Here is a 57,671-nt window from a genome sequence, read left to right as displayed (position 1 = left end):
GCCCCCAAGCGGTGGGCTGGGCGATGGCGAGCGCGGCCAAAGGCGATAGCCGGATCGCGGCGACCTGGGTGGGCGAAGGCTCCACGGCCGAGGGCGATTTCCACGCGGCTTGCACCTTTGCCGCGGTTTACAACGCGCCGGTCATCCTCAACGTTGTCAACAACCAGTGGGCAATTTCGAGCTTCTCGGGATTTGCCGGTGGTGAACGCACGACCTTTGCCGCGCGAGGCCTTGGCTATGGGATCGCCGCGCTGCGGGTGGACGGTAATGATGCGCTCGCCTGCTATGCCGCGGCCGAATGGGCGGCGAACCGCGCCCGCGGCAACCACGGGCCGACATTGATCGAATACTTCACCTACCGCGCGGAAGGCCATTCAACCTCTGACGATCCGAGCGGCTATCGCAGCGCGCAGGAACGGGAAGAATGGCCGCTGGGCGATCCGGTGACGCGCCTGAAAAAGCACCTCATCGCCATCGGTGAATGGGACGAGGAACGCCATGCCGCGATGGACCTCGCCTGCGCCGAAGAGGTCAAGGCCACCACCAAGGAAGCCGAGAAGAACGGCATTCTGGGCCACGGCCTCCACCACCCGTTCCACACCATGTTCGAGGATGTGTACGAAGAATTGCCCTGGCATCTGGAAGAACAGGCCGATCAGGCGATCCGCGAACGCATCACCAAGTTCGGCACCGAAAGGCCCTTCGGATGAGTGAAGAACCGGCCACCGTGGGCGAGGACGTCCTCGCTGAACGCCGCCTCAACATGATCGAGGCGATCAACGAAGCGCTCGACATCATGCTCACCCGTGATCCCGATGTGATCATCATGGGCGAGGATGTCGGCTATTTCGGCGGGGTGTTCCGCGCCACCGCCGGACTTCAGGCCAAGCACGGCAAGAACCGCGTGTTCGATACCCCGATTTCGGAATGCGGCATCATCGGTGCGGCAGTGGGGATGGGGGCTTACGGGCTCCGGCCAGTCCCCGAAATCCAGTTCGCCGATTACATCTACCCCGGCCTCGACCAGCTGATCAGCGAAGCGGCACGCCTGCGGTATCGTTCGGCGGGCGACTATATCGCGCCGCTCACCGTGCGTTCGCCCTTTGGCGGCGGGATTTTCGGCGGCCAGACCCACAGCCAGAGCCCCGAGGCTTTGTTCACCCATGTCGCGGGCCTCAAAACCGTGATCCCGGCGACCCCGCATGATGCCAAGGGGCTGCTGATCGCGGCCATCGAAGATAATGATCCGGTGATCTTCTTCGAACCCAAGCGCATCTACAACGGCCCCTTCACCGGCTTTTACGACAAGCCGGTCGAACCGTGGAAAAAGCATCCCGACAGTGTGGTGCCTGAAGGCTATTACAAGATCCCGCTCGGCAAGGCGCGGCATGTGCGTGAGGGCGAACAGCTCACCGTGCTGGCTTACGGCACGATGGTTCACGTGGCGCAGGCCGTGTGCGAGGCCAAGGGCGTGGATGCCGACATCCTCGATCTGCGCACGCTCGTGCCACTCGACATCAAGGCGATTGAGGCTTCGGTTGAAAAGACCGGCCGCTGCATGATCGTCCACGAAGCGACCCGCACCAGCGGCTTCGGTGCAGAGCTTTCCGCGCTGGTGACCGAACGCTGTTTCTACCACCTCGAAGCCCCGGTGGAACGCGTCACCGGCTTCGACACGCCCTATCCCCACAGCCTCGAATGGGCCTATTTCCCCGGCCCTGTCCGCATCGGCGAGGCTATCGACAAGCTTCTCAAGGATTGACCGGCGCCATGGCGAAATTCACATTCAAGATGCCCGATGTGGGCGAAGGCGTGGCCGAGGCGGAAGTCGTCGAATGGCACGTCAAGGTTGGTGACCGGGTCGAGGAGGATCAACACCTCGTCGACGTGATGACCGACAAGGCGACGATCGACATCGAAAGTCCGGTGGCGGGCACGGTCGTCGAAGTGGCGGGCGAGGTTGGCGATGTGATCGCCATCGGCGCGATGCTGCTGGTGATCGAGGTCGACGGCGAGCATGGGGGCGAGGCGTCCGAGGAGCAGGCCGAGGCCGCGGCCGAGCAGATCGAAGACGAAATGTCCGATGAGGGTGAGGCCGAAACCTCAGAACCCGTTCGTGCTGAGCTTGTCGAAGCACCGTCCTTCAATTCCGATCCGTTGCCAGAAGAGAAGGACAGCCCTCCGGCAAGCTCAGGGCGAACGGATGCTGGTACGAAGGTCCTTGCCTCGCCCGCCGTGCGCCAGCGCGCGCGTGATCTGGGCATTGATCTGGCCGAGGTGAAACCTGCCGAAGATGGCCGCGTGCGCCACGGCGATCTTGATGCCTTCCTCGCCTATAACGCCAGCAGCGGCTTCGGCGCGGGCGGCACAGCGCGCGCCGACGAGACGATCAAGGTGATCGGGCTGCGCAAACGCATCGCCCAGAACATGGCCGCGGCCAAGCGTCACATTCCGCATTTCACTTATGTCGAAGAATGCGACGTCACCGATCTGGAAGTCCTGCGCGCGCAGTTGAATGCGGCACGCGGCGATAAGCCCAAGCTCACCATGTTGCCGCTGATGATCCGCGCGATCTGCAAGGCGGTGCCCGATTTCCCGATGATCAACGCGCGCTATGATGACGAAGCCAATGTCGTCACCCGTTACGGTGCGGTGCATCTCGGCATGGCGGCGCAGACCGATGCCGGGCTGATGGTGCCGGTGATTCGCGACGCGCAAAGCCGCAACCTGTGGCAATTGGCCCGCGAAATCGGCCGGCTCGCCGAAGCCGCCCGCAGCGGCAAGGCGACATCGGAGGAACTTTCCGGTTCGACCCTGACGATCACCTCGCTCGGCCCGCTTGGCGGCGTGGCGACCACGCCGGTCATCAATCGCCCCGAAGTCGCGATCATCGGACCCAACCGTATCGTTGAGCGGCCCATGTTCGTTTCTGACGGCATGGGGGGCGAGCGAATCGCCAAGCGCAAGCTCATGAATATCTCGATTTCCTGCGATCACCGTGTGGTCGACGGGCATGATGCGGCCAGCTTTGTGCAGGCGGTCAAGCGCCTGATCGAGACGCCTGCTTTGCTGCTGGTAGAGTAGGGAAAAAATATTGCGTCAAAGGTGGTATTGAGGGCGTTGACAGCCCGAACCGACCGCCCTAATGGCGCTGCTCCGACAGCGGGACGGCATCGCCGGGACGCTGAAAGAAACAAGATGCGCGGGTGTAGCTCAGTTGGTTAGAGCGCCGGCCTGTCACGCCGGAGGTCGCGGGTTCAAGTCCCGTCACTCGCGCCACTTGTTTCTGGAACGGCCGAAATGGCACTGTGAAGGCGGGCGTCAGTCCGCCTTTTCTTTTGCGCTGTCCTGATCCGTCAGGGGCGCCTTGGGCGCGCTCCAGCTGCCGGTTTCCATCCAGATCAGGAAATTGCGCAAGGGCAGCAGCCAGATCAGGCCCAGCACCACATAAACAACCGTCTGTGCGCCGCCCGACCAGCGCCCGATGTAACTCGGCGCATAGCGGGCGATTACGACGCCGTAGACCATCAGCGCGATGAACAGGCTGACAATGCCGAACGGGATTCGCCAGGTGGGGGTTTCACGCATCACAGGTTTCCGTAAATCCGGGTGGGGGTGACGACCATATCAAGCCGTACGTCATGGGGTTCGGTTGGCAGGGCATCGCGGGTTTGCGCATCCCATGCCAGCCCAATGGCCAGCTGCGGCGGATGTTCCGCCAGCCAGCGATCATAGTGCCCGCCGCCTTGCCCCAATCGGTCGAGGTTGGGGGTAAAGCCCACCAACGGCACGAACAGGATGTCGGGTACCAGCGGCTCGGCCTCGGCTAAGGGTTGCAGGACGCCGAAAGGGCCGATCTCCAGATCGTCGTGCGAATAGGGGTCCGTGTGGCGGGCAAAAGTCATCGCGGCCCCGCGCGCGGCAAATCGGGGCAGGGCGATCGCGTGCCCGGCATCATGGAAGAACCGCGCATAGCCGCCTGCAGGAGCCTCGGTGGCTCCGGCATGATAGAGCCCAATCACCGCCTCATCCCCGATCCGCGCAAGCAGCGGGGCCGGCGGGCGGTGAAACAGCAGGCCGCGAATGGAATCGGGCAGCGCGTCAACATGGGCCTTGCGGGCAGCGCGAAGGGTGCGGCGGAGTTCGGATTTGCTAAGGCTGGTCATCGGAGAAAGCGGTAGACCCGCGACCGGAAGGCGGCAAGATCAACCCCCAGCTCGCCCCTCCACCATCCTGCGGATGGTCCCTCTCCCCCAAGGGAGAGGATCAGAACGGCCCAAAGGGCCGCAAGGCCGACCGGCCGCCCGCAGGGGTGGCCCCGGAAGAGGCCGGGCTCCCGGAGGAACCGCATCGCGGAGGCGATGCGGACAACAAGAAAGTGACGGAACCACCATGGGTCGTTTGCGCTAGAAATCCTCTGACGCGTGGTACGTCAGGTGGGCGCCGTGTGCCCGAGAGTTCCGGACGAACCGGCACGCAAGGGCAGGGACAGCTCCCATTTGGATTACTTATAGCCTCAGGGATATTCAATCGGCTCGTGCCGGGCAGTCCCGCCGCCGCTATACTTAGGCGCTCGCGGCGTCAGCTTCAAGCGCCGCGGCGCTGGCTTCGGCCTGCGCGGCCAGTGCTTCCAGCTTTTCGGCAATGGCAGCGGTATCGAGCGCTGCGGCGAGCTCGGCCTCAAGCACTGCCACGCGCTCTCTCAGCGCGTCACGCTCGTCCGTGTCCGGCTCGCTCGCAGGGGCAGGGGGCGATGCGATCAGCTTGCGCGCCTCTGCCAGTTCGTCGGCCATGAACAACGCGGCAAACAGCAGGTTCTGCGCCTCCAGCGGCGCGCGCGCGGTGCCGAGTTGCGCATATTTTTCGGCGATCATCGCGCCCAAGGCTTTGATGTGGGCTTCCTGCCCATCGGCGCACGCAATCGTGTAGCTCTTGGGGCCGATGCTGAGGGTGACAGTGCTCATCGCCGGTCAGTCTTCCAGCTTGGCCAACAGATCATCAAGTTCGCGAAGACTTTCAGACACCTGCTCGCGCAACTTTTCATGAACATTGACCAGCTCGACCACCCGCGCCGATCCGCTGGCGGGCCGGTTGTCCTGACTGGCTGCGCTGCTTCGCACCGCTTCGATGCGCGCGAGCGCGGCTTCGATGCGGGTCACAGCAGATGCGATACGGTCGGCGGTCATGTGACGTGCAATACCAACAGACCACATTGGGCGCAAAGGCTTGCTGGGGGCTGTTGATAAGTGCCTAGCGCTGTATTTGGCCTGATTGGGTGATGCGGCGTGCACGCAAGGTTGACCTCATCCTTGGCCTCGGCAATGGCACTGCGCACCGGTGACCAGGGATCGAATCGCGCGCATTGGGCGCTCTGCTGCGGGCGAGGCGCAAGATCACTAACAGGAGAGTTTCGCGCTCATGAACATTGACGTTGCCCGTCTTCAACCGATGGCCAATGCCATTCGCGTGCTTGCGATGGACGCCGTCGAGGCGGCCAATTCGGGCCACCCCGGCATGCCGATGGGCATGGCGGATGTGGCGACAGTGCTGTTCACGCGCCATCTGAAGTTTGATCCTGCTGCGCCGCACTGGGCCGACCGTGATCGCTTCGTGCTGTCGGCCGGACACGGCTCGATGCTGATCTACAGTCTGCTCTACCTCACCGGCTACGCCGCACCCACGATTGGCGACATCCGCAATTTTCGCCAGTTGACCAGCCCGTGCGCCGGACATCCGGAGAACTTCCTGCTCGACGGCGTGGAATGCACCACCGGGCCGCTGGGGCAGGGCCTGGCAATGGCGGTTGGCATGGCAATGGCCGAGCGGCATCTGAATGCTGTCTTCAGCGACGATTTGGTCGATCACCGCACCTGGGTGATCGCTGGCGACGGCTGCCTGATGGAAGGCATCAACCACGAAGCCATTGGTCTGGCTGGGCACCTTGGCCTTGGCCGCCTGAACGTGTTGTGGGACGACAACCGCATCACCATCGACGGCGCGACCGATCTGTCGACGTCCGAGGATATCAAGGCCCGTTACGCCGCGACCGGATGGCACGTCGCCGAGTGTGACGGCCACGATTTCGCCGATATCGAGCGCGCCATTCTCGAGGCCAAGGCCGACCCGCGCCCCTCGCTGATCGCCTGCCGCACTGTCATCGGCAAGGGCGCGCCCAACAAGCAGGGCACCAGTGCCACCCATGGCGCCGCCCTGGGCGGGGCCGAAGTTGCGGCCGCGCGGGAAACGCTGGGGTGGACGGCTGAGCCTTTCGTGATCCCCGACGAAATCCTTGCCGACTGGCATATGGCCGCCGAACCTGGCCGTGCCGCCCATGGCGCATGGGCCGGCCGGTTGGAGGCTTCGGCGCACAAGGCCGAGTTTGAACGGCGCATGGCAGGCGATCTGCCGGAAGGCTTCAGCCTTGATGCGCACATCGACAGCCTGATCGCAGCGCCCCAGAAAATCGCTACCCGCAAGGCGAGCGAAATCGCACTGGGCGCGCTCAATCCGCTGCTGCCCGATACCATCGGCGGCAGCGCCGACCTGACCGGCTCGAACAACACGCTGGCCGGCGGTATCGGCACCTTCAACCGCGACAATTATGCGGGCCGCTACGTCTATTACGGCATCCGCGAATTCGGCATGGCCGCTGCGATGAACGGCATGGCGCTGCATGGCGGCGTGATCCCTTATGGCGGCACGTTCCTGGTGTTCACCGACTATGCCCGCGGCGCGATCCGTCTGTCGGCGCTCCAGCATTGCCGCGTCATTTATGTGATGACCCATGACAGCATCGGGCTGGGCGAGGACGGACCGACCCATCAGCCGGTCGAGCATCTGGCAAGCCTGCGCGCCATGCCCAATCTGCTGGTGATGCGCCCCGCCGACGCGGTCGAAACCGCAGAGTGCTGGGAGATCGCGCTGCGCCAGGCCGACCGTCCGACCATTCTCGCGCTGACCCGCCAGAACCTCCCCCAGCTGCGGCTTGAAACGGGCGAAAACCTGTCGGCCAAGGGCGGCTACCGCGTCAAGGCTGCCGATGCGCCGCGCAAGGTTGTGATCCTGGCGACCGGATCGGAAGTCGAAATCGCGCTGGCCTGCGCTGCCGAGCTTGAAGCGGGGGGCGTTGGCGCCGATGTCGTCTCGCTGGTGTGCAGCGAATTGTTCGATGAACAAGACGCCGCCTACTGCGCCGACATTATTCCCGAAGGCGCGCTGATTGTTTCGATCGAGGCGGCCAGCACCTTCGGCTGGCAGCGTTACACCGGCACGGACGGCCTCAACATCGGGATCGACAGTTTTGGCGCGTCGGCGCCGATCGCCGACCTCTATGCCCATTTCGGACTTACCGCTGCGGCGATCGTCCCGCAAATCCAGAACAAATTGAACAGCTAATCAGGAGCACTTATCATGGCCACAAAGGTTGCCATCAACGGCTTTGGCCGGATCGGACGGCTGGTTGCGCGCGCAATTCTTGAGCGCAGCGATCATGATCTCGAACTTGTTGCAATCAACGATCTGGCCGATGCCAAGTCGAACGCGTTGCTGTTCGCCTATGATTCCGTCCATGGCCGTTTCGGCGGTGAGGTCACCGCCGATGGCGATGCGATCATCGTCAATGGCAAGCGGATCGCGGTCACCAAGGAACGTGATCCGGCCAACCTGCCGCACGGCGCCATGGGCGTGGATATCGTGCTGGAATGCACGGGCTTTTTCCAGTCGGATGAAGCCAGCCGCCCGCATCTTGCCGCAGGGGCCAAGCGCGTGCTGATCTCCGCACCCGCGACCGGCGTCAGCAAGACCATCGTTTACGGTGTGAACCACGACACGCTGACGGGCGATGACGTGATCATCTCCAACGCCAGCTGCACCACCAACTGCCTCGCGCCGGTGGCCAAGGTGCTCAACGACGTGATCGGGATCGAGCGCGGGTTCATGACCACGATCCATTCCTACACCAACGACCAGCGGATGCTCGATCAGATCCACTCCGATCTGCGCCGCGCCCGCGCAGGCGCGCAGAACATGATCCCGACCACCACCGGTGCCGCGCGCGCCGTGGGGCTGGTGCTGCCGGAGTTGAAGGGCAAGCTTGACGGCTCATCCGTGCGCGTGCCGACGCCCAATGTGTCGCTGATCGATCTGGTCTTCACGCCCAAGCGCGATACCACGGCAGAAGAAATCAACGCCGCGCTGAAGGCTGCTGCCGAGGGCCCGATGAAGGGCGTGCTCGATTATACCGACCAGCCGCTGGTTTCGAGCGATTTCAATCACTACCCGGCGTCTTCTACAGTCGATTCGCTGGAAACCAGCGTCATGGAAGGCAAGCTGGCCCGCGTTGTCAGCTGGTATGATAACGAGTGGGGCTTCTCCAACCGGATGATCGACACCGCCGGCGTGATGGCAAAGTTTTTGTAGAACGCCTTGCCTAAACCGTTCGTGCTGAGCTTGTCGAAGCACTGCTCTTCTTCTTGAGCGACGGTTCAAAAAGAAGGACGGCCCTTCGACAGGCTCAGGGCGAACGGAGATTTGTGTGAAACGCTTCAAAACACTCGACGACCTGCCCGCCGATCTGACCGGCGAGGTTGCGCTGGTGCGCGTCGATCTCAACCTTCCCATGAAGGACGGCTCGGCGACGGACGTGACCCGGGTCGAGGCGGTCAAGCCGACCATTCTTGAACTCGCCGGGCGCGGGGCCAAGGTGCTGCTTTTGGCGCATTTCGGACGGCCGGGCGGGCAGCGTTCATCCATGCTGTCGACCAGCATGGTGATTGGCGATGTCGAGCGCGTGCTGGGCAAAGAGGTGATGTTCATCCCCGAAATCACCGGCCCGGTGGTGGCGCAGGCGGTCGGTACGATCCTGCGCGCAGGTGACATCGGCCTGCTCGATAACAGCCGCTTCTGGCCGGGTGAGGAGGGGAACGACCCCAATTTCGCGCAGGCCATCGCCGCGCAAGGCACGCTGTTTGTCAACGATGCCTTCAGCGCCGCGCACCGCGCGCATGCCACGACCGAGGGGCTGACCCATTTCTTGCCGTCCTACGCCGGACGTTCGATGGAAGCCGAGTTGAAGGCGCTGGATGCCGCGCTCGGCTCGCCTGAAACGCCCGTGGCAGCGGTGGTCGGCGGGGCCAAGGTTTCGACCAAGCTTGCCGTGCTCGAACATCTGGTGGGCAAGGTGCAGCACCTCATCATCGGCGGCGGCATGGCCAACACCTTCCTTGCCGCGCGCGGAATCGATGTCGGCAAGTCGCTGTGCGAACATGATCTGGCTCCCACCGTGACCCGGATCATGGACGAGGCTGACCGCGCCGGATGCACCGTCCACTTGCCTTATGATGTGGTGGTGGCCAAGGAATTTGCCGCCAATCCCGCCACCTTGCGGGTCTGCAATGTCCACGAGGTTGCCGCCGACGAGATGATTCTCGATCTTGGCCCACAGGCAACCGAAGCGCTGGCCGATGTGCTCAAAACCTGCCGTACGCTTGTGTGGAACGGGCCGCTGGGGGCCTTTGAGACCGAGCCGTTCGATACCGCAACCGTCGCTCTGGCGCGCACGGCCGCAGCGCTGACGCTCGAAGGTTCGCTCATCAGCGTGGCGGGCGGCGGCGATACGGTTGCCGCGCTGGCGCAAGCGGGTGTTTCGGCGGATTTCACCTATATTTCAACCGCTGGCGGCGCGTTCCTTGAATGGATGGAAGGGCGTGTGCTGCCTGGCGTCGCTGCTCTCGAAATCTGAGTCATGGCCACGACCGAAGCCGAAATTGAGGCACTGGCGCTGAATGCCATGCGCGCCTGGGTGGCCGGTTCGCCCAAGGAAATGAAGAAGCTCACCACCCGCGACTTCATGATGCTGGTCGGCAGCACCCCGCCGCAACTGCTTGATCGACCGAGTTTCCTTGCGGCGATGGAGCGCGGCTTTGCTTGCAACCGCTTCGCCTTTCGCGAAGTGATCGCGCGCCGCCACCGGGATGCGGGCTGGTTTGTCGCGGGGGCCGAGCTTGACCTGATGCTCGGCAACAGGCCTTGGACGGGGGCGTTCCTTGTTTCGGCGCTGTTCCGCACGAGCATGTGGTCAAGCACGATGCTGCTCGCCGATCTCAGCCTCGCACGGCTCGATCCCGATGACAGCGTGGCCATCGCCGTCAGCAAGCTGCAATTGTGGAAATCAAGATGAGTGAAGCGGTCGAGACCAGCTACGGGCAATTGAGCACGATGGACACCGGCGAGTTTGCCGGGTGGCGATACTGGCAGGGCGATCCGTTCGAGACCCGCTCCGGCCCGTTCTACTACCGGCGCGAGGCGGATGGTTCCTACACCAGCGCCTTTCGCGCAGAAGCCCGGCACATGAATGGCGGCGGCTTCATGCATGGCGGATGCTTGCTGACCTTTGCCGACTTTGCCTTGTTCGCCATTGCCACTGACGAATTGGCCGGCGACCACGCGGTGACGCTGAACTTGGCGGGGGACTTTCTCGGTTCGGTCCAGCCCGGCGCGCTAGTCGAAGCCCGCGGCGAGGTTACGCGCGGGGGCGGCAAGACGATCTTTGTGCGCGGGCTTGTGACCGGCGATGGCAAGCCTGCGCTGAGCTTTACCGGCATCATTCGCCGCCTTGCGCGGCGCTGATCCGGGCGCGCCAGTGTTCGCGGTTGCAGCATCTGCGAGGCCTCGCTAAAGGCGCGTCATCGGGTCTTTGCATACCTATGCACAGATCGAAACGGGCCGCACCTCAGACCACTTTCGCACCGGAGACAGCCAGCCATGAACACCCTCGAAATGACGACCCGCATCGCCACCGGACAGGGGTTTATTGCCGCGCTTGACCAGTCGGGCGGCTCGACGCCCAAGGCGCTGCGCGGTTACGGGGTGGATGATGCCGAGTGGTCGGGCGACGAGGAAATGTTCGCGCAGATCCACGCGATGCGCGCCCGCGTCATCACCTCGCCTTGCTTTGGCAGCGGCAAGGTGATCGGCGCGATCCTGTTTGAACGGACGATGGACGGCCTGGTCGACGGCGTCTCGACCGGCGATGCCTTGAAGGCCCGCGGGATTGTGCCGTTCATCAAGGTCGATGAAGGCCTGGCTGACGAAGCGGACGGCGTGCAGTTGATGAAGCCGATGGTGAAACTGGCCGCCTTGCTCGAAAAGTCGGTTGCGGCCGGCATGTTCGGCACCAAGATGCGTTCGGTCATCAAATCCGCCAACCCGGCCGGGATTGCCGCCGTCGTCGCCCAGCAGTTCGCGGTGGGCGCACAGATTATCGCGGCCGGCCTGATGCCGATCATCGAGCCGGAATATGACATCACGTCCGATGACCGCGCGGCGGGCGAAGCGATACTGCTGGCTGAAATCCTGAAAGCTCTCGATACGCTGCCCGAAGGCCAGCAGGTGATGCTCAAGCTGTCGATCCCGGCCACGGCGGGGCTCTACACCCCGCTGACCCAGCACCCCAAGGTGCTGCGCGTGGTCGCGCTGTCGGGCGGGTTCTCGACCGACGATGCCTGTTCGCGCCTGTCCCAGAACCCGGGCATGATCGCCAGCTTCAGCCGCGGCCTGTTGCAGGATCTGCGCAAGGGCCAGTCGGACGAGGAGTTCAACATCGTCCTCGGCAAGGCGATTGACCAGATTGCCAGCGCCAGCGTCTGACGTTCAGCGCGCTTCAAAGGTGAAGCGGTAATCCGCCTTGGCGGTCTCGCGCCCGGCTCCGGCTTCGGGCGCGGGTTCGCCGGAGGTCAGCGCGATGACCGTGCCATGCGTGCCGAAGGGCTCGCCCAGTGTCAGGTCGGCGGTGTCGCGCCATCCGGTACCATCAATCCGGGTGCGCACGACCAACCGCCCGGCCCAGACGCAGCGGGCATTGATCGGGCAGCGGCTGTCCTCCACCACCTCTTGCGGGGTGACGGTCAAATCGCCGACGCGCACGCTCTGGCTCAGCGCAACCGGGCTGCCTTGGGCCAGCGGAATGCTCTCCACCCCCGCGCGATCGGGAATGACCGCGCAGGCGCCGATGATGGCGGCGAGGGTGAGCGGGAGGGCGGCGCGGAGCAGATGGTTCATGCGCCCGGTTAAGCGCGCCAGCGGCTGAGCCGCGGCTGAACAGGTGACAGCGACCGCGCGAGCGATTAGCGGTTCCGCCATGACCGAAACACAACTCTATCTCATCTCCCCGCTCGATGTGGGCGGCGCCTTTCCCCAGCGGCTCGACCGCGCGCTGGCTGCTGGTAAGGGCCTTGTCACCGCCTTCCAGTTCCGGGTGAAGGGTGTCGACAGCCACGAAGCGGCCGCGCTGGCTGAACCGCTCCAAGCCATCTGCGCGGCGCACGACGTGGCCTTCATCGTCAACGATTCGGTTGCGCTGGCCAAGCGGCTCAAGGCGGACGGGGTGCATCTGGGTCAGGACGACGGATCGCCCCGCGACGCGCGCGAGGAATTGGGCCGTGAGGCGCAGATCGGCGTCACCTGCCACGCCAGCCGCCACATGGCGATGAATGCGGGCGAGGCGGGGGCGGACTACGTCGCGTTCGGCGCGTTCTTCCCCTCGACCACCAAGGACAAGGGGCCGGATGCCGAGGTGCCCGATGTGGAACTGTTGCAATGGTGGAGCCAGATCTTCGAAATCCCCTGCGTCGCCATCGGCGGGATCACGCCTGACAATTGCAAGCCGCTGATCGAAGCGGGCGCGGATTTCCTCGCGGTCTCGGGCGCGGTGTGGAACGGGGACGAGGTTGCGGCGATTGCGGCCTTTGCGAAGGTGATGCGGGGGTAAACTGCCTTAGTCGTTCGCAACCGTCGGAGTAAGGCAGTAGGCACTTTCATGCAGAGCCGTACTAGTCTGCCTGTTCTATAGGCATTTTGGTCGCGAATTTACATTGTGTCCACCGGCGTTCGGTGGGCCAAGTTACAAGCTCTTACCCACGGAATGTCGTGTCGCAACAGGGTGCCGATTTCGGACCCATGGTATGAAAGGCATGTCATGACCTATATGAATACTGCAAACTTCGAATCCGCTTGTGCCATCCAGCCGTTGAGCTGTGTTGAGATTGAAGAGATTGCTGGTGGCCCGCTTCCGTTGGCTGCTGTGCCGGTAATCATCGGCGGAACGTGGCTGCTGTCGGAATTCTTTCATCACCACGTTTGATAGAGGTGGTCTGTAATGCAAAAACAGCAAGGAATCCGAACTCTTTCTCATGATGAGATTGAATGTATTGCAGGTGGCGCACTTCCCTACCTTGCGGTGGCGGGGATCTATATTGCTGTACATTTAACATCAGAGTTTCTTCACCACCACACCTGATGTGAATACAAAAGTAAGGAGCCCACATGAACACCACAAGATCGCGATATGACTATCTTTTGTTGTGTGGGCTCCTTATTTTTTTTCACATTTGTGATATGCTAAGCACCGATTTTATAATCCATTATGGTAATGGTCTGGCCGTCGAGGCCAATCCGGTTGCCGCAGAAGCCCAGAGCGGTTCTGGCAAAAAAATAATCCTAATCAGATCGGTGACCATTGCAGCTGTGTTGATTGGATTGTTTTTTTCCCGCATTAATGCAGATACACTTGAGGTGATAAAGAAGTATTCTTCATCACAGATAATGTTTGGAAAAATTAGTGGGATTTCGAATGTCATCCAGTGGAAATTGATAATTTTTTGTTCTATCGCAGTTATATCGATAAGCCGCTTGATTGCATCGATCTCCAATATATCGGGAGAATTTCTTCGGATATCGATTCCAATTTTTTTAGATAAAGCATTAAATCTCGAAAAATTGAGTCAAATTTACTTAGGCTCTGTGGTAATTTCTGCGTCACTTGGGTTGATTATATTGGTGGTTGCATGGGAATTTTTTCGAAGAGGGTAGTCTTTGTCGGCTGCCCACCTTCATGTTGATTCCAATGCGTCTGCAAACCTCCCAAAAGGCCGAAAACCGCACTTTTCGTCTGGTGCTACCTTCCCTAATTCCCGTTGCTCACCCGCGTGCAGATCAGCTTGCTGTCCGACCCGTCAGGGTTCAGCTTTTGCATCGTATTTTCGCCCAGCACCCGGAAGCGTTCGTCTTTCTTGGGGCCGCGGGTGAAGACCAGGTCGGCGCCGCGCAGCAGATAGATCCCGGTGCCGGCGGCGTTGAGATAGCTGGAGGCTGTGCCGATACGGAAGGCTTCGGCCGGAACGTCGACAAAGGCCTCACCGCCGGCATCGCCGGGTAGCGCGCATTGCCAGTCGCCGTGTTGGAGGATCCCCAACAACCCGCCAACCGGAGCGCCGACCCGGCTTTGCGGGCGCGATGCGTTGCGGTCCTGCCCTTCGGCGCCGCCGGGAAGAAAGGCCGCTGTCGCCGCAGCGCTGACGATCAGCAGGAATATGTAACGGGTCTTCATGACCGCGGGCTTTAACAGCCCCGAAGAGGGACCGCCACGCCTTTAACCCTGATTTTGCCCCGCTTGCCCGGACCGGCCCGCTCGGCTATGGGCGCGCATGATTTGCGGGCGTGCGCCTTTGCAGCGGCGCGCCTCAACGCTCTTTCCACCTCGTAAGAAGGCCCACAGCCCATGAAGATCAGCGGCGTCGATATTCGCCCCGGCAATATCCTTGAGTATGAAAAAGGCATCTGGAAGGTCGCCAAGATCCAGCACACCCAGCCGGGCAAGGGCGGGGCCTATATGCAGGTCGAGATGAAGAACCTGCAGGATGGCCGCAAGACCAATGTGCGCTTCCGCAGCGCCGACACGGTGGAACGCGTGCGGCTCGACACCAAGGAATTTCAGTTCCTCTATGCCGAGGGCGAAGACCTCGTCTTCATGGACAACGACACCTACGAACAGATCACGCTGCCCGGCGACCTGCTGGGCGATGCGCGCCCCTTCCTTCAGGACGGGATGCAGGTGAACCTGGAGCTGTGGGACGAAAAGCCGATTTCGGTCGAACTGCCCTCGCAGATCGAGGCCACCATCGTTGAGGCTGACGCCGTGGTGAAGGGGCAGACCGCCTCGTCCAGCTACAAGCCTGCGATCCTCGACAATGGCGTGCGCATCATGGTGCCGCCGCATATCGGCAGCGGCACGCGCATCATCGTCGATGTGTATGAACAAGCCTATGTCGGCAAGGCGAGCTGAGCACAGATCATGGCAGCTATTTCCGGCCTCATCCGCGTCATGGAACGCGCCGCGCGCAAGGCGGGCGGGCGTTTACGGCGCGATTTCGGCGAAGTCGAACACCTTCAGGTCAGCCGCAAGGGTCCGGCCGATTTCGTGAGCAAGGCCGATATCCGGGCCGAACGTACGCTGTATGACGAACTGCTCGCCGCCCGTCCCGGCTGGGGCTTTGTCATGGAAGAAGCGGGCGTGATCGAGGGTGATCCCGGCATGCCGCGCTGGATCGTCGACCCTCTCGATGGCACCAGCAACTTCCTGCACGGCATTCCGCACTTTGCGATCAGCATTGCCGCGCAGGAACCGCGGCCCGACGGCAAGGGCTGGGGCGAAGTCGTCGCAGGCGTTGTCTATCAGCCGATCACCGATCAAACCTTCTGGGCGGAAAAGTCCCGCGGGGCGTGGCTTCAGGATGCGCGGCTGCGCGTTTCGGCCCGCTCGCGTCTGGCCGATGCGCTGGTCGCAACCGGCGTGCCGTTCTTCGGGCATGGTGACTTTGCCGAATGGAGCCGGATTTTCGGCGCCATCGGCCCCGAGGTTGCGGGCATTCGCCGGTTCGGCGCCGCTTCTCTCGATCTGGCCTATGTGGCGCAGGGCCGGTTTGACGGGTTCTGGGAAAGCGGGCTTTCGGATTGGGACACAGCGGCGGGCTGCCTGCTGGTGCGTGAGGCCGGCGGCTTTGTGAGCGATTTCCGCGGCCGGTCGGAGCCGATCCATTCCGGCCAGGTGCTGGCGGCCAATGATGCGCTGCATTCCAAGCTGCACAAGCTGCTGGCAGGCGCGCTGCGCTAGGGTTCTGGACGGGGCCGGCGCGTGCCAGACCCCGTCCACCTTGATGTTTTGCGTGAAACATTGGCGTTTTCGCCGCATCAGCGGGGTTGATGCGCGGCCAACACCTCGCTAACAGCACCGCTCCCGCGCAGGCGCCCCTGTGGTGGAATTGGTAGACGCGCTCGACTCAAAATCGAGTTTCGAAAGAAGTGCCAGTTCGAGTCTGGCCAGGGGCACCAACACCGCAAAACGGCTGGGAAATCGTCCACTCGCACAGTCTGCCCGAGTGGCACGAGGGTCGCGATTGGGTGGGGCTAGTGCCTTTGCCAACCGTGCGATCTGGTGCCCGGTGATGTCCCCATGATGTCGCTCTGACCAGCGGGGGGTTTTACAACGGCGAACATGTGCGCGGCTGCCGCTTGCACTCCCATGGCAAGAATCTACTGTCATGTGGTAAAAGTGCGTCGCGGTGCCGTTGGGGGGAGTTATGGGTCTGGAGTGGCAGAGCGGCGGGGCGGCTGGCTTGTGGTCATGGTCTCCGCAACAATGGTCGTGGTCTCCGCATCATGCGCGCTGGTCGCTTGGCCTTGGTCTTCCTAAAGTGCCCGTTTTCTTTGATGTTTCGACCGACGCCATGCCCCAGACGTCGCGTTATGAAATGTGGCGCAGCCTGCTGTATTACAGCTTTGATGGCGATCGGCTTTGTTCTGAGGCCGAGGCGGCCTTTTCCGCGCGCACCCAGTGCCTTATCGGCGATCCAGCCCAGTTGCTCCACTACCGGTCGAGCGCGGTCAGCGGGCGCGGGTTGCCGGCGGCGGTGGCCAACGACCGCGAGACCTATGTCATCGGCGTGGTGATCGATGGTGAGCGCCGGTATGAACAGGATGGCGCCAGCCCCGTGGTGAGCCGCGTCGGCGACTTCTTCCTGTTCGACAATCGCGGATATTCGCGGGTGCAGTGGAGCGATCATCGCGCTGTGCAGCTGTCGGTTGCGCGGGCTGATCTGGAACAGCGCCTTGGGGGCACGATTCCCGATCCGGCAGAGCTGATGCGGCTGCTTGAAAGCTCGCAGATGGGAAAAGCGCTGAAGGCACAGATGCGCCTTGCGGCACGGCTTACAGCGAGTGCGAAAGATGCCGAGCGGGCGTTCCTGCTGGAGCAGCTGATGCAATTGGCCTTGTTCACCTGCGAGACCGCGACCGAGGCTCTTGGTTCGCGCAATGCCGCGCCGAGCGACCTGTTTGTGTCAGCCCGTCAGTTGATCGAACAGAACGTCAGCCGCCCGGCCTTCGACGCGAAGGCGTTGCAGGCGCACATGGGCTGTTCGCGCGCCACGCTGTACCGTGCCTTCGCCGAGGCTGGTACAAGCGTGTCCGAGGCCATCGCCGAAGCGCGCATCGCGCGGGCCAAGGCGATGCTGGCGCGCGCGCCCGATATGCCAGTGGGTCTCGTGGCCGCGCGCAGCGGGTGGTATGACAATGCTTCCTTCGCCCGTGCCTTCCGTCGCCGCGAAGGCATGAGCCCGAGCGAGTTCCGGGAACACGCGCGCATCAGCTGAAGATCCGTGAGACAGATTGCCAAAGATCGTGAGACAGCTTGCCTCACGGTCCTGCCCCAACTCTCATAAGTAGCTTTCCGCAATTGGCGGCCACCCCTGCGTGAAGAGGCATGGCCGCCGCATCTTGGGGAAGTTGCATAATGAAGAGCGCCAATATCGCAGCCCACCGCAGTGCCGGCTTGCTGACCACTACGGCGCTGGTACCAGCCATCGCAGCCCTGACTGGCAGCCTGATGCTGGCGACCCCGCAACAGGCCTTTGCCCAGGATGGTGGTGCGGGCGGAGCAGGCGGCGGGGCTGGCGGTGCTTCGGTGCTGGTCCCAGGCGGAATTGGCGGTGCAGGCGGAAATGGTGTTGCGGCAGGTTCGGGCGGTGGCGGGGGCGGTGGCGGCATCACGGGCGGCAATGGCGGCGCCGGATTTGGTGGAACGCCCGGCGGGGCCGGAAAAACATTCGGGTCGGACAACGCACTATCGGAAGGTGCCAATGGCGCAGATGCGGCGCAGGATGGTCATGGCGGCGGTGGTGGTGCCGGTGCCATTATCGAGGCGAGATCGGGCCTTTCTCTGACCTTCGGTTCAGGCCAACTTACCCTCGGGCGTGGCGGCGCCGGGGGTGCCGGTCTTGGCAGTGGCTCGGGCGGTGGCGGTGGCTCGGGTGCCATGGTGGTCTTTGCCCTAGCAGAAGGTGTCACGATGCCAGCGGGTGGCTCGCTGACTGGCGGTGCAGGCGGAGCAGGCGGTGCCGGAGGGGTAGGCGGCAGCGGCGGTAATGGCGGCGATGGCGGCGCCGGGTTCGCGACGATGACGCCGGGAACTTCCGCCATTCAGAGCGGCGCCGCGTTTATCGGCGGCGCCGGCGGCGACGGTGGCAGCGGCGTCATCATAGGGAATGGCGGCGCTGGGGGCGCTGGCCTCCGGCAGACGGGCGGGACGATCGTCAATCTGGGCACGCTTCGCGGCGGCAATGGTGGCACCGGAGCGGTGGCAGGCGCTGGCGGCGTTGGCCTGATCGGCGAAAGCGTAACAATCAACAACACCGGCATGATTGCGGGCGGCCTCAGCGGGACCGGCGCGCAGGCGCTTGCACTCCGGCTGACGGGGGTAAGTACGATCACCAACATCGGTACGCTGAATGGGGGGATCGATACTTCGGGGGGAACGGTGATATTCAGCCCCACGACCGAACAGACGTTAGCGACCTTCCTGTCAGGCACCGGCAATGTGGAAAAGCGCGGCAGCGGCAATCTGATCCTGTCAGGCGTGAACACTTACACCGGGCTGACGACCGTTACGCAAGGCTTCCTGACAGTAGCGCCCACCGGGACGCTGGGAAGCGCGGCTTCGGGGACTGTCGTGTCCAACGGAGCAGCGTTGGTGTTGCAGGGCCCCTCGTCAAGCAGCGAGGCGATTACGCTGAACGGCAGCGGGCCAAGCGGGTTCGGCGCGCTGCGCACCACGGGTCCCGTCAATCTGCTGGGCCCCATCACCCTTGCATCCGACAGCACGATCGGGTCGTTTTCGGGCCTGCTCGATCTTGGCAGTGTCACAGGCACGAATGTCAGTCTCACCACGGTGGGCGGGGGGAATATCGCCATTTCCGGCCCGCTTTCGCTGGGCACCGGCGGCCTTGCGCTGAATGGATCTGGCATTGTCTCGCTGAGAGGCATCAACAGCTTTTCCGGGAATGTCACGCTGAATGGCGGGCTGTTGCAGATATCCGGCGGCAGCGCGATCGGCGATACGTCGGTCGTCACTGTTGGTGACGGCACAATCCTCGAAGTGATCAGCACGGAACGGATCGGCGCGCTGGAAGGAGCGGGGGAGGTCAGCATCAACGGGACCAGCACGCTATTCGCCGGCGACGCATCGGACCGGACCTACAGCGGTTTCATGTTCGCCTTCGATGACGGTGCCAGCTTTGTCAAAGAGGGCACTGGCACCCTGACCCTGACAGGCACGATCGTCGGTGCCATCGGCACCACGATCAGCGGCGGCACCTTGCAGGTTGATGGCCGCGGCAATCTTGTCAGCACTGCGATCACCAATAATGCCGCACTGGTGTTCAACCGTTCCGATAACCACAGCGTCAATGGTGCGATCAGCGGCACCGGTTCGCTGACCCAGCAAGGTTCCGGCACGCTGACGCTGACGGGCGCGAACACCTATGCCGGTGGCACCACGATTACCGGCGGCACGTTGCAGATCGGCAATCGCGGCAGCACGGGCGCGCTGGGAAGCGGCGGGGTGCTGAACAACGCAGCGCTGGTGTTTGATCGTTCGGACAATATTATCGTGAGTAATGTGATCAGCGGCACCGGTTCGCTGACTCAGCAAGGCCCCGGCACGCTGACGCTGACGGGCGCGAACACTTATGCCGGTGGCACCATCATCGGTGCAGGCACATTGCAATTCAACGCCATCAGCGCGCTGGGCACGGGGGCGATCACGCTTGCGGGTGGATCGCTGGGCCGGACGCTGAGCGGGGACGTGTCTTTCGAACTGCCGAACGCGCTCAACATCCGCGGTGATGCCGGGAACCGAATTCTTACACCGATCGCGCGGGGCCTGGAGCTTTCGGGCCCGATCGATCTTGACGGGACGCTCCGGCTTGCGGCTGGCAGTGGCGGCAGCATTATCGTCCAGGCGGCTGATGTGACCCTGACATCGACCTCGCAGTTCATCGTGGAAAGCGGTTCGGCCAGCATTGGGACACTTGCACCGGCCGGCATGCTGACGCTGCTGCGCGATGCGGCACTGGTTCAAGTCGACGGCACCCTCAACCTCACGTCCCGCAACGCAACGATCGGGCTTGTTGCTGGCTCCGGAACGATCCTGAACAATGATTTCACGACCACGGTTGGCGGGGGCAACTTTGCAGGGCGGTTCACCGGCAGCCAATCACTGGTGTCGCTTGGCAACCTGACGCTGTCGGGGGCGAACAGCCATACGGGCGCGACACGGATCGAAGCGGGCACGCTTGCCCTGGGGGCCGCCGACGCGCTGTCCCAAAGCTCGCCCGTCGCGATTGCGGGCGGCAGTCTGTCGTTGGGAACCTTTGGCAGCACGGTCACCTCGGCCAACCTATCGGCAGGCAGTATTGCGGGGACCGCCGGAACGCTCACAGTGGCTGGTGACTACACACAATCGGGCGGTACGCTCGGCGCCGGGACGACCGTTTGGGTGAACGGCAATGTCCTGCTGGCCGGAGGGACGATTGCGGGACAGCTGAACGGCCGTTCGGTAGCTGCCACGGCTGCGATTGTGGAAGGCGGCAGCGTCAGCGTCACCGGCGGTTTGCTGACCGCCGGGCCGCTGCGCATCGGCAATACCGGGCCTGGCACATTGCTGGTCAGCGGCGGCGGTACGGTAACCAGTCCGCTTGCCACGATCGCACAGGAAATCGGCTCCAGCGGGACGGTCATCGTGTCCGGAACGGGCAGCACGTGGTCGACCGACGGACTGACCGTTGGCCGGCGCGGCGAGGCCGGACTGGCAATCACCGCAGGCGGCAAGGTGACCGGCACACTTTCGACCATCGGCGGCTTCGTCACCGGCCAGGGCACGGTCACCATCAGCGGCGCCGGCAGCGCATTCGAAAACAGCAGCGAATTGTTCGTGGCGAATTCGGGTCGCGGGACGCTGATCGTCAGTGCGGGCGGCGTGGCCAAGAACACCAATGGCAGCGTGGCTGGTTTTGGCGGCGGCAGCGGTTCGGTCAGCGTGACGGGGGCCGGCAGCCAGTGGATCAATGATGGCTTCCTTCAGGTCGGCCGCCTCGGCACCGGCACGCTCGCCATTGCTCAAGGCGGCTCGGTGACAAGCGCGACCGGCATCATCGGCACGGGGCCCTTGGCGAATGGCAGCGTCACCGTCCTTGGCGCACGAAGCGACTGGACGATGACGGGCGCGCTTGTCGTCGGCAGCAGAGGCATCGGCAATCTGACGCTTGCTGATGGCGGGCTGGTTGACGCCAGCGGCGTTACAATCGCCAGCGATGCGGCCGGCACCGGAACGATAAACATCGGCGCGGCGCAGGGCAGCGCAGCGGTTGGTGCTGGCGCGCTTGAGACGGCCAGCATTGCGTTTGGTGCAGGTGCGGTCAGCATTGTCTTCAACCACACCGCCGCAAACTTCGAACTGGCGGCGGCGCTCTCCGGCAATGGCACGCTGCGCCAGATTGCGGGCACCACCATTCTGTCAGGCACAAGTGACGGGTTTACTGGCACCGCGCAGGTCACCGGGGGAACCCTGCGGGTCAACGGCGCGCTGGGTGGGACAGTGAATGTCACCGGCGGGGTTCTGGGCGGCACGGGCTCACTGATGGGCGGCGTGACAATCGGAGCAGGCGGTACGCTGGCAGCTGGGCAGAGCTTCGGGACGCTGACGATGAGCTCGCTGGCGCTTGATCCCGGGTCTGTCTCGGAGTTTGAGCTGGGCGCGGCCGGCACCGCCGATAATGATTTCGTCAATGTCACCGGTAACCTTGCGCTCAATGGCGGCGCGATCAGCATCGTTCAGACGGCAGACTTTGGCAGTGGGCAATATGCCCTGTTTGCATTCGGTTCCCTGACCGGCGATCTGGGCAATATGGCGCTCAATCCGCTTGGCGGCGGGTTCGTTGGCAATCTGGCGCTGGATATCGGCGCGGTGAATGGGCCGGGGACGGTGCTGCTCAATGTCGCGGATTCGGGCGAACTGGTGCACTGGAACGGATCGACGCTCAATCCGGCAGGTGCAGTCGTGGGGGGCAGTGGGACATGGGGCCTCCTGGACAACAATTTCAGCAATGCCACCGGCACCGTCAGCGGACCGTGGGCGGGTAACGGCGCGCTGGCGATTTTCGGAGGGGCGTCGGGCGGGACAGTCACGATCGCGGCTGAGACGGTGCTGTCGCCGTCGGGGATAAACTTCGCGACGGATGGTTATGTGATCGAAGCCGGCAATGCGGCGTCAGGCCTTGCGCTGGCCGGGCCAACCGGGATCGCGGCCGCAAACGGCGTGGGCGCCACGATTGCAGCGGTGATTTCAGGCTCAGGTTCCTTGACCAAGACCGGCGAGGGGATGCTGACGCTGGCGGGTGACAACACCTACACGGGCGTCACGACCATCATGGCCGGAACGCTGACAGCAACCAGTTCCGCCGCACTCGGCACTTCGGACGAAGGCACGATCGTGGCCGATGGCGCGACACTGGCGCTCACAGACAACGTCGTTCTGGACGAAGCGATCACGATCAACGGCAGCGGCGTGGGCGGCAATGGCGCCCTGCAAGCCGTGTCGGGCATTGGCACCCTTCGCGCCGACCTTACGCTCGGATCGGCGGCGAGGATTGCAGCGGCCGGGCCGGCTGAATTGATCCTCGCAGGCGGCCTCGACAATGGCGGCCATCAGCTGACGGTCGGGGGCGCGGGATCGGTCGCAGTCCTTGGCACCATTGCAGGTGGCGGCGGGCTGGCCAAGGTTGGTGCGGGCGATCTCATTCTTTCCGGCACCAATACCTTCGTGGGCGACACCAGCCTGTTTGACGGCAGGTTGCAGGTGGCGGGGTCGCTGGCATCGGATGTCGCGGTTTTGGGCGGTTCCCTGGTGAACAGCGGGAGGATTGACGGAAGCGTTCGCAATTTTGCAGCCCTGACGTCGACCGGGACACTGGCTGGGGGTCTGGACAATGCATCCGGCGCGGCGGCTTTGATCAGCGGTGTGCTGGGCGGCGCAGTTAGCAACAATGCGCTGATCACGCTGACCGGGGCGACCACGGGCGATGCAGCGCTGAGCCAGACCGCAGGCGGCGTGCTCGATCTGGCAGGTCAAACGCTGGCGCTTGGCAGCCTGACGGGCGCCGGGCAGGTCCAATTGGGCGGGGGTATGCTGAGCGTGGGCCGTGATAACACGGACACGCTGTTTACCGGCGTTATTGCCGGCAGCGGCGACCTCATCAAAGCGGGCAGCGGCACCTTGACGCTGAGCGGGGCAAACAGCTTTGCCGGGCTGACGACGGTCAATTCGGGCACGTTGCGGCTCGATGGCGACGGGGCGCTGGCAGGCGGCGTTATCAACAATGCGGTCTTTTTCAACGAAGGCTCCGGGGTCGGCGGGTTGTTCGTCAACAACGGCGCCTTGAACTCGGACGCATCGCTGAGCGGCGGCCTTGTCAACAATGCAGGGGCCTCGGCAAACCTGTTCGGCACGGTCGGCGGTGACATGACCAATGCCGGCCTGATCATGGTGAACCCGGCAACATCGGGGATCGGTGCCGTTACGCAAACCGGCGCCGGCGTGTTCGACATGACCCGCACCAGCACCACGGTCGGCAGTCTGGCGGGCGGCGGTTCAGTGCTGCTGGGTGAGGGCACGCTGACTACCGGTGGCAATGATGCGAGCACCAGCTTCGCTGGCGTAATCGCAGGCAGCGGCGGGCTGACCAAGAACGGCAGCGGCACCTTCACGCTGACCGGTGCCAACACCTATAGCGGCACCACAACCATCACTGGCGGCGTGCTCCAGGTGGGTGATGGCGGGACCAGCGGGTCGCTTGGTAGCGGAGTGATCGTGAACAATGCCGTCCTCGCGATCAACCGCAGCGATACGGTGATCCTTGCCAATGCCATAACCGGTCGCGGGATGCTGGTGCAGGACGGGCCTGGAACGACGCGTCTTGCTGGCATCAACACCTACACGGGCGGCACGCTGATCAACCGCGGGCGGCTGGTGAGCGATACGGCCGCACTGCAAGGCGCGATTCAGAACAATGGGGTGCTTGAATTCGCTATGGCCACCGCGGGCACCTTTACAGGCGTGCTTGGCGGCACGGGGCGGACCGAGAAAACCGGCGCAGGCGTGCTGACCTTTGCCGGTGATGGTCGCACATTGACGGGGCCGTTCGCCGTTCTGGAGGGCGGATTGCATCTCGATGGTGCCAACGGCGGCCGGCTCGACCGCTCGGTTGTGACGCTGGCATCAGGCACGACGCTATCGGGCAATGGGATCCTTGGCGGGCTGGTGGCGCAAAGCGGCGCGCTGGTGACCCCTGGCAACAGTGTTGGCGTGATCGGGGTAAGCGGGGATATTGTGTTCGGTGTGGGCAGCCGCTTCCTTGCCGAGGTTTCCTCCCAAGGCGCAGACCAGATTACGGCCAGCGGCACGGCGCGGCTGGCCGGCGCGCTTGATGTGGTCAACATCGGGGCAGCGAACGCCTATCGTTTCAACACCGCCTTTGCCGTTGTCGAGGCCGCAGGCGGCGTGCTGGGCAGTTTCGATTCCGTCGCCTTCAGCGGGTTCAGCCCGATCTACCGCCCGGTCTTGCGCAACGCGGGCAATGGGCTTGAGCTGGTGCTGGCCCCCAATAGCCTTGCCGCTCTGGCCGGCGCTGGTCTGGGAGGCGCGGCGCTTACCGCCAATCAGGCCGCCGTCGCTGCGCGCATCGATGCAGCTGTGGCTGCGGGGTTCGATCCGCAGGCCTTTTTCGGGGTCTACAACCTTGCTCCGGCCCAGCTTGCGGGCGCGCTCGGTCAGCTTTCGGGCGAGGTGCATCCCGCGATTGGCCGCGCCGCTATCCGCCAAATCCGATTGCCGCGCGAAGCGGTCCTCGAGCGCGCCAGCGGCGCCGCGATCACGGACAACCCCGAGGGCAACAGCTTCGGCGGTTGGGGCAAACTGATACGTTCGTGGGGCGATGTCGATGCCGGCGCTGGGACCGCAGCCCAGCAAACCGACACCGAAGGCTTCATTGCCGGCTTCGACGGCAGCACCGCCGATGACAGCCGCAGCCTGCGGTTCGGGCTGTACGGCAGTTACCTTGACACCCGTATCCGGATCGGTGCGCTCGGCTCCAATGGCCGGATCGAGCAGACCGGCGGCGGCATCTACGCCAGCCTGGCGCTGGGCGGACTGTCGCTGGTGGCCGGCGGCGGCGCAGCGCACTTCGATATCACCACCCAGCGGACTGTCGATGTGGCTGGCCTGACCGACGCCGCCGCCAGCGGATCGACCGGCGATATGGCGCAGGTGTTCGGCCGGATTGGCTACCAGTTCGATCTGGGAGCAATCACGATCGCGCCTTTCGTGGCCGGCGATGCGGCATGGATTGCGATCGATCCGGTTCGCGAAGGCGGCAATGCCGCTGCGGTCTCGGTCGCAGGGCAGAACTACGAGGTCGCCAGCACTTCCACCGGCATCGCGGCAACGGCAGGCTTTGGCAAGGTCAGGATCGAGACCGAGGCCGCTGCCCGGTTCGAGCTTGGCGACCGTGCACCGCAAGCGCTGGTTGCTCTGGGCGCTGCGCCCGGCCAAGCCACGCGTATCGCTGCCACCGGCCTCGCCCGTACGGCACTGACCGGACGCTTGGGCGCTGTTGTCCCCTTGACCCGGCGGATTGAAATCCGTCTCGACTATGCCGGAGAATTCTCCGCCACCGATACCGAACATTCGGCACAAGCCGGCATCACGATCGCGTTTTGAGAAACGGCTCGTCGCAGCTTGCCTCAGCGTTCCACAACATCACGGGACATTGGGGCAAGCTTGGCGAGCAGGCGGTTTTGCGCAGCAAAGGGGACGCCCGCCTCGCGCATCGCGGTTTGCAGGTTTTCGACCAGAGCGTTCATGTCGGCCTTGGTGACGCCCATTTCGGTATGGGCGCTGCGCATGTCGCGTCCGGTGTAATCGCAGCCTGCGCCAAGCAGATAGCAGAACTGTTCGCCCAGTGTGCGCTTCAGCCGCACCATGTCATGCGCGGCGAAGATATCGGCGATGCGCGGGTCGTCATGGCTGAGATCGACCGTGCGCACGGCGATGCGGGCGATCCCTTCTCGGCCTCCGAAATCGCGCACCAGCCCGGCGCTGTCATACGGCGCAGCGCCGGCGTTGGCGTTGGATTGCGGGTAGGGATCGACTGGAATTTCGCCTGTAACGGGATCGCGTTCCTTCACCTCGACCCCGAATTCGGCGTCCCAGTCGGTCGCTTCGGCAGGGGCCTGTTGCAGCAGCATGAGGGCAGCAGCAGCGGTGGCGGTCAGCAGCATCGGCATGGCTCCGGCAATGGGATCAGAAAGCGACCTGCGCCGACAGGAATCCGCCGCGCTGGTCATTGAAGGTGGCGACCGAGCCGAGGTCCACATAGGCCGCGGTCAGGGTCAGGTGGTTGGTCAAGGCGTAGGCTGCGAAGATATCGATCCAGTCGTCTTCGCCGAGGCCAAGATTGTCCGGTTTTGAACGATATTCCGCGCCCACCACAGCGCGGCTGGACAGCTGGTAGCCGAGCGACCCTTCGAATTGCAGCTGATAGCCTCCGCCCGTTGCCGAGCCGAAACCCAGCAGGCCGATCTGGTTGGCTTCGGTGTAGCGCAGCGTCGCATTCATCAGCAGGCTGCGCGCGAGGACCAGTTTGGTCGCGCTGATCGTGTAATCTGTGCCCTCGTCATCGGCGGAGCCCAGGGCGCGCACCAGCGCTCCATCGCGGCTGCGCTTGTGTTCGAGGCCGACTGCGATTTGCGGAAGCCAGCTTTCACCATACACCAGATCGCCCGCGACGCGCAGTTTGGCGCCGAAGGTATCCAGATTGAAGGTGTAGCCTTGCCCGATGCCCAGCGCTGCGCCGACATCGCGGGTGTCAAAATCGGCGCGAGCGATGCTCAGTTCAAGCCGGTCACCAATGCCAAGGGCTGCGCCGTAAGAGCGCCACCCAAAATCAGGCAATTCGATGGCGGTAAGGTGGGCCGAGGCGCCGATCCCGGACGGCATTTGCCGGCCCGCAATCGTCGCCCAGCGCGCAATGCCGCCGCCGGAGCTGCCCTCGGCTGTGGTAACGCCGTTTGTCAGGAGCAATTTGCCGCCTTTGAACAAGGGTGTCTTGCCCGGGCGCGGGCCGCTGTCGTCGCTGATTTCGGAAGCCGGCCCGATTGGCGCAACCGCACGGGCGGTCGCTGCCTGATCCTGCGGTGTTACGGCTGCAACCGGCGGCACAGCAGCAGCGACGACGTCCAACACCTGTTCATAGCCAATGTAGGGTGCGGCATCAGGGTAGGGCGCAGCAACGGGGGGCGAAACAGCCGAAATGGCCGCGGCTTGGCAAAGCGATAGGAAGCACAGGGTTAGCGAAGGCATGGCTGCGCGCCTAACCCAAGAGGGTAAATTCCTCCTAAACCGTATGGCGAGGGTTTGTTAAGGGGTGCAACGTAAATGGCCGTTCACTGTCATGCGCCTATCGTTTCAAACCTTTTTCAGCATCGCGTTGCTCGTTGCCGGTGTGGCCGGAGCGGCGGTTGTCGGCCTCGGTTCTGCTGCCAGAGTGGCAGCCGCCGCGCCGGCTTCGCTGCGCGTGCAGGTGGTGGACGCCGACGGTCTGCCCGTGCGCGATGCGGTGGTCGAATTGCGCAGCGCCCGTGCGCCCGCAAGCCCGATCCGGTTCCCGTGGAAGATGGGCATGGCGCAGAAGAACCAGCAATTCACGCCCGGCACCCTGATTGTTGCCAAGGGCAGCACGGTGGCTTTCCCGAACCTCGATATGGTCCGGCATTCGATCTACAGCTTTTCCAAGCCTGCGCGGTTCGAAATCGATCTGTACGGGCGCGACCAAACCCGCACACACACGTTTGCGGTCGCCGGCAGCGTCAAGCTGGGCTGCAATATCCATGATCAGATGCGCGGTTACATCCGCGTGACCGACACCCCGTTTGCCGGAAAAACCGATCACAACGGCTATGTCGCCTTGTCCGGAATGCCCGCTGGCAGCGCCAGTCTGACGGTCTGGCATCCGGGGCTGCGCAGTCCTTCCAATGAGAGCAAATCGGGCATCACCATCAGCGGCGGCGCGCAGACGCATAAGCTTACCGTGGCGCTGAGATAATGGCTTCGGCGATAGGGAACGCTGCGCGCGCCGCGATGGCGCGGCTGGCTGGTTTGCAGTTCGGTGCGCTCAGCACACGCATTGCGTTGCTGTATGCCGGGCTGTTTGCGCTGGTGTTGGGGCTGATCGTTTCGCTGGCGGTTGGCGGCCTTGCGCGCTTTGGCGAAGCCAGCGCATCGCGCGATCTGGCGGCCAATGCGCGGGTGTTCGATGAAATCCTGGCCGCCCGGGCCCGGCAAATGGGCGATCAGGCCGATGTTCTGGCGCATGATTTCGGCTTCCGCGAAGCTGTTGCGACAGCGGACGCGGCAACGATCGCCAGCGCGCTTACAAGTCTTGAGGACCGGGTGCGCAGCGATATGGCCTTCGTTGTGACGTTGGAGGGCGAATTGCTAGCCGCTGATGCCAGCGGCGTGCCAGCCCCGGATACGCTGTGGGCGCGGCTGGACGAAGGCGGCAAGCGCGGCATCATCCGGACAGACCGCGGGCTGGCGCTGGCAGCCGCGTCGCCGATTGAGGCCCCCGACCTTATCGGCTGGCTGGTCATCGCGCAGCCGCTCGACCGGGCCGAGCTTGATCGCCTGGTTGATCTGGCGCCCATCGCCCTGGAAGCGCAAGTGGTTGAAGCGGCGCGCCAGCCCGCGTGGCTGCGCAACGCCAAGGCGGATGCCGTATTTGAGCGTCAGGAAAACGAACGCCTGCTGTATCACGTGTCCAATCTGGCCGTCCTGCAAGATGGCATCGCGCCCCGGCTGGTGTTGCGACACGCGCTCGAAAAGTCGCTGTCCGCCTATACCGAGCTCAAAGTGTGGCTCGTGTTGCTGGCTGCTGGCGGGATCATGCTGGTGCTGGGTCTGAGCTGGAAAGTGGCGCGCAGTGTGACCGAGCCGCTCCAGCAGCTGGACGAAGCAACCCGACTGATCGGCGAGGGGCGCGAGGTCAGCCTGAACATTGCGACCGACGACGAAATTGGGCGTCTGGCGGGCAGCTTCAATCAGATGGTGGCTGCCATCGAGGAACGCGAACGCCAGATCATTCATGTCGGACTGCATGATGGACTGACCGGCTTGCCCAATCGCAAGCTGTTTACCGAACAACTCGCCAACACCCTTTCGCGCCGGCGGGCAGGGGAACAGGTCATGGTGGCCTATATCGATCTTGACGACTTCAAGATGGTGAATGACACGCTCGGCCATCCTGCGGGCGATACTTTGCTGCGGATGGTCGCGGGCCACCTTTGCGAAGACCTGCCCGATGCGCTGATCGCTCGCTTGGGCGGCGACGAGTTTGCAATCCTGATCGACGGGATCGGTGACAAGGCGAGTCTTGGTAATATCGCCGATGCCTTGCAGCGCAGCTTTGAACGGCCGCTCTCGATTAACGGCCAGCATGCCGCCTGCGGCGCGAGTATCGGCATTGCGATGGCGCCCGGCGATGGCGAGGACGGCACGACGTTGATGAAAAACGCCGACCTCGCGCTGTACCGGGCCAAGCATGAAGGCAAATCGACCTATCACTTTTTCGAGCCGTCGCTTGACGAAGCCGCCCGCCAGCGCCGCCAGCTGGAACTGGACTTGCGGGCCGCGATCAAGGAGGGCGGGTTCGAGCTGAATTTTCAGCCGCTTTACAGCCTCGCTGAAAAGCGCCTGACCGGGTTCGAGGCGTTGATCCGCTGGAACCATCCGACCCGCGGACGGGTGAACCCGGCCGAATTTATCGCGCTTGCCGAAGAAACCGGACTGATCATTCCGATTGGCGAGTGGGTCCTGCGTGAGGCCTGTCATCAGGCAAGCACATGGCCTGATAACGTGACCGTTGCCGTCAACGTTTCGCCCAAGCAATTCACCGCCACCGGCATCGTCAGCACGGTATTGTCCGCCCTTTCATCCAGCGGCATCGCGCCCGCGCGGCTGGAGCTTGAGATTACCGAGAGCATTTTCATCGCCGACATCGAAACGACCCTCGCGACGCTCCACAGCTTGCGCAATCTGGGCGTCAAGATCGCGCTGGATGACTTTGGCACCGGATATTCCTCGCTCAGCTACCTGCGCTCGTTCCCGTTCGACAAGGTCAAGATTGACAAGAGCTTTGTCGAGGATCTGGGCACCAGCAGCAGTGGCCATGCCATGATCCGCGCCATCACCACGCTGGCCAATGCGCTTGGCATGGCAACCTTGGCCGAAGGGGTTGAGGACGTCGCCCAATTCGAAGTTCTCGAACGCGAAGGCTGCCAGAACATTCAAGGCTATCTGTTCTCGCGTCCGGTGCCGGCAGGTGCGGTTGCCGCCATGCTGCGTGACGGTGCGGGATACCAGCGCCTGCTATCGGCCTGACAGGGCGGCAACCTCCCAAACAGACGGCTTGGTGTTTTCCCTTGTGCCCTGCGCGCCGCGCCCTCTAGGAGAGCGGGGAGCTTGAACAGGGAGAGACGCTTCGTGATGTATCCGAAGTTGCGGCAAGGATTGATCGCCGGTGTGGGAGCCGCTGCCGTTGCAGCGGCGGTTTTTATGTCAGCCCCTGCCACCGCACAAAGCCGCGCCGTCGCCTTTACCGGCGCGCGCATTCTGACCATGACGGGTGAGACGATCGAGAACGGCACGCTGGTCATCAGGGACGGCAAGATCCTGGCGGTTGGCAGCAATGTCGCGATTCCTGCCGATGCCGAGCGCCGGGCCGTTGATGGCCGCGTGATTATGCCCGGCATCGTGGACGCGCACTCCCATATCGGCCAGGTCGCAGGCGCGGATGGTTCCGGTCCGATCCAGCCCGAGGTTCGGGCGCTGGATTCCATCGATCCCTTGTCTTCCAGCATCGGCAAGGCCCGCGCAGGCGGGGTCACGACAGCCAATATCATGCCCGGATCGGGTCATTTGATGAGCGGGCAGACCTTCTACATGAAGCTGCGCAAGGCCCGTACCGTCGAAGGCGTCGCCTTCCAGATGAAGGACGGCGCGGCGCTTGGCGGGATGAAGATGGCCAACGGAACCAACCCGATGGGCCGCACCGGCTTTCCCGGAACACGGGCCAAATCGGCATCGCTGGTGCGTGAAGCGTTGATCGGTGCGAAGGCCTATTGCGATGGTGATCGCAAGACCCGTGACTTGTCCAAGGAAGCCTTGTGCGAAGTTCTTTCGGGTGACCGGCTGGTTCATTTCCATTCCCACCGCGCCGATGACATCATGACCGTGCTGCGGCTGAAGCGCGAATTCGGGTTCGATGTGCTGATCCAGCACGGCACCGAGACGTGGAAGATCGCTGACGAACTGGCCAAGGCCGGCGTGCCGGTGTCGAACATCACGCTCGATTCGCCCGGCGGCAAGCTGGAGACAATCGATCTGCGGATGAATAACGCTGCGATCCTCGAACGCGCAGGCGTGCTGGTGTCGATCCATTCCGACGATGCGATCGTGGATTCGCGCATGTTGCTGCGCGAAGCCGGTCTGGCCGTGCGCGGCGGGATGAGCCGCGAGGGGGCGTTAAAAGCCCTCACCATCAACCCGGCAAAACAAATGCGGCTGGACGCCCGCGTCGGCTCGCTTGAAGCGGGCAAGGATGCCGATTTTCTGCTGCTTAGCGGCGATCCGCTGTCGACCTACACGCAAGTGCTTGAAACCTGGGTCGAGGGCGAAAAGCTGTTCGATCGCAGCCGTCCGGAAGACTTGCTGATGGCAACGGGGGGCTACGGCGCCGGAAGCCCGATGGAAGCGTCGCATCATCACTGGGAAATTGCCGAAGCTGGAGGGGAACACTGATGGGTATCACCGGGTTCCTCGTGACTGTGGCTGCCACCGCACTGTGCTTTGGCACGGCGGCTCAGGCGCAGGATGTCGCGATCAAGGGCGATGAAGTGCACACTATGGCTGGCCCGATGATTGCCGATGGCGTGGTGGTCATCAAGGGCGGGAAGATCGTCGCGGTTGGCCCCGCTTCCAGCACGCCAATCCCCGAAGGCCTCGAGGTGATCGAAGCCAAGGTCGTCACGCCCGGATTGGTGGACGCCCGAACTGTGGTCGGCCTTGCTGGCTACATGAACCAGCCGCAAGATCAGGATCAGCTTGACGAAAGCGCGCCGGTCCAGCCGCAATTGCGGGCCATTGATGGCTATAATCCGGAAGAGGCACTGGTGGCCTGGCTGCGCGGCTTTGGCGTCACGACGATTCACACCGGCCACGGCCCCGGCGCGTTGGTGTCGGGGCAGACGATGGTTGCCAAGACCGTCGGCAAAACAGCCGACGAGGCGGTGATAGTGCCGCAGGCGATGGTTGCGGCCAATCTCGGCCCATCCGCGCTTGCCGAAGGCGGCAAAGCGCCGGGGACGCGGGCCAAGCAGATGGCAATGCTGCGTCAGGCCTTGCTGGCAGCCAAGCAGCCCGAAGCGCCCAAAGCAGACAAGAAGGGCCAGGAAAAGGCCGGCCCAGACAAGCCGCCCAGCCTTGATACGCAGGTGATGCGTGATGTGTTGGCGCGCAAACTGCCGCTTTTGGTGACGGCGCACCGGGCGCAAGACATCATGAGCGCGCTGCGCCTGCGCGAGGAATTCGGCATTGATCTGGTGCTCGATGGGGCCGCCGAAGCCTATCTGCTGACTGACGAGATCAAGGCGGCCGGTGTAACAGTGATCCTGCATCCGCCCATGGCGCGCCAATATGGCGAGTTCGAGAATGCGAGCTTCACCACGGGCGCGGTGCTGCGCGCGGCGGGCATCCCCTTCGCCTACCAATCAGGCTACGAAGGCTATGTGCCCAAGACCCGTGTGGTCTTGTTCGAGGCCGGCATTGCCGCTGCCAACGGGCTTGCCTGGAACGACGCACTTGCCAGCATCACGATCAATGCAGCCAACGCCATTGGCCTTGGCAAACGGATCGGATCGCTCGAAGTGGGCAAGGACGGCGATGTGGCACTGTTCGATGGTGATCCCTTCGAGCATACCTCGCACTCTGCCGGGGTGGTGATTGACGGCAAGGTTGTCAGCACAATCGCCCAATAGCGACCTTCGCAGCCTTCACAGCCGCGGCCGGACCGCCCATCATACAAGGCTTCGAAAAATTGATATGACCCATAAAGCGCCAGTCGAGCAGCTTTCCAGGTGGCCAGCCTAAGGGCCGCGCTATGCTGGAAGCCCCATCATATCACGCGATTGCGGCCATGGCGGTCACGATCGCCATGTTCGTCGGCTTTGCCCGGGGCCGCTTTCCTGAGGAAATCATCTCGCTGATTACCATCGCGGTGATCGGGGTGGGACTTTACTTTGCCCCGCTCGAAGGGGGCAAGCCGACCGATGGCCTTGCAATCGCATTCGGCGGGTTTGGCCATTCCGCCCTCATCACAATCTGTGCGCTGATGATCCTCGGGCGCGGGCTGGTGGTGACAGGCGCGCTTGAGCCTTTTGCCCGGGTGCTGGAAAGCGTATTCCGATACAATAGCCAGCTGGGTCTGCTTACGGCTTTGATGCTGGCTTTCTCGATGTCGATGTTCGTCAACGACACGCCGGTTATGGTGCTGCTCATTCCGATCATCGTCGCGATTGCCGCCAAGGGGCTGATGGCGTCGTCCAAGATCCTCATGCCGGTCAACACGGCGGTGCTGCTGGGCGGAATGTCGACCACGATTGGAACCTCGACGAATATTCTGGTCGTCACCATCGCTGCCGACCTTGGGATGAAGGCGTTTGGTGTGTTCCAGTTCACGCCGATCATCTTGATCGCGGGCCTGGTTGCGATCCCCTATCTGTGGCTGGTGATGCCGCGCATGCTGCGCGACAATAGCGTTGTGCCGGACAAGCAGCGCCGGATTTTTCACACCCGTCTGCGTGTAGGGGCAAGCAGCCTGCTGTCCGGCGCCGATTTTGCCTCGGTCAAGGGCCGGCTGCCAGAAGGCATTACCTTTCACGATATGCCCGAAGGCACTCTTCAGCTCGATCAGCGATTGCATATTTCAGGCACCCATGAAGCGCTGGAAGAGGCTGCACGCGCGCTCAAGGGGGAACTTGCCCCGACGTGGGTGATCGATCGCATCCGCCGGATATCCAAGGCGCAAGGCGAGGATATTGTCGCGGTTGAAATGACCGTCACCTCGGATTCGCGGCTCGTTTCCCGCGCCCTTGCCAGTTCGGGCATTGCCGATTTGTACGGGGTCGCCGTGCTCGGGATCCACCGGCCCGCCCGCGTTCTGGGCGAGCGCGATACTTATGCTGCGACGGGCGACCTGCACATCCTTGAGGGTGATGTGCTGCTGGTGATGGGGATTGAGGAGGATTTGAACAGCTTTGCCGAAGGCGACGGCCTCCTCCGCCTTGAAGGTGCCCGCGAACTGCCGCGCCGGTCGAAGGCCGTGCTGGCAGGCAGCATCATGCTGGGCGCGATTGCCACAGCCTCGCTTGGTCTGCCGTGGTTCGATGCCAATGGCTATGCGCCGATCAAGCTGCCGATTGCGATTTCCGCGCTGGCTGGCGCAATCGCGATGTTTGTGACGGGCTGCGTCAAGTTTGACCGGGTCGGCCGGGCGCTGTCGGCCAAGGTGATTGTTCTGATTGCGGCCAGCCTCGCCATCGGGCGGGTGATTGACGAAAGCGGAGCGGCCGAATGGCTGGGACAGGCCCTGTCGCTTGGCCTTGCCTATCTGCCTCCGGCGCTGGTGCTGTCGGCGATCATGCTGTTTGTGACGGTGCTGACCAACTTTGCGTCAAACGCGACCGCTGCCACGATCGGTACGCCTATTGCCTTCAGCATCGCCAACCAGCTCGGCCTGCCACCAGAGCCCTTGGTGCTGGCGGTGTTGTTTGGCTGCAACTTGTCGTTTGCGACACCGATTGCCTATCAATCCAACCTGCTGATCATGTCTGAAGGCGGGTACGAATTCAGCGATTACGTGCGCGCCGGAGTGCCGCTGGTGGCATTGATGGTGACCGTACTGTCGGCCCTGTTGGTGCTGTGGTACGGCTTGTGACGAAAACGGAGGCGGGTATGATGCGGACGTGGGGATGGATGGCAGGGGTGGCTGCGCTGAGTTTGGCAGCGGCCCCCGCGCAGGCCGATGAATTGCGCGATGCGGTGACGGCAGACTTGCCCGGATTGATCGCACTGTACGAAGATTTGCACGCCAATCCCGAACTGAGCTTTCAAGAGGTCGAAACCGCGAAAAAGCTTGCCGCACGGGCCCGTGCGCTGGGCTTCGAGGTGACCGAAGGTGTCGGCAAGACCGGGGTGGTCGCCGTCATGCGCAACGGCGATGGTCCCACTGTCATGCTGCGTGCCGACATGGACGGGCTGCCGGTGATTGAACAGACCGGGCTGCCCTATGCCTCAAAGCGCCGCGCAGTCCCGCAATCGGGAATTGAGACCGGCGTGATGCACGCATGCGGCCATGATACGCACATGGCCGGTTGGGTCGGCACGGCACAACTGCTTGCCGCGCGCCGCGATCAATGGTCGGGGACGCTGGTAATGATCTTGCAGCCCGCCGAAGAAATCGGCGAGGGCGCCAAGGCCATGCTTGATGATGGGCTCTACACCCGTTTTCCCAAGCCCGATTACGTGCTCGCCTTTCATGATGCGGCGCAGGCTCCGGCCGGGATGATCGGATACGCCAATGGTTTCGCGCTGGCCAATGTCGATTCGGTCGATATCGTCGTGCCGGGTGTCGGCGGGCACGGCGCCTATCCGCATACGACCAAGGATCCCGTGGTGCTTGCGTCGGCCATCGTCATGCGTTTGCAAACGCTGGTGAGCCGGGAATTGAACCCGACGGAATCGGCGGTTGTGACCGTTGGCAGTTTTCAGGCAGGGTCAAAGCACAATATCATCCCCGATGAGGCCCGCCTCCAGATTACGGTAAGAAGCTATTCCGATGCGGCGCGGAAGCTGTTGCTGGACGGGATCGCGCGGATTGCCCGGGGCGAGGCGGTTGCAGCGGGGATGCCCGATGACAAAATGCCCAGAGTCAGCGTGGCTGATCCCTACACCCCGGCCACATTCAACACCGCTGCCCTGACGCAGCGCGTGGCGGCCCTGCTGGCGCCGCGGTTCGAGGGGCGGGTGAAAGAGGTGCCTGCTGTTATGGGCGGTGAGGATTTCAGCCAGTTCTACCGGGCCGATCGCGACAATGTGGAATCGCTGATCCTGTGGGTTGGCGGGGTGCGGGCCGAGGAATGGGCCAAGGCGGAAAAGGGCGAAATCACCTTGCCCTCACTTCACTCGCCATTCTGGGCGCCTGATGCTCCAGTCGTCATCGCCACTGCGACCGAGGCGCTGACGGCGGCCACGCTCGATCTGATGGCAAAGCCATGATGCCAAAAAATGCGGCCGCCGGAGCGCTCCCTTGGCAGGGGCAATCCGGCGGCCGTTTCTCCTCCCCAGGAGAACTGTGAAACGGGTGCGGCCTTACGAGGGTACGTAAGTCCCGAGACGGTGGTGCAAGGCGTTGATCTTGGCCAGCTCTTCACGATCTTCGGTGTTGCGGGCGTGGCTTTCCAGCGCGCGGCGCAGCAACTTCATATCGGCGGTCGAAAGCAGCGCGCGGGCGCGCGCAGGCTCGGGGTTGGGGGTTTCGGTATCGCTCATCGTCACTCTCCTAGGGTGAATACCCGGCAAGCCTTAGGCGGCTTTGCGGGTAACCGGAAGGCCACAAAATTGCAGCCTTCCGGTCCCTCTCCCGGGCGTCTTAGGCCGCCTCGAACTGGTTCATCGTATTGTGCGCGCCGCCCGCCTTCAGGGCTGCTTCACCGGCGAAGTATTCCTTGTGATCGTCACCGATGTCGCTGCCCGACATGTTCTGGTGCTTCACACAGGCGATACCCTGGCGGATTTCCTCGCGCTGCACGTTCTTGACGTAGCCCAGCATTGCAGCTTCGCCAAAATACTCGCGGGCGAGGTTATCGGTGCTGAGCGCCGCGGTGTGGTAGGTCGGCAGGGTGATGAGGTGGTGGAAGATGCCCGCCCGCGCAGCGGCATCGCGCTGGAAGGTGCGGATCTTCTCATCGGCTTCGTCCGACAGCGCGGTGCCGTCGTAATCGACACTCATCAGCTTGGCGCGGTCATACGCCGACACATCCTTGCCGGCCGCTTCCCACGCATCGAACACCTGCTGGCGGAAGTTCAGCGTCCAGTTGAAGCTGGGCGAGTTGTTGTAGACCAGCTTGGCATTCGGCACGACTTCGCGGATGCGGTCGACCATGCTGGCGATCTGTTCCACGTGGGGCTTCTCGGTCTCGATCCACAGCAGGTCAGCGCCATTCTGCAAGGACGTGATGCAATCAAGCACCACGCGGTCCTCGCCCGTCCCGGCGCGGAACTGGTAGAGGTTGGAGGGCAGGCGCTTGGGGGCGAGCAGCTTGCCGTCGCGGCTGATGAAGACCTGACCATTGGTGATGTTGGCGGGATCGACCTCGTCGGCGTCAAGGAAGCTGTTGTACTGGTCGCCCAGATCGCCCGGCTCCTTCGAGAAGGCGATTTGTTTGGTGAGGCCAGCGCCGAGCGAGTCGGTGCGGGCGACGATGATGCCGTCGTCCACGCCCATTTCAAGGAAGGCCATGCGGCAGGCGCGGATCTTCTGGAGGAACTCTTCGTGCGGCACGGTGACCTTGCCGTCCTGGTGGCCGCACTGCTTTTCGTCCGACACCTGGTTTTCGATCTGGAGCGCGCAGGCACCCGCTTCGATCATCTTCTTGGCGAGGAGGTAGGTCGCCTCTGCATTGCCGAAGCCTGCGTCGATGTCGGCGATGATCGGCACGACGTGGGTTTCATAGTTGTCGATCGCGTTCTCGATGCGCTTGGCTTCCACAGCGTCCCCGGCCTTGCGGGCAGCGTCGAGGGCGCGGAACATCATGCCGAGCTCGCGCGCGTCGGCCTGCTTGAGGAAAGTGTAGAGCTCCTCGATCAGCGCAGGCACCGAGGTCTTCTCGTGCATCGACTGGTCGGGCAGCGGGCCGAACTCGCTACGCAGCGCTGCGACCATCCAGCCCGACAGGTAGAGGTAACGCTGCTTGGTGGTGCCGAAGTGCTTCTTGATCGCGATCAGCTTTTGCTGCGCGATGAAGCCGTGCCAGCAGCCCAGCGACTGGGTGTATTGGGCAGGGTTTGCGTCATAGGCGGCCATGTCGGCGCGCATGATCCCGGCGGTGTACTTGGCGATGTCGAGCCCGGTGCGGAAGCGGTTCTGGGTGACCATGCGGGCGGCGCTTTCGGGGTCGATTGCGGCCCAGCTCGATCCGTTGGCAGAAACGATGCCCTGCATCCGGGTGATGGTGTTCTGATAAGTCATAACTGTCTCCTGTCCATCCTGGGGAGGGGGTTGAGGCCTTGCAGACTCGCGCCGCTGGATGAGCAGGGTTTGGCGTGCTGCGCCGCAGTATGACAGGAAAAATTACAGATAATCGTGTCGCTATGCCGACAATCGCCGGCAATCTTGTGTCAATCGGTAAATTAATTTACAAATCCTCCCATGGCTGACACCAACCTCCTCGCCGGACCTGCCTTGCGCCGACTGCGCAAACGCGAAGGCCTGACCCAAGCCGGAATGGCGGGCATCCTCGGGATCTCGCCCTCTTACCTTAACCTGATCGAGCGCAACCAGCGCCCCCTGTCAGCCCGCGTGCTGGTGCAGGTGATCGAGCGGTTCGATTTCGATCCGCGCAGTTTGCGTGAAGACGACGCCATCGGCGGGCTCGACGGCCTTGTCAGGCGCATGGCTGACAAACGCTTCGGCGATCTCGGGATCGACCGTGAGGAAGTGCAGGAATTTCTCGCCGCCGCGCCGCAAATCGCTGCCGCCTTCGCCCGGCTCTACGATACGGGCGGGGGTGAGCGATTGGTGGTGGAAGACACCGCGGCCGCCGCGCGCCGTGCGGTCGAACGCTGGCAGAACCACTTCGCCGATCTCGATCACGCCGCCGAAGACCTTGCCGATGAATTGCGCCTTTCGCGCGGGGAAATCAGCGCGGCCTTGGGCGAACGCCTGCGCGAAAAGCACCAGCTTCAGGTGCGCATTCTGCCGGCCGAAGTCATGCCGGGGCAGGTCCATCGGCTCGATCTCCACGCGCGGCAATTGCAGCTTTCCGAAATGCTCCCCGGCGCCGCGCGACGGTTTCAGATTGCCCGGCAAGTCGGGCAGCTGGAAATGCGCGAAGGCATCGAGATGCTGGTGGCAGGCGCTAACCTTGCCAGTGCGGATGCGCGCGATGCTTTTCGCGAACATATCGCCGATTATCTCGCGGGCGCGCTGTTGCTTCCCTATCGCCGGTTCCTGCGCGCTTGCGAGACGACTGGATATGATCTGGCGGTTCTCCAGCGCCGCTTTGCTGTCAGCTTCGATCAGGTTGCCCAGCGGCTCACCACGCTGGGGCGGGTCGGCGAGCGCGGGTTGCCGTTCTTCACGGCAGTGATCGACCGGGCGGGACGGATGACCAGTTTCACCGCTGGCGGGAGCGGCGCGATATATCCGCTCGAAGGCGCGCGCTGGCCCGCATGGGTGCCCTATGCCGCGTTCGAGCGTCCCGGAACCGTGCTCACGCAGGCCGTTACCTTCGGCGAGGGCGAAGCGGCAGCACGGCACTGGTTCACGATCACGCGTACCGTCGATGGGGACGGCGTCATGTGCGCAGGTCGCCGCGCGGTGGTGCTCGGGATCGAGGCCCGCTTTGCTGGAGACCTTGCCCACGCCCGCGGAGTCTCTCTTGCACGGGAAGACGCCGTTCCGCTGGGAACACCATGTCTGCGCTGCGGACGGGTGGAATGCCTGACACCCGCGCCTGCCCGCCTCGCCAGCGTTCCGCGCACCTGAACCATTCGGTCGCGCTCATCAGCGAATTGGAACATTCATCGCCAATAGCCGGTTCGCTTGGCCTAGGATGTTCCTCCTCGTCTTGAAAGTTGATCCATGGAAAACGAACCCGCAACCGACGTGCAGCACACCGCCGCTCCGGTCCACACGACAACCATCATTCGCGAAAAGCGGGGCTCAGGCGGTGTGGTGATCGGACTGATCGTGGTCGTGGCCCTTGTGGTCGCAGGCTTTATTTATATACGCGCGCAGGATTCCGAAGTGATGCGCGATGCAGCGGTAGCCGACGCGGCCCAGAAGGTCGGTGACAGCGCCGAGCAGGCTGGCGAAGCGATTGAGAATGCCGCGAATAAGGTCACTGGGGAGTAAGCTCGACCGGCTATCGCAAAGGCAGTGTAAAGTTTACCGACATTTCATTTCTTGGCCTTAGTCCGGTGCCTCAACAAGGTTAACCGGACCGCCATGAAATGATCCGCCTGTTCAAGCATTATATCCCGCATGCCGTGCTGCTGCTCGGATTGCTTGATCTTGGCCTGCTTGTCATGGCGAGCGAGATCGCTTGGCAGTGGCGCGCGCACCAGATCGGCATGGACATGGCCAGCCTCAGCGGGCGCGGCCTGGCCTTGTTCGGCACCGCGTCGGTGATCTGGCTGGCGATGATTGCGGTTGGCGTATACGGCCCCAACGCGCTCAGATCCTTGAGGTTTGCTGGCGCACGCGTGCTGGTGGCGATCAGTTTGGGCATCATTGCGCTTGCGGTTGTCGACTTCGTCATCCCCAGCGATCTGTTCTGGCGTTCGACCCTGCTCTACACCATGGGTCTGGCTATTCTGGTTCTGGTCGCCGACCGGCTGTTACTCAATTCGTTTCTCGGGTCATCGGCCTTTCGCCGCCGGGTGATGGTCTTGGGCGCGGGCAACCGCGCGCAGCGGCTGCGCGTTCTGGGAGACAAGCCCGAAACCGGTTTTGTGATCGTTTCCTACATCGCCATGAGCGATGATGCCCGCGTCGTTGAAGAGGCTATCCCGCGTTCGGCGGTTCATGATTTGGGCCGGTTTGTCGAAAATCTCGGCGTTTCCGAAGTGGTCCTTGCGCTGCAGGAACGGCGCAACGCGCTGCCGCTCAAGGATCTGCTCCGGATCAAGACGAAGGGCGTCCACGTCAATGACTTCTCCAGCTTCATCGAGCGCGAGACGGGCCGTGTTGACCTCGATACGATCAACCCCAGCTGGCTGATTTTCTCTGACGGCTTTTCAAGCAGCCGGATGTTTTCCAGCGCGGTCAAACGCATCTTTGACATCACCGCCAGTCTGATTTTGCTGACCCTGACGCTGCCCGTTATCGTGCTGTTTGCAGCGCTGGTGAAGCTTGACAGCAAAGGGCCCGCCTTCTTCCGCCAGACCCGCGTGGGGCTTTACGGCGAACCCTTCACGCTTATCAAACTGCGCTCGATGCGCACCGATGCCGAAAAGGACGGCGCCAAGTGGGCCGAGGAAAACGACCCGCGCATCACGCGGTTGGGGCGGTTTATCCGCAAGGTCCGGATCGACGAGCTGCCGCAGACCTGGAGCGTGCTGAAAGGCGAGATGAGCTTTGTCGGCCCGCGTCCTGAGGTGCCCTCGTTTGTTGAAAGTCTGGAAGAGGAAATCCCCTTCTACGGCGAGCGGCACATGGTCAAACCCGGCATCACGGGCTGGGCGCAGATCAACTATCCTTACGGCGCTTCGGTCGAAGACAGCCGCTGCAAGCTGGAATATGATCTTTACTACGCCAAAAATTATACGCCCTTTCTGGATTTTGTGATCCTGCTGCAAACGCTGCGGGTGGTCCTGTGGCCGGAGGGCGCGCGGTGATTGCGCCCATCTCTCCCGCGTCGATGGGCGAAACGCTGGTCTGGGCGGCAGGGGCCATCTTGAGCGCCGGCGCCTTGCTGTGGATTTGGCGCCACGGCGAGCGCACCCGGCCTGACCTTATCGGGTTAATGGTCGCCTCTGGTGCAAGCACGCTATGGTGCGCGCTCGCGGCAGGCCTCGGGGCGGATCACACCGCGGCAATCCTCGCCGCGATGACGCGCAATCTGGCGCTTATCGCGACCATTTTCTGCCTGTTTGCCGCCGATGGCCGCAGCGCAAGCGTCAAGCCGGTGCGGCCCTTGATTATCGCGCTGGTGCTTGTGCAACTGCTCCAGCCGGTCGTGCTGCTGATCGGCAACCGGATCAGCGGCGTTCCTGATCTGGCCGAGGCGGTGTTTCAGGCGCGGTTACTGATCGATATGCTGGTGGCGATCGGTGCGCTGATGCTGCTGCACAACCTGTATGCCGGCGCACCGAACGCGCTTCGTCCCGTGCTGCGCTGGACCGGGATCGCGCTCGCCGGGATTTTTGCCTTTGATCTCAACCTTTACATGCTGGCCTATCTGGGCGGAGCAATGCCCGAATTGCTCGGCAATATCCGCGGCTTGTTTGCCGGCATCATGGCAGTGCTGTTTGCCCTTGGGATGAATGCTGCGGGACCGCGCGTGCAGTTCAGCCCGTCGCGCATCGTGACCTTTCGTACGCTCTCGTTGGTGCTGATTGGCGGGTACTTGTCGGCCATGGTGCTGGTGACAAAATCGCTGGCCATGCTCGGCGGCGAAGTTGCGCGCGCCAGCCAGATTGTGTTCGTTGCCGCGGCTGTGGTGGGGGCCGCTATCGCGCTTCCATCGTCGCGGCTGCGCGGTTGGCTTCGGGTGACGGCCACCAAACATCTCTTTCAGCACCGCTACGACTACCGCCAGGAATGGCTGCGTTTCACCCGGACGATCGGCCATGGCGGCGCCAGCGGCGCCAGCCTTGAAGAGCGCGCGGTCAAGGCTTTGGCCGACATGACCGAAAGCCCTGCGGGGCTGTTGCTGATGCCCAACGAGGAAGCTCAGCTGGAACTGACTGCACGGTGGAACTGGCCAACCATTGCAGTGCCAGCCGTGGCAGGCGATTTTGCCCTGTCCGGTCTGCTTGAACAGCATAACCTGATCCTCGCCTTTGACGAGGCGCGCGCCGGGATCGATCATTGCGGGGAAACAGCGCAGCTTCCCGAATGGCTGCTGGAAGCCGACGATGTCTGGGCGCTGGTCCCGCTGATCCATTTTGACCGGTTGGTGGGGGTCATCGTCTTGGCCCGGCCGCGAACCCCGCGCCAACTTGACTGGGAAGACTTCGATCTACTGCGTGTCGCTGGCCAGCAGTTGGCGAGCTATCTTGCCGAACAGGCCGGGCAGCAGGCCTTGATGGATGCAAGCCGGTTTGATGAATTCAACCGCCGGATCGCGTTTGTGATGCACGATATCAAGAACCTCGTCAGCCAGCTTTCCCTGCTTGCGGCCAATGCCGAACGCCATGCTGATAACCCCGCATTTCGGGCTGATATGCTGGTCACGCTGCGCAATTCGGCTGACAAGCTGTCCGCGCTGCTGGCGCGCCTCGGTCGCTATGGTTCGGGTCAGGTCAACGCGCTTGGTCCGATCGACCTGGTCGAACTGGCGCGCACGATGGCCGAGCGTTTCAAATCCGCGCATCCTGTCGCTTTGACGCGCGAGGCCACGGTCATGGTCATGGGCAACCGTGAAGCGCTGGAACAGACGCTGATCCATCTTGTGCAGAATGCCATTGATGCAAGCGAGCCTGACATGCCGGTGTTTCTCGATGTGACCACGCAGGGTCTGCATGGCACCATCGAGGTGGTGGATGCAGGGGCGGGCATGAGCCCTGAATTTGTCCGGACCGGTCTGTTCAAGCCGTTCGTTTCGTCCAAGGCGGGCGGCTTTGGTATCGGCGCCTTCGAAGCGCGCGAATTGGTGCGCGCCATGGGTGGCCGCATCGCGGTGGAATCGCGCGAAGGGCTGGGAACCCGCTTTGCCGTGGCGCTCCCGCTGGCAGAGGTCGCGCGTCTGCGAGAGGTAGATGGCTTCGATGATGGCTCGGCGCAAAAGGTGGCATGATGGCTGACAAGAAACCCGTGCTGTTGGTGATCGAGGATGACCCAGGCCTGCAAGCCCAGCTGAAATGGGCCTATGACGATTTTGAAGTGGTCATTGCCGGTGACCGCGACAGCGCGATTGCGGCGCTGCGGTCAGAAATGCCGGGCGTGGTGACGCTCGATCTCGGGTTGCCGCCCGATCCTGATGGCACCAGCGAAGGGTTTGCCGTGCTTGATGCCATCATGGCGCTGAAGCCCGGCACCAAGGTGATCGTCGCCAGCGGACACGGTGCGCGGGAAAGCGCGCTGACAGCGATCGCGCGCGGAGCGTATGATTTCTATCAGAAGCCGATCGATATTGATGCGCTGGGCCTGATCGTGCGCCGGGCTTTCAACCTGCGCACCATCGAGGAGGAAAACCGCCGCCTTGTGGCCTCCAGCAGCGCTGACAAGACCGTACTGGGCCGCCTCATCACCGGCGCGCCGGAGATGGTCAAGGTCGCGCGGACTATCGAACGCGTTGCCAAAACCAGCGTGTCGGTGATGCTGCTCGGCGCGAGCGGAACCGGAAAGGAACTGCTCGCCAAGGGGCTGCATGATTCCAGCGACCGGGCTGATGGACCCTTTGTGGCGATCAATTGCGCAGCGATCCCCGAGACGTTGCTCGAAAGCGAGCTGTTCGGGCACGAGAAAGGCGCCTTCACAGGGGCGGTCAAGACCACCGAGGGCAAGATCGAAAGCGCCCATGGCGGCACGCTGTTCCTTGATGAGGTAGGCGACATCCCGCTGCCACTTCAGGTCAAGTTGCTGCGCTTTTTGCAGGAACGGACCATCGAACGCATCGGCGGCCGGCGGGCGATTGCGGTCAACACCCGGATTGTCTGCGCCACCCACCAGGACCTCGAAACGATGATCCAGCAGGGCAGTTTCCGCGAGGATCTGTTCTACCGGCTCGCTGAAATCGTCATCCGGATCCCCGGCCTGGCTGAACGCCACGGCGATCCGGTTCTGTTGGCCAAAGCTTTCCTCAAGCGTTTCGCCGCCGAAATGAATCCGAGCGTCACCGGGTTTGCTCCCGATGCGCTTGCGGCGATTGATGCGCATGAATGGCCGGGTAATGTGCGCGAGCTGGAAAACCGGATCAAACGCGCCGTCATCATGGCGGATGGCAAGTTGGTCACTGCGGACGATCTCGATCTCGGCGCAGGCAAGGCCGAAGATGCCGATGTGCTGAACTTGAAGGCCGCGCGCGAAGCCGCTGATCGCCGCGTTATCCGCCATGCCTTGTCGCGCAGTGAAGGCAATATTTCCAGTACCGCCAAGTTGCTGGGGATCAGCCGTCCGACGCTGTATGACCTGCTCAAGCAATATGACCTGCAAACGTGACGTTGCAGCGGCACTGGGCGCACTGCTGCTCGCGCTGACAGGTTGCAGTGGCAACGCGCCGGACAGCGGCGGCGCTGACGGTGGTCCGGACAGTCAAGCCCATCTCCGGCTGCTGGCCGATGCCAATGCGGCGATGGGTGAGGGCCGCCTGAACGATGCCGCCCGGCTGCTGGACGACGCCCGCCGCAAGGGGCCTGAAAGTCCCGAACTGTGGTTGGCAATCGCCCGCTTGCGGCTGCGCGGGGGTGAGCATCTGGCCGCTGTTGCGGCGGCCGATCGGGCGCTGGCGCTTGGCCCAGCTTATGCACCCGCGCTGTTGCTGCGTGCCATCATGGTGCGCGATGCCCATGGTGCAGCCGATGCGCTGGTGTGGTTTGCAGCAGCGCGCAAAGCGGATGGTGACAATCCCGACATCCTTGCCGAATATGCCGCGACCCTTGGCGACAGTGGTCAGGCCACGGCGATGCTGGCAATGGTGCGCGAACTTGCGCGCGCTGCGCCCGATGATCCGCGCGTCCCCTATCTTCAGGCGGTGCTGGCAGCGCGGGGCGGAGAACTTGCACTGGCCCGCAGCTTGCTCACCGCCAGCGCGATGGCTGAGCAGGGGGTGCCGGCCGCCATGATGCTCGATGCGATCATCAGCCTGGAACAGGGCAATGCGGATAGCGCAGCTTTCACGCTTGAACGGCTGGCAGCACGCCAGCCTGCCAACAGCCGCGTACGCGATCTGCTTGCCAAGGCGATGCTGGCAGGTGGGCGTGCAGCTGAACTGGTCGAGCGCTTCGGCGCGCAAGCAGCTTTGCCCGAAGCTTCTCCCTATCTGGCGATGCTGGTCGCCCGCGCATACGAGCGGCTGGGCGACCGGGCTGCTGCGGCGCCATTGTTGGCGCGGGCCTATGGGGGTGTGTCCTTGGCTCCGGTTCCACTCGCCGTGCAAGACGGTTTGCCGGGGCCGACGGCAAGCCTGCGGCGTGCCTTATCCGAGGGCAAGGCCGGTACTGCGCGCCAGCAGGCCGCAGCGCTGCGCGAGCGCTTCCCGGCATCGGCCGACGTGGCCAGCCTGTCCGGCGATGCCTTGCTTGCCGCCGGCGATACGCAAGCGGCCTTGGCCGATTATGCGCGAGCGGCCACGGCGCGGCGGCCTTGGGCACTGACCCGCAAGACCGTTTGGGCCTTTTCCCGGTCCGGCAACGGCCAAGCGGCTGACTTGCTGCTGGCACGGCATGTGGTGGGTGAAACCGAGACAGCCAGCGCTTTGATCGCCTTGGCTGCCCAGCGATCGGCCGCTGCCGACTGGGCGCGGGTCGCCATCCTTCTCGATCATGCCGTAGCGCGCGGAGCGGGGCACGATCCGGCGCTGCTGGGGCTGCGCCTGCGTGCCGCACAGGCGCTTTACCAGCCAGCCGAAATGGAGCGCTTTGCCGCGCTGCTATCGCAAGTGCGACCGCGCAGTCTGGCCGCGCATTAAGGCACGGCTCTCGACAAGATGCCCTCGGCAGGGCAGGGCCTGCGCCCCATGAACCAGCCTGTCACTCGTGCCCCGCGTTTTGCCGTCTTGAGCGATCCGATGATCGCCGTGCTGGTTTTTGCGACGATCCTTGCCATTCTTCTGCCCGCTGCCGGCGAAGCGCGGGCGGCCGCGACAATGGTGTCCAATATCGGCATTTTTGTGCTGTTTCTTGTCAATGGCATGCGTATCCGCCGCAGCGAAATCGCACGCGGGCTCGCCAATTGGCGGTATTTTGGCCCCCTTTTGCTCTTCGTGTTCGGGGTGATGGCGCTGGGCGGGGTGGGCTTTGCAGGCCTTGCAGGAACCATGCTGCCGCCGCTGGTCGCGATCGGCTTTGTCTATCTTGGCTGTTTACCCTCAACCGTGCAGTCAGCCACCAGTTACACCAGTCTGGCCGAGGGCAATGTCGGCTTGTCGGTGGTTGGCGCGGCATTGATCAATATTGCGGGCGTACTGATCAGCGCGCCGCTGTTTGCAGTGCTGGGCGGCGGCGGGGCCGGGGGGATCGGGAGCGAGGCGATTCTTCGCATCGGTCTGATTCTGGTGCTGCCTTTCGTGATCGGACAGGTGGTGCAGGACCGCGTGATCGACCGCGTGGCCAAGCACCGCGCACGCATTGCCTGGCTTGACCGCGCGGTGATCGGGATTGCGGTCTATGTCGCGTTCTCGGGCGCGGTGGAGCAGGGGCTGGGGCGGATGTTTGCAGCGGCTGACTGGGCCGTGTTGGTCGGGCTGGTTCTGGCGATGTTGGCGCTGGCCTTGGCCGGTGCGTGGGGCACTGCCAGCCTGCTCGGCCTGCCACGCCCTGACCGGATCGCGTTTCTGTTTGCCGGATCGCAGAAAAGTGTCGCCATCGGCGCGCCGCTGGCAGCGATCCTGTTTCCGCCTGCCAGCGCCGGGTTCGTGATCGCGCCGCTGCTGCTCTACCACCTTGCCCAGCTGGTGCTGGCCGCGCCGCTAGCGATGCGGCTCAAGCAGGGAACGCATCAGGCTTTGGGCTGATAGGTCTGATCGCTGGTCGGAAACGCGCGGGTGCGCACATCATCGGCATAGCGGGCGACTGTGCGATCGATCACCCCGGCAATATCCTCGTACCGCTTCACAAACCGCGGAACACGTTCGAACATGCCGAGCATATCTTCGGTCACCAGCACCTGACCGTCGCACAGGGCCGAGGCGCCAATGCCGATGGTGGGGCAACTGACTGCCTGTGTGGCCGCAATCGCAATCGGTTCGACCACGCCTTCGATTACGATGGCAAAGGCCCCGGCCTGATCCAGCGCCTTGGCATCCGCAACGATCTTTTCTGCCTCGGCATCCGAACGGCCGCGCGCGCCATAGCCGCCCAGCACATTGACAGCCTGCGGCGTCAGACCGACGTGGCCCATCACCGGAATGCCGCGCTGGTTGAGAAAACCCACCGTCTCCGCCATCGCCGCGCCGCCTTCCAACTTCACGGCAGCGGCCCCGGTCTGCTTCAGCAGAAATGCCGCACTCTCGAAGGCTTGCTGCGGTGAGGCTTCGTAAGCGCCAAACGGCATGTCCACCACAACCACCGAATGATAGCTGCCGCGCACCACCGCCGCCCCGTGGTTCGCCATCATCTCCAGCGTCACCGGCACGGTCGAGGGCAGGCCATAGATCACCTGTCCCAGCGAATCCCCCACCAGCAACAGGTCGCAATGCGCATCGAGCAATTGCGCCTGCCGGGCGGTATACGCGGTCAGCATGACCAGCGGCTGCGCTGTCACGCCGTCCTGTTTACGGGCGCGGATCGCTGGCACGGTCAAGCGCCGCATCGGCGCCGGGGTAGGGTTGGCGCGGCTCGTGCTGGTGTCGAGTTGGAAGGTCGTGGACATGAACAGCGTGTAGCGACTGCGTGCGGCGGGGGAAAGAGCGCGCTTTCAGCTTGTGTTGCGCCCCTGTTGCGCTAGCGTTGCGGCCTAACGACCGCGCGGGGGATCTGCCGCGGTCAGTGGGAGACCTAATCCAGATGTTTCTTGACAGGATCAAGCCGCGCGCCGCGCAGGCGTGCAGGGGAAAATTGTAATGGCAAGCAAACCCAAGAAATCCATCATCGGGCAGATGTTCGCGCGCAAATCGATTGCGCAGGTCCAGCATGAAACCCAGACCAGCGAGCTGAAGCGTTCACTTGGCAAGTGGAACCTGCTGCTGCTGGGCGTGGGCTGCATCATCGGGGCGGGGATTTTCGTCCGTACCGGCAGCGCGGCCGCGCTCCATGCCGGGCCTGCCGTGCTGCTGAGCTTTGTGGTGGCCGGTATCGTCTGTGCCTTTGCAGGCCTATGTTATGCCGAGCTTTCCTCGACCCTGCCGGTGTCGGGATCGGCATACACCTATGGCTATACCACGCTCGGTGAATTTGTAGCGTGGATCATGGGTGCGTTGCTGCTGCTCGAATATGGTCTGGCCGCGTCCGTGGTGGCCGTGGGGTGGGGCGGCTATGTCGTCAGCCTGCTCGCCGATTTCGGACTGCAAATCCCGCCGCAATTTACTGGCCCTGCCGGTTACACGCTGATGCGTGATGGCGTGCCGGTGGTGGTCGATGGCCAGACGGTGACGACGATCTTCAACCTGCCAGCCTTTCTCATTTGCATGGCCCTGGCCGGATTGCTGGTGGTGGGCGTGTCGGAATCGGCCAAGGTCAACAACGTGATCGTCGCCATCAAGGTCAGCGTGCTTGCCGCGTTCATTCTGGTCGGCGGCGCGATCGTGCTGGGCAACCTCCCCGATCTCGTGGCAACCAATTGGGTGCCGTTCATCCCTGAAAACACCGGCCCGGGCGAGTTCGGGGTCGACGGGATCATGCGTGCAGCCTCGATCGTGTTCTTTGCCTATATCGGGTTTGAAGCGGTCTCGACTGCTGGCCAGGAGGCCAAGAACCCGGCCAAAGATATGCCCTTCGGCATTATCGGCAGCCTGGTGGTGTGCACGGTGATCTACATGCTGGTGGCTGCCATCATGACGCTGCTGGTGCCCTACAATACCCTGAACGTGCCCGATCCGGTCGCGGTGGTGGTCGACAATTTCGGCGCGCAATGGGGCTGGCTGGCCAAGATCATCAAGATCGGTGCGATCATTGGTCTGACGTCTGTGGTGCTGGTGCTGATGTATGCGCAGACGCGCATTTTCTACACCATGGCCCGCGACGGGTTGTTGCCCAAGGTGTTCAGCCGGGTGAACCCGCGCTTCCAGACCCCGGCGCTCAACACCATCGTCGTCGGGGTTGTCACCGCGGTTGCGGCGGGCTTCTTCGATATCAACGTGCTGGGCGACATGACCTCGGTCGGCACGCTCGCGGCCTTTGCGATCGTGTGCTTGTCGGTGATCTATCTGCGCCGTGCCGCGCCTGATCTGCCGCGCGGGTTCAAGGTGCCGCTCTATCCGGTGCTGCCGGTGCTTGGGATCCTGTCGTGCCTCTACCTGATCACCACGGTGCCTTGGGACGTTCTCAAGTTCTTCATGTGGTACATGATTGGCGGCGTGGCGCTGTATTTCATCTACGGCATCCGCAACTCCAACCTCCAGCATGGCGATTGGCAGGATGATGCGCCCGACATGGGCGAGTTTCCGGGGCCGGTGGCTGGCGACTGACCAGCCTTGATGAGGGCGCTTTGGAGGGCGCGGGAAGCAATATCGCTTCCCGCGCCCTTTGCATTGCCAGAAAAGGAATGTTGGAACATAATGCGAACATATGAGTCGTTCTGTTATGCCTTCCCCCTCGTTCAAACCATCGCCCGCCCGGGTTTTGCCGCGCTCACCGGCTGAACAGCGCTGGCGGCCCGGCCTTACTGGGCAGCCGTTCCATTCCGAGATTTTCGCGTCTGCCGCTGAGGCGAGCGGGGCGGGACTGGCTCTGGCATTGGTGCGCGATGCGCTGCAATCGGCGGATCAGGGTGCGGATGCGGCTGCAGCCGGAGACACTCGCCAGGTGCTGTGGGTACAGGACCGCAAGGCCATGCAGCTGGGCGGGCGGCCCTGCGTGGCAGGCTTGCCGCCCGATCTTCGCCACCGCCTGATTCACGTTGCCGCTGCCACGCCCGAGGACGCGCTGTTCGCGCTGGAGGAGGGGCTCAAGTGCCGCGATCTGGCCTGTGTGATTGGCGAGATCGCAGGCAATCCCCGCGCACTCAGCTTTACCGCCTCGCGCCGGCTCAGCCTGACGGCCGAACGCCACGGGGTGCGATTATGGCTGGTGCGGCTCGACGCTGCGCCAGATTTGTCCTCGGCGCGGATGCGCTGGCAGGTGCGCGCCGCACCCTCGCTCTTGCCGCGCTGGAATCCGGCCGCCCCCGGCACAGCCAGCTGGCATGCCGAACTGTTCCGCGCCCGCGCCCATGCGCCAGGCGAATGGATGCTTTACGATGACACTGGAACCCTGCGCATCTGCCCTGAACCCGAAATCGAACGCGCCGCCGCGCCGTATCCTGTCCATCTGGCTCGCCCGACTGTCGGTCGATCGCTGGCAGCGCGGGCACGCGCCTGATGCTCCGGAAGCGTCCGCGCCCACTGCGCTGATCGCTGATACGGCGCATGGTCCGCGCATCACCGCCGCCAATGATGCCGGGTTGGCTGCTGGCGCACGGGCGGGCATGCTGCTGGCCGATGCGCGCGCGCTGTGCCCCGATCTGGCTGCTGTTCCGGCCGATCCGGTAGGCGATCTTGCGGCGCTGGAGAAGCTCGCCTTGTGGGCGCAGCGCTGGGGGCCGTGGAGCGCGCTTGACCCGCCTGATGGCCTGCTGGTCGATGTCACCGGAGCAGCTCATCTGTTTGGCGGCGAGGCCCGCCTGCTGGCTGATGTGGTCGCTGCTTTTGCACAGCGCGGTCTTATGGCCCGCGGCGCGCTTGCACCTACGGCCGGGGCGGCCTGGGCGCTGGCGCATTATGGCCGCCGCGCTGCTATCCTCGCCCCCGATGATAATCCGCTGCGCGCCTTGGGGGATCTGCCGGTCGCAGCGCTCAGGCTTGATGATGATGTGCTGACCGTGCTCCGGCGTCTGGGGATCAAGCAGCTTGGCGAGCTGGCCGGGGTCAGCGGCGCCTCGGACGATCCGGGGCAAGAAGCTGCCGCCCGCGACGCCTTGCGCCGCCGGTTCCGCAATCACCGCTCGCCAGCGGCCAATCCGCTACTGCGCCTTGACCAGCTGCTGGGCCGTGTGCCCGAGCCGCTGCTGCCGGTGATTGCCCGCCCCATGCCGATGGTGCAGCGCCGGTTGCTGGAGCCGCTGCGCCACCGTGCGCCGCTCGACCAAGTGATGGCCGATCTTGCGGCTGACATGGTGCGCGCGCTCGAAGCGCGGGGCGAGGGTGCACGGCGGCTCGAACTGGCGCTGTGGCGGGTTGATGGCGCGGTTGTGCAGCGCCGGATCGAACTGGCCGCCGCCACCCGCGAAGCCAGCCATATCATTCGGCTGTTCGCCGCCCGGCTCGATGATGTCGAAGCCGGGTTCGGGATCGAGATGATGCAGCTGCGCGCCAGCTGGAGTGAGCCGCTCGGCCTCTCGCAGACCGATCTTGATGCCGCAGCCGAGGACCACGGCACTGCATTGGCCGCCTGCATCGACCGGCTGACTGTGCGCCTGGGTGCGAAGGCCGTCACGCGTCCGGTGCCGCGCGCCAGTCATATCCCGGAACGCGCTGCTGGCTGGCAGCCGCCGCTTGATCCGGTGCCAGCCTTGCAGGAGCCCTTCGCGTTCCACACCCGTCCCTTGAAGTTGCTCGACCGGGCGGAGCCGATTGCAGTGCTTTATGCCTCGCCCGACGGCGTCCCCCAGCGCTTCCGCTGGCGCGGCGAGGTGCGTGAGGTCACACGGGTTGAAGGGCCGGAGCGGATCGCGCCCGAATGGTGGCGCGAAAAGTCTACCGCTCGCCTGCGCGATTATTACCGGATCGAGGATGCGGCCGGGCGGCGCTACTGGATTTACCGCCAGGGGATAGTCGGTGACGGACGCGGCGGCATACCCGACTGGTTCTTGCAGGGGCTTTATGCCTAACGCCGCCTTAGCAATGCGCTCAGCTTTCTTTTACTGATGTGTGCGACACTTCGGGCATGAACCTTCATTCGATCCCTCGTGCCTCGGAGCGTCGGCCGATCAGCCTCACGGTCAAGAGCCGGGTGCGTTCGCGCGTTGTCTTCGTCGATCTGATCGACATATCCGAAGGGGGCTGCAAGATCCGCGCAAAGGCCGGGTTTGCCGAAATTGGCGACCGGGTGACGATGAAGGTCAATGGCATCAACGCCCCGCTCGGCTCGATCGCCTGGATCGAAGGGCAGGTCGCCGGCGTCGCTTTTGAAGGCGCGATGCACCCCGCAGTGGTTGATTATCTGTGCGAACAGCACGATACCCGCGAACTCGGAGCAAGGCTGCGCCGTCTGCTCTGATGTCTCGCGCTTGCAAGCTTTGCATTTGGCATTGAGGAAGTGGGAACATATAAGGAACGCCTGAAAGGTGTTCCTTCGTTCCATGGCTCAACAGTCCCTCCGTCAGAAACTCGAAATCCTCGCCGATGCGGCGAAGTACGATGCCTCATGCGCGTCATCCGGCACGGCGAAGAAAAATTCGCTGGGCGGCAAGGGTGTGGGCTCGACCGAGGGGATGGGCATCTGCCACGCCTATGCGCCCGATGGCCGCTGCATCTCGCTGCTGAAGATCCTGCTGACCAACCACTGCATCTTCGATTGCCACTACTGCATCAACCGCAAGAGCTCGAACGTGGCGCGCGCGCGGTTTACCCCGCAGGAGGTGGTCGACCTCACGCTCAATTTCTACCGCCGCAATTATATTGAAGGGCTGTTCCTGTCCTCGGGCATCGTCAAGAACGCCAATCACACGATGGAGCAGCTGGTCGAAGTCGCCCGCATCCTGCGCGAGGAGCATGATTTTCGCGGCTATATCCACTTGAAGACCATCCCCGAGGCGGATGCGGAGATCATTCATGCCGCGGGCCTCTATGCCGACCGGGTCTCGATCAATGTCGAACTGCCGACCACGGCGGGGCTGACCCGCCTTGCGCCGGACAAGAATGCGGGCCAGATCGAAGGGGCGATGGGGCGCACCAAGGCGCGGATCATCGAGGCGAAGGACGAACGCAAGCGCTTCCGTCACGCGCCGCGCTTTGCGCCCGCAGGCCAATCGACCCAGATGATCGTCGGTGCCGACGATGCCTCGGACAGCGCGATCATCGGCAAGGCGAGCCGGCTCTATGGCGACTTCGGGCTGCGGCGTGTCTATTACAGCGCCTTCTCGCCCATCCCCGATGCCAGCGCCGTGCTGCCGCTGAAGCGCCCGCCCTTGCTGCGCGAGCACCGATTGTACCAGTCCGACTGGCTGATGCGCTTCTACGGCTTCGCGCCGCAGGAGGTGGCCGATGCGGCGGAGGCGGATGGCAACCTGCCGCTCGATATCGACCCGAAACTCGCCTGGGCACTGAAGTTTCGTGAAAGCTTCCCAGTTGATGTGAACCGCGCGCCGAAGGAGATGCTGCTGCGGGTGCCGGGGCTGGGAACCAAGGCGGTTGCCCGCATCCTCACCTCGCGCAGGCATCGGACGCTGCGATTGGACGACGTGGCGCGGCTGACAGCCTCGATCGCCAAGGTGCGGCCCTTCATCTGCGCGCTCGACTGGCGCCCGACCCTGCTGACCGACCGCGCCGATCTGCGCGGGATGCTGGTGAGGAAGTCCACGCAGCTGGAGCTGTTCTGATGGTGCGGGCGCTCTCATCTCCTCTCCCGCTTGCGGGAGGGGCTGGGGGTGGGCGTGCGAAGCGCCGGGCCGGCAGGCCCACCCCGCTGCGAGTAGGCAGCAAGCTGCCAACTCTCGCTGCCCTTCCCGTGAACGGGAGGGGAAAAGCGTGACCGCGATGCAGAATGTCTCCCTCGGCTCTCACTACGCCGTCCACCTTCCGGCTCCGGATGATTTCGCCTTCTGGCGCGAGCGGGCGCGGGGGCTCATCCAGTGCGATGTGCCGCCTGACCGCGTCTCGTGGATCGAACCGGGCGAGACAGGCGATCTGTTTGCTGCCGAGGGGCCGTCCCGGGCAGACAAGCGCCTGCCGCCGCCGCCTGCCGATGCCCCGCCGGTGCGGGCCAGCCAACGGTTTCTGACGGTCGCTCGCAGCGCGGCGCTTCACTCCGACCCCGCGCGCTTCGCCCTGCTGTACCGTGTCTTGTGGCGATTGCAGCGCAATCCGCGGCTGATGGAGGACAAGGCCGACCCGGAGGTGCGCCGCCTTGAGGAACTCGCCAAATCGGTGCGCCGCGATGCCCACAAGATGCACGCCTTCGTCCGCTTCCGCGAGGTGCAGGAGGAGGACGGCACGCCGCACTTCGTCGCCTGGTTCGAGCCCGATCACCATATCGTGCGCGCGGAAGCCGCCTTCTTCATGCGCCGCTTTGCCAATATGCGCTGGTCAATCCTCACCCCGCGCGGCAGCGTGCATTGGGACGGCGAAGTGATGCGCGAGGGCCCGCCCGCGCGGCGTGAGGATGCCCCGCAGGGCGATCCGGTCGAGGCGCTGTGGCGCTCCTACTACGCCTCGATCTTCAATCCGGCGCGGCTGAAGGTCGGCGCGATGCTCTCGGAAATGCCCAAGAAATACTGGAAGAACCTGCCCGAGGCCGAGCTGATCCCAGCCCTGATCGCAGGCGCACAGGCGCGCGAAGCGGCGATGGTCAAGGCAGGCGCACGGGAGGAGCGGAGGCGGCCTGCAACCCTCGCCGAGGTCGTCCAAGGGGCCGCCGCCTGCCGTGATTGTCCTATCGCGGAGTGCGGCACCCGCGCGGTGGCGGGGGAGGGGGCGCAGGGCGCTGCCCTGATGATCGTCGGCGAACAGCCCGGCGATCAGGAAGATCTCGCGGGGCGGTCTTTTGTCGGCCCCGCCGGGCAGCTGCTTGACGAACACCTGCAAACAGCCGGGATCGATCGCGCGGACGCCTACGTCACCAACGCGGTCAAGCATTTCAAGTTCACCTGGAAGGGCAAGCACCGCCTGCACCAGTCGCCGGGGGCGAAGGAGATCGACACCTGCCGCTGGTGGCTCGATGCCGAGCGCGCGCTGGTGCAGCCCCGGATCGTGCTGGCGCTGGGGGCGAGCGCGGCGCGCGGGCTGCTGGGCCGGACGGTGAGCATCAGCAAGGCGCGTGGGGCACCGATCAACCTTGATGACGGCACCGAGCTGTGGGTTACCGCGCACCCCTCCTACCTGCTGCGTCTCGACGGCGCGGCGCGCGAGGAACAGACGGCGCTGTTCGCAGCCGATCTTGCGATGGTGAGGGAGCGGCTTGCGGAGCTGGCCGGCTAGATGCCCGACGCCCCGCTCACTCCCGACAAGCGCACGCTCGCCATCGACCCGGCCGACATCGCGCCGCCGGAGCGCGCGCCCTTCGTGGAACTCGGCCTCGTCAGCTGCTTCAGCTTCCTGCGCGGTGCGTCCGATGCGGTCGATCTGGTGCTCGCCGCGCACACGCTGGGGTACGACGCGCTCGGCATTGCCGACGTCAATTCGATGGCAGGCGTCGTGCGCATCCACACCGAGGCGAAAACTCTCAAAATCCGCCCCGTGATCGGCTGCCGGATCGAGACGGTGGAGGGGTTGGCCTTCCTCGCCTACCCCGAAACCCGCGCCGCCTATGGCCGGTTGTGCCGCTTGATCAGCGCCGGGCGGATGCAGACGCTCTCCGGCGAATGGCAGGACAAGGGGGTGTGCGAGATCGACCTGGCGCTGCTGGCGGCGCACAGCGCCCAAGAAGGTGAGGGGGGCGTGCAGCTGATCCTGCTGCCGCCGGACGATCTGGATGCGGAATTCACCATCGCGGTGCCCAGCAACGTCATTCCGTTTCGCAGAAATCCCACAAGCAAAACTCGTCATGCTGAACTTGTTTCAGCATCCATCTCTCCTTCCGAAGCGGCGGCAAAGGAGGAAAGATGGACCCTGAAACAAGTTCAGGGTGACGGTAAAATGGAGCGTACCGCGCCCTTCGCTGATCTCCTGCCGCATGTCGCGGAGCAACTCCCCACCCTCAAGCACATCGCCGCCAGCTATCTCTATCGCGGCGACGATATCGCCCGGATTGAACGCTTGGACAGCCTCGCGCGCGCCCACGGCCTCACTCTGCTCGCCACCAACGACGTCCACTACCACGCCCCCGAACGCCGCGCGCTGCAGGACGTGATGACCGCGATCCGCCACAAGACCACGGTGGCGAAGGCCGGACACCTGCTCCACCCCAATGCCGAGCGGCACCTCAAATCCCCGGAAGCGATGCAGCGTCTCTTCGCCCGCTGGCCCCACGCGATTGCCGCCGCGCGCGAGGTGGCCGACCGCTGCCGCTTCAGCCTCGACGAACTGGCTTACGAATACCCCGAGGAGATCTATCCCGATGGCCGGACCCCGCAGGCCTTTCTCGAAAGCGAGGTGTGGACAGGGGCCGCGCGGCGTTACCCATCGGGGGTGCCCGATTCCGTCCGACAGACGCTTGACCGCGAGCTGGCGCTGATCGCGAAACTCGATCTCGCCCGCTACTTCCTCACCATCAAGGATATCGTCGATTTCGCGCGGGGGTGCGATCCGCCGATCTTGTGTCAGGGGCGCGGGAGCGCGGCCAACTCTGCCGTCTGCTACGTCCTCGGCATCACCAGCGTCGATCCGGCCAAGCACCAGCTCTTGTTCGACCGCTTCATCTCCGAGGAACGCAAAGAGCCGCC

48 protein-coding genes, 2 tRNA genes and 1 other RNA gene (2 of these 51 only partly in view) are annotated in these 57,671 nt (G+C 63.7%); 39 read left to right on the top strand and 12 right to left on the bottom strand.

The window, feature by feature from the left end:
- The 4 genes from C0V72_RS05340 to C0V72_RS05325 form a co-directional block, all read left to right on the top strand.
- A protein-coding gene (locus C0V72_RS05340) for a 3-methyl-2-oxobutanoate dehydrogenase (2-methylpropanoyl-transferring) subunit alpha (protein ID WP_101792186.1) crosses the window boundary here: on the top strand, window positions 1-710 show its 3' portion. It extends 598 nt beyond the left edge of the window; the window shows 710 of its 1,308 coding nt (coding positions 599-1,308); the start codon falls outside the window, past its left edge; it ends in the stop codon at window positions 708-710.
- On the top strand, window positions 707-1,762 hold the full coding sequence (locus C0V72_RS05335) for an alpha-ketoacid dehydrogenase subunit beta (RefSeq protein ID WP_101792185.1): 1,056 nt from the start codon (window positions 707-709) through the stop codon (window positions 1,760-1,762). Before C0V72_RS05340 ends, C0V72_RS05335 begins: the two co-directional genes overlap by 4 nt.
- An 8-nt stretch (window positions 1,763-1,770) precedes the next feature.
- Entirely contained in the window at window positions 1,771-3,084 is a 1,314-nt protein-coding gene (locus tag C0V72_RS05330; protein ID WP_101792184.1) for a dihydrolipoamide acetyltransferase family protein, read from the top strand.
- A 118-nt stretch (window positions 3,085-3,202) separates the two neighbouring features.
- Window positions 3,203-3,279 (top strand) — tRNA-Asp (locus C0V72_RS05325).
- 42 nt (window positions 3,280-3,321) lie between these two features.
- Here the strand turns inward: C0V72_RS05325 and C0V72_RS05320 are convergent.
- From C0V72_RS05320 to C0V72_RS05300, 5 genes are all read right to left on the bottom strand, one after another.
- Complete coding sequence (locus C0V72_RS05320) at window positions 3,322-3,588, bottom strand: DUF2842 domain-containing protein (protein ID WP_101792183.1); 267 nt, start codon at window positions 3,586-3,588, stop codon at window positions 3,322-3,324.
- Window positions 3,588-4,166, bottom strand: coding sequence for a 5-formyltetrahydrofolate cyclo-ligase (locus C0V72_RS05315; RefSeq protein WP_101792182.1), 579 nt, complete (start codon window positions 4,164-4,166; stop codon window positions 3,588-3,590). The genes C0V72_RS05320 and C0V72_RS05315 overlap by 1 nt, the downstream gene beginning before the upstream one ends.
- Before the next feature lie 214 nt (window positions 4,167-4,380).
- A non-coding RNA gene (gene ssrS / locus C0V72_RS05310) (6S RNA) lies at window positions 4,381-4,554 on the bottom strand.
- An 11-nt stretch (window positions 4,555-4,565) separates the two neighbouring features.
- On the bottom strand, window positions 4,566-4,964 hold the full coding sequence (locus tag C0V72_RS05305; protein ID WP_101792181.1) for a cell division protein ZapA: 399 nt from the start codon (window positions 4,962-4,964) through the stop codon (window positions 4,566-4,568).
- A 6-nt stretch (window positions 4,965-4,970) separates the two neighbouring features.
- Window positions 4,971-5,186 (bottom strand): hypothetical protein, encoded by a 216-nt coding sequence (locus tag C0V72_RS05300; protein ID WP_101792180.1) that lies wholly within the window; start codon window positions 5,184-5,186, stop codon window positions 4,971-4,973.
- 232 nt (window positions 5,187-5,418) lie between these two features.
- Between C0V72_RS05300 and tkt the strand changes: the two genes are divergently transcribed.
- The 6 genes from tkt (at window position 5,419) to C0V72_RS05270 (ending at window position 11,646) form a co-directional block, all read left to right on the top strand.
- On the top strand, window positions 5,419-7,395 hold the full coding sequence (gene tkt / locus C0V72_RS05295; protein ID WP_233999788.1) for a transketolase: 1,977 nt from the start codon (window positions 5,419-5,421) through the stop codon (window positions 7,393-7,395).
- 15 nt (window positions 7,396-7,410) lie between these two features.
- Entirely contained in the window at window positions 7,411-8,418 is a 1,008-nt protein-coding gene (gap, locus tag C0V72_RS05290) for a type I glyceraldehyde-3-phosphate dehydrogenase (protein WP_101792179.1), read from the top strand.
- Window positions 8,419-8,533: 115 nt separating this feature from the next.
- The gene (locus tag C0V72_RS05285) at window positions 8,534-9,739 is read left to right on the top strand and encodes a phosphoglycerate kinase (RefSeq protein ID WP_101792178.1); all 1,206 of its coding nucleotides are present in this window, start codon (window positions 8,534-8,536) and stop codon (window positions 9,737-9,739) included.
- A gap of 3 nt (window positions 9,740-9,742) precedes the next feature.
- On the top strand, window positions 9,743-10,177 hold the full coding sequence (locus C0V72_RS05280; protein WP_101792177.1) for a hypothetical protein: 435 nt from the start codon (window positions 9,743-9,745) through the stop codon (window positions 10,175-10,177).
- Window positions 10,174-10,626: a PaaI family thioesterase gene (locus C0V72_RS05275; RefSeq protein WP_101792176.1), complete on the top strand. Its 453-nt coding sequence runs from the start codon at window positions 10,174-10,176 to the stop codon at window positions 10,624-10,626. Before C0V72_RS05280 ends, C0V72_RS05275 begins: the two co-directional genes overlap by 4 nt.
- Window positions 10,627-10,761: 135 nt before the next feature.
- Window positions 10,762-11,646, top strand: a complete 885-nt coding sequence (locus C0V72_RS05270) for a fructose bisphosphate aldolase (RefSeq protein WP_101792175.1) — start codon at window positions 10,762-10,764, stop codon at window positions 11,644-11,646.
- 3 nt (window positions 11,647-11,649) lie between these two features.
- Here the strand turns inward: C0V72_RS05270 and C0V72_RS05265 are convergent, their stop codons facing one another.
- Entirely contained in the window at window positions 11,650-12,057 is a 408-nt protein-coding gene (locus tag C0V72_RS05265) for a hypothetical protein (RefSeq protein ID WP_143704531.1), read from the bottom strand.
- 79 nt (window positions 12,058-12,136) lie between these two features.
- Here C0V72_RS05265 and thiE point away from each other — a divergent pair, with 79 nt between their 5' ends.
- From thiE to C0V72_RS16175, 4 genes are all read left to right on the top strand, one after another.
- Window positions 12,137-12,766, top strand: a complete 630-nt coding sequence (gene thiE, locus C0V72_RS05260; protein ID WP_101792173.1) for a thiamine phosphate synthase — start codon at window positions 12,137-12,139, stop codon at window positions 12,764-12,766.
- 207 nt (window positions 12,767-12,973) lie between these two features.
- Window positions 12,974-13,138, top strand: coding sequence for a hypothetical protein (locus tag C0V72_RS16350; protein WP_172438917.1), 165 nt, complete (start codon window positions 12,974-12,976; stop codon window positions 13,136-13,138).
- A 15-nt stretch (window positions 13,139-13,153) separates the two neighbouring features.
- On the top strand, window positions 13,154-13,294 hold the full coding sequence (locus C0V72_RS16345) for a hypothetical protein (RefSeq protein WP_172438916.1): 141 nt from the start codon (window positions 13,154-13,156) through the stop codon (window positions 13,292-13,294).
- A gap of 26 nt (window positions 13,295-13,320) precedes the next feature.
- Window positions 13,321-13,866 (top strand): hypothetical protein, encoded by a 546-nt coding sequence (locus tag C0V72_RS16175; protein WP_143704530.1) that lies wholly within the window; start codon window positions 13,321-13,323, stop codon window positions 13,864-13,866.
- A gap of 94 nt (window positions 13,867-13,960) precedes the next feature.
- Here the strand turns inward: C0V72_RS16175 and C0V72_RS05255 are convergent, their stop codons facing one another.
- A complete protein-coding gene (locus C0V72_RS05255; RefSeq protein ID WP_101792172.1) occupies window positions 13,961-14,383 on the bottom strand; it encodes an elongation factor P in 423 nt (140 codons plus the stop codon).
- Between the two features lie 171 nt (window positions 14,384-14,554).
- Here C0V72_RS05255 and efp point away from each other — a divergent pair, with 171 nt between their 5' ends.
- The 5 genes from efp (at window position 14,555) to C0V72_RS05225 (ending at window position 25,942) form a co-directional block, all read left to right on the top strand.
- Entirely contained in the window at window positions 14,555-15,118 is a 564-nt protein-coding gene (gene efp / locus C0V72_RS05250; RefSeq protein ID WP_101792171.1) for an elongation factor P, read from the top strand.
- 9 nt (window positions 15,119-15,127) lie between these two features.
- Window positions 15,128-15,946: an inositol monophosphatase family protein gene (locus C0V72_RS05245; RefSeq protein ID WP_101792170.1), complete on the top strand. Its 819-nt coding sequence runs from the start codon at window positions 15,128-15,130 to the stop codon at window positions 15,944-15,946.
- Window positions 15,947-16,079: 133 nt separating this feature from the next.
- Window positions 16,080-16,164, top strand: a tRNA-Leu gene (locus C0V72_RS05240).
- Between the two features lie 362 nt (window positions 16,165-16,526).
- Window positions 16,527-17,483 carry an AraC family transcriptional regulator gene (locus tag C0V72_RS05235; RefSeq protein ID WP_172438915.1) on the top strand — a complete coding sequence of 319 codons (957 nt, stop codon included), beginning with the start codon at window positions 16,527-16,529 and terminating at the stop codon, window positions 17,481-17,483.
- A gap of 140 nt (window positions 17,484-17,623) precedes the next feature.
- Complete coding sequence (locus C0V72_RS05225; RefSeq protein ID WP_143704529.1) at window positions 17,624-25,942, top strand: autotransporter-associated beta strand repeat-containing protein; 8,319 nt, start codon at window positions 17,624-17,626, stop codon at window positions 25,940-25,942.
- Window positions 25,943-25,965: 23 nt separating this feature from the next.
- On the opposite strand, the gene C0V72_RS05220 is transcribed toward C0V72_RS05225, so the two are convergent.
- Both C0V72_RS05220 and C0V72_RS05215 read right to left on the bottom strand, forming a co-directional pair.
- Entirely contained in the window at window positions 25,966-26,508 is a 543-nt protein-coding gene (locus tag C0V72_RS05220) for a group I truncated hemoglobin (RefSeq protein WP_233999787.1), read from the bottom strand.
- Between the two features lie 16 nt (window positions 26,509-26,524).
- Complete coding sequence (locus tag C0V72_RS05215) at window positions 26,525-27,583, bottom strand: DUF3034 family protein (protein ID WP_101792167.1); 1,059 nt, start codon at window positions 27,581-27,583, stop codon at window positions 26,525-26,527.
- Window positions 27,584-27,674: 91 nt separating this feature from the next.
- Here C0V72_RS05215 and C0V72_RS05210 point away from each other — a divergent pair, with 91 nt between their 5' ends.
- The 6 genes from C0V72_RS05210 to C0V72_RS05185 all read left to right on the top strand — a co-directional run bounded on the left by C0V72_RS05210 (window position 27,675) and on the right by C0V72_RS05185 (window position 36,610).
- Complete coding sequence (locus tag C0V72_RS05210; RefSeq protein WP_233999786.1) at window positions 27,675-28,325, top strand: carboxypeptidase regulatory-like domain-containing protein; 651 nt, start codon at window positions 27,675-27,677, stop codon at window positions 28,323-28,325.
- Window positions 28,325-30,658, top strand: coding sequence for a putative bifunctional diguanylate cyclase/phosphodiesterase (locus C0V72_RS05205; RefSeq protein ID WP_101792166.1), 2,334 nt, complete (start codon window positions 28,325-28,327; stop codon window positions 30,656-30,658). The genes C0V72_RS05210 and C0V72_RS05205 overlap by 1 nt, the downstream gene beginning before the upstream one ends.
- A 174-nt stretch (window positions 30,659-30,832) precedes the next feature.
- Window positions 30,833-32,077: an amidohydrolase family protein gene (locus tag C0V72_RS05200; protein WP_199797769.1), complete on the top strand. Its 1,245-nt coding sequence runs from the start codon at window positions 30,833-30,835 to the stop codon at window positions 32,075-32,077.
- A complete protein-coding gene (locus C0V72_RS05195; RefSeq protein WP_101792164.1) occupies window positions 32,077-33,312 on the top strand; it encodes an amidohydrolase family protein in 1,236 nt (411 codons plus the stop codon). Before C0V72_RS05200 ends, C0V72_RS05195 begins: the two co-directional genes overlap by 1 nt.
- 158 nt (window positions 33,313-33,470) lie before the next feature.
- Window positions 33,471-35,270: an SLC13 family permease gene (locus tag C0V72_RS05190; RefSeq protein WP_324761520.1), complete on the top strand. Its 1,800-nt coding sequence runs from the start codon at window positions 33,471-33,473 to the stop codon at window positions 35,268-35,270.
- 38 nt (window positions 35,271-35,308) lie between these two features.
- The gene (locus tag C0V72_RS05185) at window positions 35,309-36,610 is read left to right on the top strand and encodes an amidohydrolase (protein WP_233999790.1); all 1,302 of its coding nucleotides are present in this window, start codon (window positions 35,309-35,311) and stop codon (window positions 36,608-36,610) included.
- A 93-nt stretch (window positions 36,611-36,703) separates the two neighbouring features.
- Here C0V72_RS05185 and C0V72_RS05180 read toward each other — a convergent pair whose 3' ends face one another.
- Together C0V72_RS05180 and C0V72_RS05175 are read right to left on the bottom strand one after the other, a co-directional pair.
- The gene (locus C0V72_RS05180) at window positions 36,704-36,883 is read right to left on the bottom strand and encodes a hypothetical protein (protein WP_067403197.1); all 180 of its coding nucleotides are present in this window, start codon (window positions 36,881-36,883) and stop codon (window positions 36,704-36,706) included.
- A gap of 100 nt (window positions 36,884-36,983) precedes the next feature.
- The gene (locus C0V72_RS05175; protein ID WP_101792161.1) at window positions 36,984-38,582 is read right to left on the bottom strand and encodes an isocitrate lyase; all 1,599 of its coding nucleotides are present in this window, start codon (window positions 38,580-38,582) and stop codon (window positions 36,984-36,986) included.
- A 180-nt stretch (window positions 38,583-38,762) separates the two neighbouring features.
- Here C0V72_RS05175 and C0V72_RS05170 point away from each other — a divergent pair, with 180 nt between their 5' ends.
- The 7 genes from C0V72_RS05170 (at window position 38,763) to C0V72_RS05140 (ending at window position 47,952) form a co-directional block, all read left to right on the top strand.
- Window positions 38,763-40,100, top strand: coding sequence for a helix-turn-helix domain-containing protein (locus C0V72_RS05170; RefSeq protein WP_101792160.1), 1,338 nt, complete (start codon window positions 38,763-38,765; stop codon window positions 40,098-40,100).
- Window positions 40,101-40,196: 96 nt separating this feature from the next.
- Window positions 40,197-40,469, top strand: coding sequence for a hypothetical protein (locus tag C0V72_RS05165; protein WP_101792159.1), 273 nt, complete (start codon window positions 40,197-40,199; stop codon window positions 40,467-40,469).
- Window positions 40,470-40,567: 98 nt separating this feature from the next.
- Entirely contained in the window at window positions 40,568-41,953 is a 1,386-nt protein-coding gene (locus C0V72_RS05160) for a TIGR03013 family XrtA/PEP-CTERM system glycosyltransferase (RefSeq protein WP_101792158.1), read from the top strand.
- Complete coding sequence (gene prsK / locus C0V72_RS05155) at window positions 41,950-44,076, top strand: XrtA/PEP-CTERM system histidine kinase PrsK (protein ID WP_233999785.1); 2,127 nt, start codon at window positions 41,950-41,952, stop codon at window positions 44,074-44,076. The genes C0V72_RS05160 and prsK overlap by 4 nt, the downstream gene beginning before the upstream one ends.
- The gene (gene prsR, locus C0V72_RS05150) at window positions 44,076-45,440 is read left to right on the top strand and encodes a PEP-CTERM-box response regulator transcription factor (protein WP_101792156.1); all 1,365 of its coding nucleotides are present in this window, start codon (window positions 44,076-44,078) and stop codon (window positions 45,438-45,440) included. The genes prsK and prsR overlap by 1 nt, the downstream gene beginning before the upstream one ends.
- The gene (locus C0V72_RS05145; RefSeq protein ID WP_101792155.1) at window positions 45,424-46,908 is read left to right on the top strand and encodes a tetratricopeptide repeat protein; all 1,485 of its coding nucleotides are present in this window, start codon (window positions 45,424-45,426) and stop codon (window positions 46,906-46,908) included. Before prsR ends, C0V72_RS05145 begins: the two co-directional genes overlap by 17 nt.
- Window positions 46,909-46,956: 48 nt before the next feature.
- A complete protein-coding gene (locus C0V72_RS05140; RefSeq protein WP_101792196.1) occupies window positions 46,957-47,952 on the top strand; it encodes a bile acid:sodium symporter family protein in 996 nt (331 codons plus the stop codon).
- On the opposite strand, the gene panB is transcribed toward C0V72_RS05140, so the two are convergent.
- Window positions 47,937-48,809 carry a 3-methyl-2-oxobutanoate hydroxymethyltransferase gene (panB, locus tag C0V72_RS05135; RefSeq protein WP_101792154.1) on the bottom strand — a complete coding sequence of 291 codons (873 nt, stop codon included), beginning with the start codon at window positions 48,807-48,809 and terminating at the stop codon, window positions 47,937-47,939. The two genes, C0V72_RS05140 and panB, sit on opposite strands and share 16 nt — an antisense overlap.
- 190 nt (window positions 48,810-48,999) lie before the next feature.
- On the opposite strand from panB, the gene C0V72_RS05130 reads away from it, so the two are divergent.
- The 7 genes from C0V72_RS05130 to C0V72_RS05100 all read left to right on the top strand — a co-directional run.
- On the top strand, window positions 49,000-50,562 hold the full coding sequence (locus C0V72_RS05130; protein WP_101792153.1) for an amino acid permease: 1,563 nt from the start codon (window positions 49,000-49,002) through the stop codon (window positions 50,560-50,562).
- A gap of 100 nt (window positions 50,563-50,662) precedes the next feature.
- Window positions 50,663-51,454: a recA-like protein gene (locus C0V72_RS16580; protein WP_233999784.1), complete on the top strand. Its 792-nt coding sequence runs from the start codon at window positions 50,663-50,665 to the stop codon at window positions 51,452-51,454.
- On the top strand, window positions 51,396-52,961 hold the full coding sequence (locus C0V72_RS05120) for a DNA polymerase Y family protein (protein WP_233999789.1): 1,566 nt from the start codon (window positions 51,396-51,398) through the stop codon (window positions 52,959-52,961). The genes C0V72_RS16580 and C0V72_RS05120 overlap by 59 nt, the downstream gene beginning before the upstream one ends.
- Before the next feature lie 56 nt (window positions 52,962-53,017).
- Window positions 53,018-53,350 carry a PilZ domain-containing protein gene (locus C0V72_RS05115; protein WP_101792151.1) on the top strand — a complete coding sequence of 111 codons (333 nt, stop codon included), beginning with the start codon at window positions 53,018-53,020 and terminating at the stop codon, window positions 53,348-53,350.
- Between the two features lie 82 nt (window positions 53,351-53,432).
- Window positions 53,433-54,671, top strand: a complete 1,239-nt coding sequence (locus C0V72_RS05110) for a putative DNA modification/repair radical SAM protein (protein ID WP_101792150.1) — start codon at window positions 53,433-53,435, stop codon at window positions 54,669-54,671.
- Between the two features lie 148 nt (window positions 54,672-54,819).
- The gene (locus tag C0V72_RS05105; protein WP_172438914.1) at window positions 54,820-56,268 is read left to right on the top strand and encodes a UdgX family uracil-DNA binding protein; all 1,449 of its coding nucleotides are present in this window, start codon (window positions 54,820-54,822) and stop codon (window positions 56,266-56,268) included.
- Window positions 56,269-57,671, top strand: the beginning of a protein-coding gene (locus tag C0V72_RS05100) for an error-prone DNA polymerase (RefSeq protein WP_101792148.1). The gene runs 2,161 nt beyond the window's last position; the window shows 1,403 of its 3,564 coding nt (coding positions 1-1,403); its start codon is at window positions 56,269-56,271; the stop codon falls past the right edge of the window. It abuts the gene before it with no gap.

This window comes from Porphyrobacter sp. TH134 (assembly GCF_002855495.1).
GTDB lineage: Bacteria > Pseudomonadota > Alphaproteobacteria > Sphingomonadales > Sphingomonadaceae > Erythrobacter.
This window is presented reverse-complemented; position numbering and strand designations above follow the sequence as displayed.

Coding starts and splice junctions, on each gene's coding strand:
- C0V72_RS05190 (WP_324761520.1), top strand. CDS start 33,471: ATGGCGGTCACGATCGCCATGTTCGTCGGCTTTGCCCGGGGCCGCTTT.
- gap (WP_101792179.1), top strand. CDS start 7,411: ATGGCCACAAAGGTTGCCATCAACGGCTTTGGCCGGATCGGACGGCTG.
- C0V72_RS05140 (WP_101792196.1), top strand. CDS start 46,957: ATGAACCAGCCTGTCACTCGTGCCCCGCGTTTTGCCGTCTTGAGCGAT.
- thiE (WP_101792173.1), top strand. CDS start 12,137: ATGACCGAAACACAACTCTATCTCATCTCCCCGCTCGATGTGGGCGGC.
- prsR (WP_101792156.1), top strand. CDS start 44,076: ATGGCTGACAAGAAACCCGTGCTGTTGGTGATCGAGGATGACCCAGGC.
- C0V72_RS05165 (WP_101792159.1), top strand. CDS start 40,197: ATGGAAAACGAACCCGCAACCGACGTGCAGCACACCGCCGCTCCGGTC.
- C0V72_RS05130 (WP_101792153.1), top strand. CDS start 49,000: ATGGCAAGCAAACCCAAGAAATCCATCATCGGGCAGATGTTCGCGCGC.
- C0V72_RS05305 (WP_101792181.1), bottom strand. CDS start 4,964: ATGAGCACTGTCACCCTCAGCATCGGCCCCAAGAGCTACACGATTGCG.
- C0V72_RS05205 (WP_101792166.1), top strand. CDS start 28,325: ATGGCTTCGGCGATAGGGAACGCTGCGCGCGCCGCGATGGCGCGGCTG.
- C0V72_RS05265 (WP_143704531.1), bottom strand. CDS start 12,057: ATGAACCATCTGCTCCGCGCCGCCCTCCCGCTCACCCTCGCCGCCATC.
- C0V72_RS05200 (WP_199797769.1), top strand. CDS start 30,833: ATGTCAGCCCCTGCCACCGCACAAAGCCGCGCCGTCGCCTTTACCGGC.
- C0V72_RS05160 (WP_101792158.1), top strand. CDS start 40,568: ATGATCCGCCTGTTCAAGCATTATATCCCGCATGCCGTGCTGCTGCTC.
- C0V72_RS16580 (WP_233999784.1), top strand. CDS start 50,663: ATGAGTCGTTCTGTTATGCCTTCCCCCTCGTTCAAACCATCGCCCGCC.
- C0V72_RS05215 (WP_101792167.1), bottom strand. CDS start 27,583: ATGCCTTCGCTAACCCTGTGCTTCCTATCGCTTTGCCAAGCCGCGGCC.
- C0V72_RS05255 (WP_101792172.1), bottom strand. CDS start 14,383: ATGAAGACCCGTTACATATTCCTGCTGATCGTCAGCGCTGCGGCGACA.
- C0V72_RS05110 (WP_101792150.1), top strand. CDS start 53,433: ATGGCTCAACAGTCCCTCCGTCAGAAACTCGAAATCCTCGCCGATGCG.
- C0V72_RS05170 (WP_101792160.1), top strand. CDS start 38,763: ATGGCTGACACCAACCTCCTCGCCGGACCTGCCTTGCGCCGACTGCGC.
- C0V72_RS05225 (WP_143704529.1), top strand. CDS start 17,624: ATGAAGAGCGCCAATATCGCAGCCCACCGCAGTGCCGGCTTGCTGACC.
- C0V72_RS05300 (WP_101792180.1), bottom strand. CDS start 5,186: ATGACCGCCGACCGTATCGCATCTGCTGTGACCCGCATCGAAGCCGCG.
- C0V72_RS05195 (WP_101792164.1), top strand. CDS start 32,077: ATGGGTATCACCGGGTTCCTCGTGACTGTGGCTGCCACCGCACTGTGC.
- panB (WP_101792154.1), bottom strand. CDS start 48,809: ATGTCCACGACCTTCCAACTCGACACCAGCACGAGCCGCGCCAACCCT.
- C0V72_RS05245 (WP_101792170.1), top strand. CDS start 15,128: ATGGCAGCTATTTCCGGCCTCATCCGCGTCATGGAACGCGCCGCGCGC.
- C0V72_RS16175 (WP_143704530.1), top strand. CDS start 13,321: ATGAACACCACAAGATCGCGATATGACTATCTTTTGTTGTGTGGGCTC.
- C0V72_RS05330 (WP_101792184.1), top strand. CDS start 1,771: ATGGCGAAATTCACATTCAAGATGCCCGATGTGGGCGAAGGCGTGGCC.
- C0V72_RS05145 (WP_101792155.1), top strand. CDS start 45,424: ATGACCTGCAAACGTGACGTTGCAGCGGCACTGGGCGCACTGCTGCTC.
- C0V72_RS05315 (WP_101792182.1), bottom strand. CDS start 4,166: ATGACCAGCCTTAGCAAATCCGAACTCCGCCGCACCCTTCGCGCTGCC.
- C0V72_RS05115 (WP_101792151.1), top strand. CDS start 53,018: ATGAACCTTCATTCGATCCCTCGTGCCTCGGAGCGTCGGCCGATCAGC.
- C0V72_RS05185 (WP_233999790.1), top strand. CDS start 35,309: ATGGCAGGGGTGGCTGCGCTGAGTTTGGCAGCGGCCCCCGCGCAGGCC.
- tkt (WP_233999788.1), top strand. CDS start 5,419: ATGAACATTGACGTTGCCCGTCTTCAACCGATGGCCAATGCCATTCGC.
- C0V72_RS05280 (WP_101792177.1), top strand. CDS start 9,743: ATGGCCACGACCGAAGCCGAAATTGAGGCACTGGCGCTGAATGCCATG.
- C0V72_RS16345 (WP_172438916.1), top strand. CDS start 13,154: ATGCAAAAACAGCAAGGAATCCGAACTCTTTCTCATGATGAGATTGAA.
- C0V72_RS05335 (WP_101792185.1), top strand. CDS start 707: ATGAGTGAAGAACCGGCCACCGTGGGCGAGGACGTCCTCGCTGAACGC.
- C0V72_RS05320 (WP_101792183.1), bottom strand. CDS start 3,588: ATGCGTGAAACCCCCACCTGGCGAATCCCGTTCGGCATTGTCAGCCTG.
- C0V72_RS05180 (WP_067403197.1), bottom strand. CDS start 36,883: ATGAGCGATACCGAAACCCCCAACCCCGAGCCTGCGCGCGCCCGCGCG.
- C0V72_RS05270 (WP_101792175.1), top strand. CDS start 10,762: ATGAACACCCTCGAAATGACGACCCGCATCGCCACCGGACAGGGGTTT.
- C0V72_RS05210 (WP_233999786.1), top strand. CDS start 27,675: ATGCGCCTATCGTTTCAAACCTTTTTCAGCATCGCGTTGCTCGTTGCC.
- C0V72_RS05220 (WP_233999787.1), bottom strand. CDS start 26,508: ATGCCGATGCTGCTGACCGCCACCGCTGCTGCTGCCCTCATGCTGCTG.
- C0V72_RS16350 (WP_172438917.1), top strand. CDS start 12,974: ATGACCTATATGAATACTGCAAACTTCGAATCCGCTTGTGCCATCCAG.
- C0V72_RS05275 (WP_101792176.1), top strand. CDS start 10,174: ATGAGTGAAGCGGTCGAGACCAGCTACGGGCAATTGAGCACGATGGAC.
- efp (WP_101792171.1), top strand. CDS start 14,555: ATGAAGATCAGCGGCGTCGATATTCGCCCCGGCAATATCCTTGAGTAT.
- C0V72_RS05175 (WP_101792161.1), bottom strand. CDS start 38,582: ATGACTTATCAGAACACCATCACCCGGATGCAGGGCATCGTTTCTGCC.